47 protein-coding genes, 1 tRNA gene, 1 rRNA gene, 1 other RNA gene and 1 pseudogene (1 of these 51 running past the window's edge) are annotated in these 57,671 nt (G+C 26.9%); 34 read left to right on the forward strand and 17 right to left on the reverse strand.

Annotated features, from left to right (window positions below; all coding sequences use genetic code 11):
- Position 1: 1 nt before the first annotated feature.
- Positions 2 to 117 (forward strand): 5S ribosomal RNA (gene rrf, locus FD727_RS00830).
- 1,011 nt (positions 118 to 1,128) lie between these two features.
- A complete protein-coding gene (locus FD727_RS00835) occupies positions 1,129 to 1,776 on the forward strand; it encodes a methyltransferase domain-containing protein (RefSeq protein WP_159938393.1) in 648 nt (215 codons plus the stop codon).
- A gap of 32 nt (positions 1,777 to 1,808) precedes the next feature.
- On the opposite strand, the gene rnhA is transcribed toward FD727_RS00835, so the two are convergent.
- On the reverse strand, positions 1,809 to 2,276 hold the full coding sequence (gene rnhA, locus FD727_RS00840) for a ribonuclease HI (protein ID WP_159938282.1): 468 nt from the start codon (positions 2,274 to 2,276) through the stop codon (positions 1,809 to 1,811).
- 62 nt (positions 2,277 to 2,338) lie between these two features.
- On the opposite strand from rnhA, the gene dnaQ reads away from it, so the two are divergent.
- Both dnaQ and FD727_RS00850 read left to right on the forward strand, forming a co-directional pair.
- The gene (gene dnaQ, locus FD727_RS00845; protein WP_370515952.1) at positions 2,339 to 3,070 is read left to right on the forward strand and encodes a DNA polymerase III subunit epsilon; all 732 of its coding nucleotides are present in this window, start codon (positions 2,339 to 2,341) and stop codon (positions 3,068 to 3,070) included.
- A 113-nt stretch (positions 3,071 to 3,183) separates the two neighbouring features.
- A tRNA-Asp gene (locus tag FD727_RS00850) sits at positions 3,184 to 3,257 on the forward strand.
- Between the two features lie 4 nt (positions 3,258 to 3,261).
- Here the strand turns inward: FD727_RS00850 and FD727_RS00855 are convergent.
- Positions 3,262 to 4,704 carry an NCS1 family nucleobase:cation symporter-1 gene (locus FD727_RS00855; RefSeq protein ID WP_159938283.1) on the reverse strand — a complete coding sequence of 481 codons (1,443 nt, stop codon included), beginning with the start codon at positions 4,702 to 4,704 and terminating at the stop codon, positions 3,262 to 3,264.
- A 1,157-nt stretch (positions 4,705 to 5,861) separates the two neighbouring features.
- On the opposite strand from FD727_RS00855, the gene FD727_RS00860 reads away from it, so the two are divergent.
- From FD727_RS00860 to pgpA, 20 genes are all read left to right on the forward strand, one after another.
- A complete protein-coding gene (locus FD727_RS00860) occupies positions 5,862 to 6,050 on the forward strand; it encodes a hypothetical protein (protein WP_159938284.1) in 189 nt (62 codons plus the stop codon).
- 2,174 nt (positions 6,051 to 8,224) lie between these two features.
- The gene (locus tag FD727_RS00865; RefSeq protein ID WP_159938285.1) at positions 8,225 to 8,395 is read left to right on the forward strand and encodes a hypothetical protein; all 171 of its coding nucleotides are present in this window, start codon (positions 8,225 to 8,227) and stop codon (positions 8,393 to 8,395) included.
- A gap of 542 nt (positions 8,396 to 8,937) precedes the next feature.
- Positions 8,938 to 9,108 carry a hypothetical protein gene (locus FD727_RS00870; RefSeq protein ID WP_159938286.1) on the forward strand — a complete coding sequence of 57 codons (171 nt, stop codon included), beginning with the start codon at positions 8,938 to 8,940 and terminating at the stop codon, positions 9,106 to 9,108.
- Positions 9,109 to 9,971: 863 nt separating this feature from the next.
- Complete coding sequence (locus FD727_RS00875) at positions 9,972 to 10,145, forward strand: hypothetical protein (RefSeq protein ID WP_159938287.1); 174 nt, start codon at positions 9,972 to 9,974, stop codon at positions 10,143 to 10,145.
- A 616-nt stretch (positions 10,146 to 10,761) separates the two neighbouring features.
- Positions 10,762 to 11,340: a D-sedoheptulose 7-phosphate isomerase gene (gene lpcA / locus FD727_RS00880; RefSeq protein ID WP_159938288.1), complete on the forward strand. Its 579-nt coding sequence runs from the start codon at positions 10,762 to 10,764 to the stop codon at positions 11,338 to 11,340.
- Between the two features lie 399 nt (positions 11,341 to 11,739).
- On the forward strand, positions 11,740 to 12,198 hold the full coding sequence (gpt, locus tag FD727_RS00885) for a xanthine phosphoribosyltransferase (RefSeq protein ID WP_159938289.1): 459 nt from the start codon (positions 11,740 to 11,742) through the stop codon (positions 12,196 to 12,198).
- A 392-nt stretch (positions 12,199 to 12,590) separates the two neighbouring features.
- Positions 12,591 to 12,980, forward strand: coding sequence for a sigma factor-binding protein Crl (gene crl, locus FD727_RS00890; RefSeq protein WP_159938290.1), 390 nt, complete (start codon positions 12,591 to 12,593; stop codon positions 12,978 to 12,980).
- A gap of 583 nt (positions 12,981 to 13,563) precedes the next feature.
- Positions 13,564 to 14,808, forward strand: coding sequence for an aromatic amino acid transport family protein (locus FD727_RS00895; protein WP_370515956.1), 1,245 nt, complete (start codon positions 13,564 to 13,566; stop codon positions 14,806 to 14,808).
- A gap of 875 nt (positions 14,809 to 15,683) precedes the next feature.
- Positions 15,684 to 15,872, forward strand: a complete 189-nt coding sequence (locus FD727_RS00900) for a YaiA family protein (RefSeq protein WP_159938292.1) — start codon at positions 15,684 to 15,686, stop codon at positions 15,870 to 15,872.
- 720 nt (positions 15,873 to 16,592) lie between these two features.
- Entirely contained in the window at positions 16,593 to 17,888 is a 1,296-nt protein-coding gene (gene brnQ, locus FD727_RS00905; protein ID WP_159938293.1) for a branched-chain amino acid transport system II carrier protein, read from the forward strand.
- Positions 17,889 to 18,132: 244 nt separating this feature from the next.
- Positions 18,133 to 19,206 carry a tRNA preQ1(34) S-adenosylmethionine ribosyltransferase-isomerase QueA gene (gene queA / locus FD727_RS00910; protein WP_159938294.1) on the forward strand — a complete coding sequence of 358 codons (1,074 nt, stop codon included), beginning with the start codon at positions 18,133 to 18,135 and terminating at the stop codon, positions 19,204 to 19,206.
- A 38-nt stretch (positions 19,207 to 19,244) separates the two neighbouring features.
- On the forward strand, positions 19,245 to 20,360 hold the full coding sequence (gene tgt, locus FD727_RS00915) for a tRNA guanosine(34) transglycosylase Tgt (protein WP_159938295.1): 1,116 nt from the start codon (positions 19,245 to 19,247) through the stop codon (positions 20,358 to 20,360).
- 33 nt (positions 20,361 to 20,393) lie between these two features.
- Complete coding sequence (yajC, locus tag FD727_RS00920) at positions 20,394 to 20,729, forward strand: preprotein translocase subunit YajC (protein ID WP_159938296.1); 336 nt, start codon at positions 20,394 to 20,396, stop codon at positions 20,727 to 20,729.
- Positions 20,730 to 20,750: 21 nt separating this feature from the next.
- Positions 20,751 to 22,601 (forward strand): protein translocase subunit SecD, encoded by a 1,851-nt coding sequence (secD, locus tag FD727_RS00925; RefSeq protein WP_159938395.1) that lies wholly within the window; start codon positions 20,751 to 20,753, stop codon positions 22,599 to 22,601.
- A 10-nt stretch (positions 22,602 to 22,611) separates the two neighbouring features.
- On the forward strand, positions 22,612 to 23,568 hold the full coding sequence (secF, locus tag FD727_RS00930; protein ID WP_159938297.1) for a protein translocase subunit SecF: 957 nt from the start codon (positions 22,612 to 22,614) through the stop codon (positions 23,566 to 23,568).
- Positions 23,569 to 23,792: 224 nt separating this feature from the next.
- Positions 23,793 to 24,896, forward strand: a complete 1,104-nt coding sequence (gene ribD, locus FD727_RS00935; protein WP_159938298.1) for a bifunctional diaminohydroxyphosphoribosylaminopyrimidine deaminase/5-amino-6-(5-phosphoribosylamino)uracil reductase RibD — start codon at positions 23,793 to 23,795, stop codon at positions 24,894 to 24,896.
- A 62-nt stretch (positions 24,897 to 24,958) separates the two neighbouring features.
- The gene (gene ribE / locus FD727_RS00940) at positions 24,959 to 25,429 is read left to right on the forward strand and encodes a 6,7-dimethyl-8-ribityllumazine synthase (RefSeq protein ID WP_159938299.1); all 471 of its coding nucleotides are present in this window, start codon (positions 24,959 to 24,961) and stop codon (positions 25,427 to 25,429) included.
- 18 nt (positions 25,430 to 25,447) lie between these two features.
- The gene (gene nusB / locus FD727_RS00945; RefSeq protein ID WP_159938300.1) at positions 25,448 to 25,873 is read left to right on the forward strand and encodes a transcription antitermination factor NusB; all 426 of its coding nucleotides are present in this window, start codon (positions 25,448 to 25,450) and stop codon (positions 25,871 to 25,873) included.
- Between the two features lie 22 nt (positions 25,874 to 25,895).
- Positions 25,896 to 26,876 carry a thiamine-phosphate kinase gene (thiL, locus tag FD727_RS00950; protein WP_159938301.1) on the forward strand — a complete coding sequence of 327 codons (981 nt, stop codon included), beginning with the start codon at positions 25,896 to 25,898 and terminating at the stop codon, positions 26,874 to 26,876.
- Positions 26,863 to 27,351: a phosphatidylglycerophosphatase A gene (gene pgpA, locus FD727_RS00955; protein WP_370515953.1), complete on the forward strand. Its 489-nt coding sequence runs from the start codon at positions 26,863 to 26,865 to the stop codon at positions 27,349 to 27,351. The genes thiL and pgpA overlap by 14 nt, the downstream gene beginning before the upstream one ends.
- Before the next feature lie 66 nt (positions 27,352 to 27,417).
- On the opposite strand, the gene dxs is transcribed toward pgpA, so the two are convergent.
- The 8 genes and pseudogenes from dxs to cyoA form a co-directional block, all read right to left on the reverse strand.
- Complete coding sequence (dxs, locus tag FD727_RS00960; protein WP_159938397.1) at positions 27,418 to 29,283, reverse strand: 1-deoxy-D-xylulose-5-phosphate synthase; 1,866 nt, start codon at positions 29,281 to 29,283, stop codon at positions 27,418 to 27,420.
- A 10-nt stretch (positions 29,284 to 29,293) separates the two neighbouring features.
- Positions 29,294 to 30,184, reverse strand: coding sequence for a (2E,6E)-farnesyl diphosphate synthase (ispA, locus tag FD727_RS00965; RefSeq protein ID WP_159938302.1), 891 nt, complete (start codon positions 30,182 to 30,184; stop codon positions 29,294 to 29,296).
- Positions 30,185 to 30,568: 384 nt separating this feature from the next.
- Entirely contained in the window at positions 30,569 to 31,945 is a 1,377-nt protein-coding gene (locus tag FD727_RS00970) for an MFS transporter (RefSeq protein WP_159938303.1), read from the reverse strand.
- 126 nt (positions 31,946 to 32,071) lie between these two features.
- Complete coding sequence (cyoE, locus tag FD727_RS00975) at positions 32,072 to 32,959, reverse strand: heme o synthase (RefSeq protein WP_159938304.1); 888 nt, start codon at positions 32,957 to 32,959, stop codon at positions 32,072 to 32,074.
- A gap of 14 nt (positions 32,960 to 32,973) precedes the next feature.
- Positions 32,974 to 33,315 (reverse strand): cytochrome o ubiquinol oxidase subunit IV, encoded by a 342-nt coding sequence (gene cyoD / locus FD727_RS00980; RefSeq protein ID WP_159938305.1) that lies wholly within the window; start codon positions 33,313 to 33,315, stop codon positions 32,974 to 32,976.
- Positions 33,312 to 33,917, reverse strand: coding sequence for a cytochrome o ubiquinol oxidase subunit III (cyoC, locus tag FD727_RS00985; protein WP_236393556.1), 606 nt, complete (start codon positions 33,915 to 33,917; stop codon positions 33,312 to 33,314). Before cyoC ends, cyoD begins: the two co-directional genes overlap by 4 nt.
- 17 nt (positions 33,918 to 33,934) lie before the next feature.
- Entirely contained in the window at positions 33,935 to 35,920 is a 1,986-nt protein-coding gene (gene cyoB / locus FD727_RS00990) for a cytochrome o ubiquinol oxidase subunit I (protein ID WP_159938398.1), read from the reverse strand.
- Positions 35,921 to 35,985: 65 nt separating this feature from the next.
- Positions 35,986 to 36,840: pseudogene (gene cyoA / locus FD727_RS00995) on the reverse strand (ubiquinol oxidase subunit II); the annotation flags it as partial.
- 1,240 nt (positions 36,841 to 38,080) lie between these two features.
- Between cyoA and tig the strand changes: the two are divergent.
- From tig to lon, 4 genes are all read left to right on the forward strand, one after another.
- Positions 38,081 to 39,376: a trigger factor gene (gene tig, locus FD727_RS01000; protein ID WP_159938308.1), complete on the forward strand. Its 1,296-nt coding sequence runs from the start codon at positions 38,081 to 38,083 to the stop codon at positions 39,374 to 39,376.
- A gap of 165 nt (positions 39,377 to 39,541) precedes the next feature.
- Positions 39,542 to 40,162 (forward strand): ATP-dependent Clp endopeptidase proteolytic subunit ClpP, encoded by a 621-nt coding sequence (clpP, locus tag FD727_RS01005; RefSeq protein ID WP_159938309.1) that lies wholly within the window; start codon positions 39,542 to 39,544, stop codon positions 40,160 to 40,162.
- A gap of 154 nt (positions 40,163 to 40,316) precedes the next feature.
- A complete protein-coding gene (gene clpX, locus FD727_RS01010; RefSeq protein WP_159938310.1) occupies positions 40,317 to 41,591 on the forward strand; it encodes an ATP-dependent Clp protease ATP-binding subunit ClpX in 1,275 nt (424 codons plus the stop codon).
- 192 nt (positions 41,592 to 41,783) lie between these two features.
- Complete coding sequence (lon, locus tag FD727_RS01015; RefSeq protein WP_159938311.1) at positions 41,784 to 44,111, forward strand: endopeptidase La; 2,328 nt, start codon at positions 41,784 to 41,786, stop codon at positions 44,109 to 44,111.
- Positions 44,112 to 44,214: 103 nt separating this feature from the next.
- Here lon and queC read toward each other — a convergent pair whose 3' ends face one another.
- The gene (queC, locus tag FD727_RS01020) at positions 44,215 to 44,910 is read right to left on the reverse strand and encodes a 7-cyano-7-deazaguanine synthase QueC (RefSeq protein ID WP_159938312.1); all 696 of its coding nucleotides are present in this window, start codon (positions 44,908 to 44,910) and stop codon (positions 44,215 to 44,217) included.
- Positions 44,911 to 45,688: 778 nt separating this feature from the next.
- Here queC and hha point away from each other — a divergent pair.
- Positions 45,689 to 45,907, forward strand: a complete 219-nt coding sequence (hha, locus tag FD727_RS01025; protein WP_159938313.1) for a hemolysin expression modulator Hha — start codon at positions 45,689 to 45,691, stop codon at positions 45,905 to 45,907.
- Between the two features lie 121 nt (positions 45,908 to 46,028).
- Here hha and ffs read toward each other — a convergent pair.
- An RNA gene (gene ffs, locus FD727_RS01030) (signal recognition particle sRNA small type) lies at positions 46,029 to 46,122 on the reverse strand.
- A 1,402-nt stretch (positions 46,123 to 47,524) separates the two neighbouring features.
- Between ffs and dnaX the strand changes: the two genes are divergently transcribed.
- The 4 genes from dnaX to adk all read left to right on the forward strand — a co-directional run bounded on the left by dnaX (position 47,525) and on the right by adk (position 53,014).
- The gene (dnaX, locus tag FD727_RS01035) at positions 47,525 to 49,441 is read left to right on the forward strand and encodes a DNA polymerase III subunit gamma/tau (RefSeq protein ID WP_159938314.1); all 1,917 of its coding nucleotides are present in this window, start codon (positions 47,525 to 47,527) and stop codon (positions 49,439 to 49,441) included.
- A 58-nt stretch (positions 49,442 to 49,499) separates the two neighbouring features.
- A complete protein-coding gene (locus FD727_RS01040) occupies positions 49,500 to 49,829 on the forward strand; it encodes a YbaB/EbfC family nucleoid-associated protein (RefSeq protein WP_159938315.1) in 330 nt (109 codons plus the stop codon).
- 496 nt (positions 49,830 to 50,325) lie between these two features.
- Positions 50,326 to 52,194, forward strand: coding sequence for a molecular chaperone HtpG (htpG, locus tag FD727_RS01045; RefSeq protein ID WP_159938316.1), 1,869 nt, complete (start codon positions 50,326 to 50,328; stop codon positions 52,192 to 52,194).
- A gap of 175 nt (positions 52,195 to 52,369) precedes the next feature.
- Complete coding sequence (gene adk, locus FD727_RS01050) at positions 52,370 to 53,014, forward strand: adenylate kinase (RefSeq protein ID WP_159938317.1); 645 nt, start codon at positions 52,370 to 52,372, stop codon at positions 53,012 to 53,014.
- Between the two features lie 126 nt (positions 53,015 to 53,140).
- Here the strand turns inward: adk and FD727_RS01055 are convergent, their stop codons facing one another.
- The 5 genes from FD727_RS01055 to FD727_RS01075 all read right to left on the reverse strand — a co-directional run bounded on the left by FD727_RS01055 (position 53,141) and on the right by FD727_RS01075 (position 56,948).
- Positions 53,141 to 53,608 carry an NfeD family protein gene (locus FD727_RS01055; protein WP_236393554.1) on the reverse strand — a complete coding sequence of 156 codons (468 nt, stop codon included), beginning with the start codon at positions 53,606 to 53,608 and terminating at the stop codon, positions 53,141 to 53,143.
- Positions 53,605 to 54,516 (reverse strand): SPFH domain-containing protein, encoded by a 912-nt coding sequence (locus tag FD727_RS01060; protein WP_159938318.1) that lies wholly within the window; start codon positions 54,514 to 54,516, stop codon positions 53,605 to 53,607. The genes FD727_RS01055 and FD727_RS01060 overlap by 4 nt, the downstream gene beginning before the upstream one ends.
- Before the next feature lie 62 nt (positions 54,517 to 54,578).
- Positions 54,579 to 55,646, reverse strand: a complete 1,068-nt coding sequence (gene purK, locus FD727_RS01065) for a 5-(carboxyamino)imidazole ribonucleotide synthase (protein WP_159938319.1) — start codon at positions 55,644 to 55,646, stop codon at positions 54,579 to 54,581.
- A gap of 3 nt (positions 55,647 to 55,649) precedes the next feature.
- Positions 55,650 to 56,153, reverse strand: coding sequence for a 5-(carboxyamino)imidazole ribonucleotide mutase (gene purE / locus FD727_RS01070; RefSeq protein ID WP_159938320.1), 504 nt, complete (start codon positions 56,151 to 56,153; stop codon positions 55,650 to 55,652).
- 93 nt (positions 56,154 to 56,246) lie between these two features.
- Positions 56,247 to 56,948 (reverse strand): UDP-2,3-diacylglucosamine diphosphatase, encoded by a 702-nt coding sequence (locus FD727_RS01075; RefSeq protein ID WP_159938321.1) that lies wholly within the window; start codon positions 56,946 to 56,948, stop codon positions 56,247 to 56,249.
- Positions 56,949 to 57,366: 418 nt separating this feature from the next.
- Between FD727_RS01075 and cysS the strand changes: the two genes are divergently transcribed.
- A protein-coding gene (gene cysS / locus FD727_RS01080; protein ID WP_159938322.1) for a cysteine--tRNA ligase crosses the window boundary here: on the forward strand, positions 57,367 to 57,671 show its 5' end (the start). It continues 1,093 nt past the right edge of the window; the window shows 305 of its 1,398 coding nt (coding positions 1-305); its start codon is at positions 57,367 to 57,369; its stop codon lies off the right edge, out of view.

Genomic DNA, 57,671 nt, shown 5'->3' on the forward strand with positions numbered 1-57,671 from the left:
GCCTGGTAGCATTAGCGCAGTAGAACCACCTGAAACCATTCCGAACTCAGAAGTGAAATGCTGTAGCGCCGATGGTAGTGTGGGGTTTCCCCATGTGAGAGTAGGGAACTGCCAGGCATTAATTAATCATTCTATGTTTTATATATTTATATACATATACTGTATATTTATAATGTGTTATGTACATTACTTTGCTTAGAGCAAATATTTAATTTTTAGAAGATTATAAAATTAAATAATAGCAATTCAAACCAAATAATCGAATACTAAATTTTTTAGAACGATTAATATCTACGTTAATTGAGTGATTATGATTTATAATCATTGTTTTTATTTATATTTTGTTTTTATCAACTAATCTAATTATATATAGGTTAAGATTAAGAATAAATATTGTTCTTAATATTTTCTAAGATACTAGATTATATCTAATATATATAACAGTTTTCATATTAGTTTTAAATTAATTCAAGATAGATAAGAATAATCTCAATTCTATTAAATTTTTATTTTTTATATTTGATAATTTAGCATATATATTATGTAATATACTACATAATTAATTTTATCTGTAAGTAAATTAATCATCTATAAGTAAAATCTTAATTTATCAAAAATAAAATTCAAAATACTAATATATATTAAAAATATTTTTATAGTATCATTATAATATCAGTAACATTTAAATACTTTTAAAGTAAGCAAAAGATTTTTATGCATATTGTAATAATGTGTTAAATGTTTTCATTTATTAAAGTTTTGTTATTAATATAACAATTTACTAGATTGTGTAAAAAAGTAATAATTATAGTCAATGTATAAAAACAATATAATATCCTAAAAATTAAATATTATTAGTAAATAGCTACTAAATTACTATAAAAGACGATATTGAAAATAAATTTTTAGTATAGAATTGTTGTTCTATATAATTTAACTTTTATAATATTAATATGTTATAAAAGTTATATCTTTAAAAGATGAAGATTTCATAGAAGTGTGCTATACATAATAGCATATCAAAAATATAAAAAATACCCATATTATATGGATTATACTTAATTTCAATAATAATGAAAAGTGAAATGGCCGATTAAGAAATTAAACAAAATACATCACGCCTCTGTTATGCCGCAATCTTGGCAAGATATGTTATGGGGCAACTATTTTTGTGATGAACTTACAAAGCAGTTACAACCTTATTTGGGAAAGTTGTACGGTTTTCATATGCTTAAGATTGGTAATCTTAGTGCAGAAATTAATACTCGTCATTGTTCTATATCACATCAGGTAAGTGTGGGTAATAAAGGAGATAAACTACAAGTCATTGCTAATGAAGATCAGCTACCTTTCGAGTCTAAATCAATTGATGTATGTTTATTAGCACATACATTAGTATGGAGTGAAGATCCGCATAGTGTCTTACGTGAAGTAGATCGCGTGTTAATTGATGATGGTTGGATTATTATAAGTGGTTTTAATCCATTTAGCTTGCTAGGAATCAGCAAAGTTATTATAGGATTACATCGTCGTGCTCCCTGGAGTGGACATATGTTTAGTCAAATTCGGTTATTAGATTGGCTTAATTTGCTAAATTATGAAGTAATATATCGTACATGTTGTCGAATTATACCTTGGTATCGTCAAGAAATAAAAATTATAAATTTTTCAATGCTTGGATGTATCAATGTTGTTATAGCAAGAAAACGTACTTTACCATTACATTCAAGTAAGATGAAAAGTTTTGTAGTTAACAAAATATATGTTCGATCGTAAAATTATATAATTTACTTACCATGTTAAAAGATCTAAGATATAAGTGTATACCCAATATCATCTAGCAACGGATAGCTTGCAGCATTATATGCTAAATGATCACAACGTTCATTTTCTAAATGGCCATTATGGCCTTTGACCCATTCCCAAGTAATTTGATGAATAAAAACTAATGAATCAAGCCGCTGCCAAAGATCTATATTTTTTACTGATTTATTATTAGTTGTTTTCCATCCATAGTTTTTCCAATTATGAATCCAATTTGTAATACCCTGACGTACATATCGGCTATCACTATATACGACTACTTTAGATGGACTTATTAAGTATTCTAGTGCTACAATGATTGCCATTAATTCCATACGATTATTTGTAGTGAAGAAGTAACCAGCAGTAAGTATTTCTTCATGTTTTTGAGAATGTAAAATGGCACTATATCCTCCGGGTCCGGGATTGCCTATGCATGATCCATCAGTAAATATTTTTACTTGTTTATACATTTTTAACACTCACTTTATAATTATCAATATAACTTTTATATTAAATAAATTGTATTAGTACTATGCACAATAATGATCGTCAAATTATTCTTGATACTGAAACGACTGGTATGAATATGAGCGGTGTCTCTTATGAAGGACATCGCATTATTGAAATTGGTGCAGTTGAAATAATTAATCGGTATTTTACTGGTAAAAATTTTCATGTTTATCTTAATCCTGACCGTTTAGTAGATACAAATGCTTTTAAAGTACATGGTATTTCCGATAAATTTCTTGCTGATAAACCACACTTTGCTGATATTGCAGATGATTTTTTTCAATATATTCAAGGCGCAGAATTAGTGATTCACAATGCATCATTTGATATAAGTTTTATTAATCAAGAATTTAAAATGATTAACCATCCTATTATTAAAGTTGAAAATTGTTGTCAAATCACTGATAGTTTAGCATTAGCACGTAAAATGTTTATTGGTAAACGTAATAGTCTTGATGCCTTATGCAAACGTTTTAAAATTGATAATAAACGTATACTACATGGAGCATTGTTAGATGCAGAGCTTCTTGCTAAAGTATATTTAGCTATGACCGGCGGTCAAACTATGCTAGCATTGACAACAGAAAATGATAAAATTAAAAGTGATACTGATAAACACATACATTATTCTATTACAAAGTCTATATCTAGATTACGTGTTATCAGTGCTAATTATGAAGAAATAATAGCACATGAAAATTATCTTAATTTAATAGAGAAAAAAGAAGGTAAATGTTTATGGCGCATACCCTAAAAAATAAAAAGTAAATTACTTATATTATAATACATACCTTTTTTATAAAAGATCTTGACGTTTAATAAAATTATCGTTAGCATGTTGGCCATTGTTAGCATTAAATTGATAATGGAGCGGTAGTTCAGTTGGTTAGAATACCTGCCTGTCACGCAGGGGGTCGCGGGTTCAAGTCCCGTCCGTTCCGTTGCTTAATTTTTCTTTACTAAATAATAGTAAGTTCCTATACTAAAAATTACACCAATAAACCAATTGAAATTCATTATTAGATTTAATCTTGGAATGCAGACTATGATTAGACAAATTCCTGATGACACTATTAATGCAATAATTGCTTTTGGATTAAAACCGTTTTTATACCAATAAATCCCTTTTGGTTTTGCATTAAATAAATCTTTAATGAATACCTTATTATGTTTAATTAAATAAAAATCAGCAATTAATATACCAAAAAGTGGACCAATAAAAGAAGTTAGCAAATTAAGCGTAAAATGAATTAATGTAGGTGATTGAAATAAATTCCATGGTGTTAACAACACTGAACCTATGGCTGTAATCATAGCACCAGTTCGAAAACTAATTTTTCGAGGTGCACAAGTAGAAAAATCAAATGCTGAGGTAATCAAATTACCTGCTATATTGACAGTTATCGTTGCTGTAATGACAATAAACATTCCAATTGCTACCACAAAATCATTACCTACCATACTAAATATCTCAATTGGATTAATAATCATTCTTCCAAATAATAATTTTGTACTATAAATCATAGTACTTATCACTATAGAAAATAATAATAAATTAATAGGTAACCCCAAAAAATTACCGTAACGAACTTCCTTCATATTTTTTACATAACATGAAAAATTACCAAAATTAAGAATTTGACCAGAAAAATATGATACAACTAATGCTATTACGGTGATCATTTGCCATATTTGTGCTCTAGGACTTAGATTTGTACTAATAGAATTATATTGAATTTTATTAAAACCAATTTTATAGATCATCCAAGTTGCTGTTAGGATCATAATAATATAGACTGCTGGTCCTGATATATCCAAAAAACGCTTAACAATATCCACACCTTGCCAAAATATTATTATTTGTAAAAACCACATAATACTAAAACAACACCAACCAAGACAAGATAAACCTAACCAATTAATTTGTGATATGGAATCTAAGTGAGGGAATAATCTTAATAAAATAATCATTAATGCATTTGCTGCTAGATAAGTTTGAATACCATACCAAATAAAAGCAATTATTCCATGAATTATTACTGGAATATTTGCACCGAAGACACCAAAAGCTTGACGTGAAATTACGGCATACGATAAGCCAGATATTTGACTAGGTTTAGCAATTAAGTTAACAGATAACTGAACGATAATAATACCAATTATCAAACATAATAATATTTGCCAATTTTTAAGGCCAAGGTTAAAAAAACTAGATGTTACTATATACCAGCTTATACTATGTACGTTAGATATCCAAAAAGAAACAATGTTGTACCATGACCAATTTTGGTTATATATTGGCGCAAGATTTTTATTATATAAAAGAGGACTATAAGATTTAAGATTATTACAATTATTTGTAATAGAAATTTTATTATGATTATCCATAAAAACCTGTTCTTATATTAATTAATATAAGAAAATTCATATAGTAAAATACTAATGCAAGATGTAAAAATTTATTTAAATTAATAAACTAATTATAACAAAAATATTTTTTAAAAGAAATATAATAATAATTATCAAAATAACAAGATATAGATCAATTCAAATAAAAGATATTATAATTAAGCTCATTAAATTGTAAATACTGTACTAATATGCATTAAACTATTAAATTAATTATAAATTTTATTTTTAATTTTGTAGTACTATGAAACTATACATGTATTAATAATTAATTCTAATAAATTTAAATTCATGTATATTTTCTTTTCGAATAAATAATCTTTATTATTTATATCAGTAAATAAGTAGTAATTTCATAGAATGAATTAGCTTATAAAATAAAGAGTTATGTATAAAACATAAAAATTATAATTGCTATAATTATGTTTCGATAAAAATTTGTGCTCTAAATAATTAAGATTTAATTATTGATTATAATCATAAATATAACTAATAAATTTAATATATAATAATTTTATCAAAATAATTATTTATAGTTTTTCTAATTTTTATTTTTTTTAAATTAATATTTAGATATTTAGGATTAATTTGTTATATTAATATTTCTCTATAATATATAATTATTATATAATCATATATTATAGCAATCTAAAAAAATTTTTTTAAAAATTTTATAATATTTAACTCAAATTATGCTAAGTTAAAATTAACTAAGATTGATGTGATTTAATAATTTTAATATAAATTACTACTAATACATATAATAAAACTTATCTATCCAATCATTTTAATCACTACTCTTTTAAACTGAATTATTTATAATTATTATGTATATGTTAAAAATCTAAATAATTACAGTATTTTATCTTAAAATAGTCAGAATATCATTAAAGAGATAATTTTAAGTTCTGTATTCAATACATATACAAATACATTTTAATCTATATAAATATTATCCTTTTAATCTAATTACTTATACAAAAGAACCTTCGTATCCCCATTGGCCAAATAATGCTCCAAATAGCAGTACAATTTAATTCTTAATGATGAGAAAGGTGCTGAAAAGCATATACTATTACATTGCAATACCGGATCTGAATTATTTTTATCTGATAGTATTGGTGCAATTAACTATTATGAACGTCATATGCCAATGGATTCTCTGTATAAATATGCTTCATGTGCAGGTTTTTGGTATATTTATAGAAAGGTTAAAATGCAGTATACCCTTAACTATATTTGGAGTAGTTATGAATTTAGTACGTAATCTAATAGTTGTTGAAACTATAAAATTAGCTAATTATGATTTAGCAAACCATAAATGACTTTGAATAACAACTGAATTTTAGGTTATTAATCAAGCTGTAGATATTTTAATTGGTTTATTTATTAAAGCACCCACTAATGGTACTGGATGTAATAGTTCAAATATGCGCCATTTAATTGTAGGACAAGGTATGAATTGATTTATTACGCTAATTACTATGGTGATAATTTAACATTTTGGATGCAAGCACATTATCAAGATAATTGCTTAAAATCTTTTAATTATTTCATGCTCTCTTAAATGTAATAATAAGCGATTTCTAATACTATAAGAATTTAATACTACAGAGCAATTTTTTACTTATTTATGTAATAAATTGAATATTCTATATAAATGAAATAGGGAACAAAACTAAAAATGATCTGATTTGGTATGCATTGTAAACTATTAGTTACTTGAAAGATTTCATATTCTACAATATTTTCTAGATTATCTTCAGAGTCATGATAGGGTGTAGAAATACACATATCAGTAAATAGCTAATCATTAGGAAATACATTTCCCAATTTTTAGCAAAAAATAATCAAACGTGATAATTGTTTAAATAAGATTAAATTTTTATATATAATTATATTAATATTATTAAATAATCGCTCATAAAAACTATTTCAATCACATATAATTAATTTATTGAGATATTTATTTAATAACTGTTAAATTAGCATGTAGCCATATTATAATGGCTCCTTCTAAAGTCTAAGAAGGTTGTAATATTATATAATCTTTAAATATTGCAGAAATCCATTGCATTATAATTAGTAAAGCACTTGATGTAGTTAATAATATTACGTATACTAGCGATACGGAAAAAAATAGATTGAATTAATGTGCCCATATTGGAATCAATATGTAAATTTTCTACATTAATCTGAATCATTTATTGATATATATCATTAGAATAACAATGTATAGCTGCCTAAGGCTATAGGCCTGTCACACATGTTAAATATTGGTAAATTTTGCTAAAAAACGACGAAATCGTTGAGCTTTTATATACTAACCTACACAGGTAACAACATTACACTTGCTATCAAACATTCTCTTGTATGAGGATCATATCGCTCTAGTATCATATTTAGTACTGTTGAGTAATGATTGGATTCCTACTTTCTATTGTAGCTATAATAAAAGATGATGAACGTGCTAATTGAACAATTAAGTGACGTTATTTCTTCATTAGCATTTAGAGCTTCTGTAACTATTTTTGCTGACAGACGTACATCATCTGTTCACTGATTAGAAAAAAATATCTAACAAAGTATTACGTATCTTTTGATTTGTACAAATAATTTATTTTTAGTTAGCACAACGATCCTTAGTCTGAAAAGCATTTTCTATATCCATTTCTTAAATAGTATCTTATATTTGTATAAGCTCCTCTATTGAGCTAACAAATATACCAAATATGATCAATACTTATTACAAATGAATGAGCATTATTATGTGATATGAGACCACATGTTGGTTTTAAGGCAAAAATTCCACAAAATGAAGCGAGTGCTTTAACGATAGAGCAGCGATGATTATCTGTACCTACAGAAGATATATTATTTTAGTAACTATCGTTACTACTAATTCCTTATACGAACTTCCAGCAATTTATATAAGAAAGATCACGTGAATTGTGGATTATCCAATAACGTGTATTTTAGTATTAAACCTATAAGCATATATATCCATATTTAACATGCTCGTCAGCAATCAGCCCGATTTACAAAAATCTATTTATTAATTAAGCATTTCGATATTGTTTTCAATAATCAATAAATAAGTGTGCACCAGATAAAGCAACTCATCAACAAAATTAAAAAACTTTTTGCTGCATAAGAAATACCTGCTAATGATAGTAATATAATACCTTATTGTATCTTTGGATCTATTTTGTTTACGCCAGACAAAATTCGATGAATAGTTATTTCAGTCAAAGCATTAATTATTGAATTATAGTGTTTGATAAATAATAAATTATCCTAGGCAAGTTGATTTACACATATTTAATGTATTAAAAATAAATGATTTATTTTTTGTATAGATAAACTAGCAAAATTCATTGTATGAAATACTCCTAATAATTTAATTATTTCATTTATTAAAGAACTAGTTACATTAACGATATAATTTAAATGTATTAATAAATTATCAGGATGAATATCTTGTAATTATAAAAATCAATTGAAACAATTAATTAATGGTACATCGCACGTAAGAATTGAAGCTATTTTACATTATCTATTATTTGTAGATTATAATATATTAGTGTTAGTATTTGCTTATCTTGATTATTTATTATGCCAAATGGCTCGACTTTGTCGTACAAATATGCATTCAATTGAAGTACAATAGGAAGATATTTTATTCCAGAGTAAATTGAAAATGTTATTAAACAAATTGAATCTCATATTTTACTTACAGTATATGGTAATACCTTAATTACTATGTTACAGCCTTTAATGGAATTAGATGTAATTTATAAAAAATATGAAATATTATTTCATGCTGATACTATAGCAATCATTAGTGGTAATACGTTTAAAACCGATGATTAGGGATTAGATGCATTTTCAACCGTGATATACACAACAACTTCTTGGAGGTCCTTCAGTAACATCACCTTTATTTCACAAATAGAATTATTCATCTGTGAAAGGAAATGTGTGAAAAAAAGAACGCGCAGTGTCATACGTCAAAATGATGTAAAAGAAAAAATTTATTCTAATTATTTCAATCTTTATATGTTCATGAACTAATAGGGTATAGAGCTTTTTGATGATCATCTGAAACTACTGCTGCTTTATTCTGAATACATGAATTTGCACGTATTCTAATAAAGGAAGAAGCTTTAGAAAAATATAGCATATGCTAAATTACATGGTGGTGAAGCACTTATGAAAGGTATTAAACAGATAGATTTTAATATTCTTGGTAATTTACAATATAAAACGAATAATATTCTTGGTGTAATAATCCCTAAAAAGATTTATAGAGAAAAATTATCTAAACTAATGTTAGTAGAAGATTTTAGTATTGAAATTAGTACTTATTTTGGGCTACTATAGAGCAAAATATGTCGTATTGAACTATGGTTGGTATAATGCTTGTAAATATTTTATTTTACAAACACTTTAACAATATTAGAAGTAATACTTAATGATGAAGATTATAACATGGAGCTACTCTACAAGCATCTTGGAATGATTATTATAATAATAATAAATATATAATAATTGCTTGATAAGTAATAGTGAAGAATATATAACAGCTAATTGTGTTATGTTATAGATCATTGTAATATATTATCTAAAATTAGCGAAAATGTAGATAATTTTATATTTTTTATTTATGACAAAAACAATTATACACTAACGCATATATTATTAAATGGATGAAAATATTAAATATAATTGTTTAGCAGCATGCTATTGGAAATATTTGTGGATATTACTAATCTACAGTTCCTAACTTACCACCATTACTACTTGTTCACATTTAAATAGTGTACGTAACGTTAGATGCTGTGATGGTATACTAGGTGTTTCACGTGCTATTAAAATTGTTCAATGATTATATGACATTAATCATCATTTATACTATAGCAATTGAAATTATTGATATTGCTGATTAAAAGAAAACACGTTTTGGTATTACGTTACTTGATAATTATAATATTATAGGAACTTGTTTAGAAAATTAAATTATATATGTTGATATCAACGTTATCAGTATAGTCCAAGCAATTAAGTTAGTCGATTTAGACGTTACGATAATTAATCAAGAAATACGAAATGTTAATAAAATTATTACATATTTAGACTTACCCAGTAAGCAAGAACCATGTTCAGAGCAAAAATATTTAACTCTTAAGGTTATATCGACAATTAATTTTGCACTAGGTATCTTTCAATGTAGTTTTATTATTGGTATGTTAGATCATGGTGATATAGTAGCAATGACTTATCTCTATGATGCATTCGTAGTAGCATTAGAATGCGTAGTATTAATCGAACAAATTATAAATGAAGCAAATTCCCAAATAGTAGCAACAGTAGTTAAAATTAATCGGTCACCTAGATCATCAAATATAATGCCGAAATAGGTATATTTAACAGTTGATGTAGGTGGATCTCCGGATAAAGGATTAGATCAATTAATTTCAAAACTTTTAATTTAAACATAAAATATTATTTGGCATCGTGAATTAAAATTTCATGCTAATGAATATAATCTCATTGCTACTACTAAATGTGATGTACATTTGCAAAATGCTTTACATCAAATAATTAAAATTATATAGGAAATACTATATATTTATCAAGAAATGGTGGAGAAGATTATGATGCTATAGCTATTAATCATTGTTGACCGGTTAGAATGTTATTTGTACTTAACTATAAATGAAGTAGTCATAGTTTTGCTCCAGAGTTAGTACAAATTAAGAATGTAGTCATTGCTATCCAAGCTTATTTACAAACTATATATAAGATAAAATCTTCTATTTTATAGATTTAAAATAAAATAATTTATTATTTTATCAAGATGTACATAATATATATTATTTAATAAATATTAAAAATAAATTTTATATTTAAATAAACTTTTTGAATTAGAATTTCTTAATAGTTAAACTAACAATACATTTATTAGTTGATATATTACTCTATAATAATCTTAATTTTGTTAGTTATTAATTCTTTTAATAAAGAACATCTCTAATGTATAGAAATATTATTCGTTATGAATTTAAAGAGGCAGTAAATTTACTTAATACGTTTTTAGGTAATAAAAAAAATATTAATATAATAGAGTCTGCAGCAATAATGCTAGCAAATGCTTTTAAAGCAGGTGGAAAAGTATTTTCTTGCGGAAATGGTGGATCACATTGTGATGCTATGCACTTTGCTGAAGAATTAACGGGTAGATATCGAGAGAATAGACCTGCTTATCCTGCTATTGCCATATCCGATGTTAGTCATATTTCCTGTGTTGGTAATGACTTTGGTTATGATTATATTTTTTCTCGTTATATTGAAGCAATGGGAAATAAAAATGATATTTTATTTAATCTATCAACTTCAGGAAGTTCTATTAATATCATTCAAGCTATTAAAGCAGCACGTATAAAAGGTATGAAAATAATTAGTTTAACTGGAAGAGATGGAGGTAGAATATCTAAAGATACAGATATAGAAATTCGTGTATCGCATTTTGGTTATTCTGATCGTATTCAAGAAATTCATATTAAAATTATTCATATTTTAATTTTATTAATAGAAAAAGAAATGTCTACATAAATTTTATTTATTATCAAAATTTATATATTGATACACATAACAGATTAAAAATCTTAAGAAATTTATTTTTAAATCTAATACTTGATAAGTTCTATATATATAAATTATATTTAATTACTAATTAAACTTTTATGAAAAGATTTAATATTTAACTAAAATTATTTTTATAGTTTAATATTAATTAATGTATGATTTATCATAATGTTTATATACTTTAGTTGAAAACATCCAATTATTATATCCATATTTATCTTATGTTGATTTACCTAAATATTCAATATTACCTTTAATTTTATTAAATTACTAATGATGAAGGTACTACATTTAATTTCTTATTTGCTCAACATTCCATGTATTTTCTATTCTTAAAGTATTAGATATCAACTGAGATTTTTAGTTATGAGCGAAAATTATATTGTTACATGGGGTATGTTGCAAATTTATACCCGTAAACTTGCTCAACGCTTACTTCCTATAGAACAATGGCAAGGAATAATAGCAGTAAGTAGAGGTGGATTAATTCCAGCATCATTATTGGCACGTGAACTGAATATTCGATATGTTGATACTGTATGTATTTCTAGTTATGAACATGATCGTCAGTATGAATTAAAAATATTAAAACATCCAAATGGCGATGGCTCTGGGTTTTTGATCATTGATGATTTGGTTGATACTGGTAATACTGCACGTGTAATTCGAAGATTATATCCTAAAGCTTATTTTTGCACTATTTTTGCTAAACCTGCAGGTCGTGAATTAGTAGATGAGTATATTGTTGATGTTTTACAACATACATGGATAGAACATCCTTGGGATATGGGATTAGTATATATCCCTCCAATTGCTAAAAATTAATCTATATTGTTTAAAACAAATATATGTATTAGTTAGAATCATAAATATAATATGAATAAATTATATCTTATTATAATTAGACTTATGAAAACTATTTTAATATATACTAATTTTCAATGTATTACTATTAATTGTGTAAATATAAAAAATCCAAATGATTTGTTGATACAGTAAGCATATATTATTGGAGTCCATTTAGTACAAAAATTATTAATATATAATAACCTAATGTATTCTAAATTAATACTCATTAAATTTAATTATCAAATATACCTAACTAGCTAAAAATATTTTTTTTTGCTAAAGTTAGCTTTTAATTCATTTAAAGTCTAAACAAAATTTTAATAAAAACAAAATAAGTATTTAATACGTAATTAAGGAGAAAGATTAGCATGTCATTGCCTAGTAACTATTCACGTAGTCGTTTACTTAAACATTTTACAGAACTAGGACCGTATATTCGTGAAGGTAAATGTAATGGTAATATTTTTTTTTTCGATTGCTTAGCAATATGTGTTAATGTAAAACCTGCTCCAGAAAATCGTGAATTTTGGGGATGGTGGATGCAATTGGAGGCACAACAAGATCATTTTAGTTATGAATATTACTTTGGTTTATTTGATAAAAATGGTGACTGGAGTATTGCTTTGATTAATGACAAAGATAATAATGAAAAGATAGGATACACATTACGTAAATTTTACGAAAAATTAAAAAATACATTGCAAGAATTAAAAATAGATCTTAAACCAGCTTCTGGCTTTATAGATAAATATATATAACTTCACTTAATAGTAATTAAAAGTCTTATAATTTAATTATACCAATTATATAATATTCATTATTGATATAATTATATTTGTTAAATCATATTGATATTTAACTAAATCTTCTTTATAAGATACATAAAATGATATTTTTAGCATAAACGGAAAATATTTACGAAATTTAAGTAGAATCATATTCTAGAAACACCATTACATGGTTTTGTTGAGCTTTTCTCAATAAAATTAAAAATATTTTATTAAATGATATAATTTAATAAAACTAATCATTTTGCTTTATTTTATTATATATATATTTATATATTAGTAGTATTTTATCACTTATATAGATCTAAAGTATAATATATTCTATTGATTATATTAATAATTTTATATTTAAAGATTTAAATATGTAATATACATTTCTATATTAATAGAATTTCATTCTATTTTAAAATAATTCAAGCTAGAAATACAAAATATGCTGTCCATTTAATCCATAGCATTATATGTATGATAATACCATTAAAATTAGTGTTAAAAATTGGGAAGACAGATGAATAATTCACAAATTAACTCTATCGAAACCATTAAAAATAACATGAAAAATTTATATATAAGCGATATTCTTTGGATGTTAAGTCTATATGGAACAGCAATTGGAGCTGGGGTATTATTTTTACCGATTAATGCTGGAATGGGTGGGATCATACCATTAATTATTATGGCTATTCTTGCATTTCCAATGACATTTTATGCACATCAAGCTCTGACACGTTTTGTTCTCTCCAGTAAAAATAGCGTAGGAAATATTACCGAGGTAATAGAAGAACATTTTGGCATATTAGCTGGAAAAATATTCACATTTCTATATTTTTTTGCTATATATCCAATTTTACTGATGTATGGCGTTGCTATTACTAATACCGTTGATAGCTTCATTGTACATCAATTAGGATTAGTATCACCACCACGTATATTATTATCATTGGTATTAGTTATTCTTATGACCATACTAGTACGTTTAGGTGAAAAAATAATCATTACAATCATGAGTATATTAGTATTACCTTTTGTTATAATATTATTGCTTATTGCTTCTTATATTATGCCATACTGGCATAATATAAGTTTTAAAATGCTTTCATTACATCCTAATAATATAGAAGATAATAATAGTATTTTAATGACACTATGGTTAATAATTCCAGTAACCATATTTTCATTTAATCATTCACCCATTATATCTTCTTTTGCAGTTGCTAAACGAAAAGAATATGGTTTTTATGCAGATAAAAAATGTTCTCATATTTTAATTATGGCTCATTTAATGATGGTTATTACCGTAATGTTTTTTGTTTTCAGTTGCGTATTTAGTCTTTCTACAGTTGATTTAAAATTAGCTAAAGTGCAAAATATTACAATACTTTCTTATTTAGCAAATCATTTCAATATACCTATAATTACATGGTTTGGACCCATTATTGCGATCATAGCAATTACTAAATCATTCCTTGGACATTATCTTGGTGCACATGAAGGTTTCAACAGTTTATTAATTAAATTTTTAAGTAGCCAAGGAAAAATCATTCCATCAAACAAACTTAACCGTATAACTACGTTATTTATATTAATAACAACTTGGATAGTATCTACCATTAATCCTAGTATTTTAGGTATGATTGAAACCCTTGGTGGACCTATTATTGCAATAATATTATTTTTATTGCCAATGTATGCAATACAAAAAGTTCCAGAAATGTACAAATATCAAGGTAAGTTAAGTAACTTATTTATAATCATAATAGGATTATTAGCAATTCTTCAATTTTTTATTCATTTATGAAATAAATAAATATAAAATTGAAGAATTAAGTAATTAATTAGATATATATATAAATATATTGTTTATGTAGTTTATTATATTATAAATAATATTTAATATTAATGATAAATTGTGCTATAAATAAATATTATATTTGATTTTTATAGATATATATTTATATGTGTTGTCAAATAATTTTGTAGTATAAATATTTTCAGTAAACTTAATAACATTATAAATGTTATAATTAAAAGTGCATAATAATAATAATATAAAATCAATTAACATACATAACTAAATCCTTTGGTTTACGTCATTCTATAATATGAAATTACATATTAGTTCATTATTGATTTGCTTAATCAAGCATAGACAAGTAAACAATATTATATTAAAAATATTGTATAGTTAATTTAACTATATAATATATTATTTTATTTCTAAAATATATAAATATTAATCAGTTTTAAACATGATAAGGTAAAATTTACGTATTAACTTTATTAAAATCAATAATTTACATATTAATTTTAAATAAGTTATTGCATTTAAATTTTTCACCATGTCAATATTAAATATAAATACTATATATTTTATTAAAATATTTAGAATTATAATATAATTATATATGTGATTACTCAATATGATATGAATTTTTATAGACAATGGAAAATACTTATACATGTAAGTATTAATTATATAAAATAATTATAAAATTCAATTTTTATAGTTAAAGATTTTAAGAATTTTATATGCATATAAGTAGGTGAAATATTATCTATTTAGTTAAATATTTGATGTAATTTATAATTTAAAATCCTAAGTATTTTCATAGATATTTATAAACATTCTTATATATATTAACTTTGTAAGTTAAAATAATTGAGGATAATGTTATGCCAGATAGACCATATTATCCAAGAAAAGCTCGTATTATTGTGGTTAAAAAAGGAAATTCTAAAGATGGAGGAGGTATTATATCGTATGAATTACGTACTGATTATCCACATGTTGATAGCTTGATAAGTGAACATAAAACCCAAGATGAAGCACAAGATGCAAAACAACGTTATGAACGAATGTAAAAAATACAGAAAATTAATTTTGATAACATCAATTTAGAATAAATTAAAACTATATATTTATGTAATATTTGATGTCTAAAATAGATATATTCATAATAGTAAAAAAGATTTTAAAAAAAAATAATCTCATTGATAATTTTATGACATAATTATAATAAATATTTTTAATGAATTTATTTATTAAAAAATATAAAAAACATTTGATTGATATTACAAAATATATTAGGTATTTTATATGTTATTTATTTACTAAGTAGTTCTGATATAATATTTATTATGTCTATAATAATTAAAATTAATAGTAAATATTAATAGTTTGTCATTTGCAAATAATATTAATTATAAAATCTTGATTGTTAATTAATATTATAAATTAAAACTAATTTATTATTTAAATACTACGTTAAGATTATAATCTTAACGTATAGTCTAGTAATTTCATTCATAATTTGTATGCCTTTTAAAAAGGATATGATTAAAATCATAGATCAAGTTAATATAAGAATTTGCATGAAAATAATAAATTTAAATCATTAATAACTTATTATCGTTTTCAATATTTTGAATGTATTATAAGAAATAATTGTTTTAAAATTATACAAAAAATCAATTTTTAAAAACTTAATAATCATAATAATATTAAATATTATTAAGAAAATGTTGTGTTTTCTTGAGTTTGTGTTTTATTAATATAATTTAGCCATAGGCATTAAAAAATTTATGAAACATAGTTTAAATACAAAAGATATACTTGCCTTAGGATTTATGACGTTTGCCCTATTTGTAGGAGCTGGAAATATTATTTTTCCACCAATGGTAGGTATTCAATCTGGTGAACATGTTTGGATAGCTGCCTGTGGTTTTATGATTAGTGCAGTTGGTTTACCAATTATGACCATTATAGCTTTAGCACGTGTAGGGGGTAAAATTGGCACATTAAGTTCACCTATTGGTGAATTTGGTGGACTTCTATTAGCAGCTATTTGTTATCTAGCTGTAGGACCATTGTTTGCTACACCACGTACTGCTACTGTATCATTTGAAGCTGGTATATCACCATTAACAGGCAATTCTTCATTACCACTCTTTATCTATAGCTTAATTTATTTTTTTCTAGTTATGTTAGTGTCTATTTATCCAAAAAAATTATTAAGCAGCATAGGATATTTTTTAGCTCCAATCAAAGTTATTGCACTTAGCATCCTTGGTATTTCTACATTATTGCGCCCTACTACTAATTTTTTTTTGGCAATAGGTGAATACAAGCATGCAGCTTTTTCTAGTGGCTTTGTTAATGGTTATCTTACCATGGATACATTAGGTGCCTTAGTATTCGGAATTATTATTGTAAATGCAGCACGTTCTCGAGGAGTACAAGATATCGTACTTTTAACTCGTTACACTAAAATAGCTGGTATAATTGCAGGAATAGGTTTAACTTTAGTATATTTAAGTTTATTTAAACTTGGTTTTAGTAGTAGTACTTTTATTAATCAAAAAGCAAATGGTGCATTGATTCTACATGCTTATGTACAACATATATTCGGCAATATTGGAAGTTTTTTTTTAGCAGCTTTGTTATTTGTTGCTTGCATGGTTACTGCAGTAGGATTAACTTGTGCTTGTGCTGAATTTTTTGCTCAGTATTTAGGAATATCTTATAGAGCTTTAGTATTAATTCTTAGTTTCTTTTCTATGATAGTTTCAAATCTTGGTCTAAATCACTTAATTCAAATATCGGTTCCAGTACTAACAGCTATTTATCCTCCTTGTATTGTACTAGTAATGTTGAGTTTTACATTAAATTGGTGGAGAAGAAGTGCATGTATTATAATACCAACTATGATAGTTAGTTTAGTATTCGGTATGATAGATGTTATGAAAGTCATGGGATTTAAAAAAACATTATATTTACTAAGCAAATATATTCCATTGGTAAATCAAGGGCTTTCTTGGTTGATTCCATCATTCATAGTATTTATAATTGCTGCAATTGTAGATAATATAAGACGTTGATTTTTATCATGTTTTTAAAAGCATAATATTAATATTTGAAAAGTATTGAGTTATAGTAAATATATTGTTAAAAATAATTATTATATTTTTCTTAAATTAATTAATATTAATTAACGGTATGTTAAATGGTTTTGATAATAAATAAGTAAATTAAGCTCCTTTTAACTTAAATTACTTAAAATTAAGTATTGATTATTTATATATTATGGATACTATTTATTTTAAATTTCAAAGAACATGAAATATGCGTTTAACTGATTTTATCTATGATATACCAAAAAATCTAATTGCTAATTATCCAAAGAATGAACGAAGTAGTTGTCGTTTGTTATCAATGGATGGCAATACTGGAATAATAAAACATGGTGTATTTACTGATATATTAAACAAATTAGAGTCTGGTGATTTAATGGTATTTAATAATACCCGTGTAATTCCTGCTCGTATCTATGGTCGTAAACTAACTGGAGGAAAAATTGAGATATTAGTTGAACGTATTCTTAGTGATAAAAGTGTACTTGCACATATTCGTGTTTCTAAAGGTTTAAAACCAGGAATTTCCTTATTAATAGGAGATGATGAAAGTGTAAAAGCTACAATGGTAATGCAGTGGCATAATACACTTTTTGAAATTGTTTTTGAAGATACTCGTAAAGTAATAGATATTCTAAATGACATCGGACATATTCCATTGCCACCTTATATTAAACGATTAGATGAAGTAATGGATCGTGAACTTTATCAAACAGTTTATAGTACTCGAATTGGAGCTATAGCTGCACCTACTGCTGGTCTACACTTTGATAATATATTGCTAAATGCATTAAAAGCAAAAGGTATAGAAATGGCATTTATCACATTGCATGTTGGTGCTGCTACTTTTCAACCAGTACATGTTGAAATGATTGAAGATCATGTTATGCACAATGAATATACTGAAGTGCCCCAATCAGTGGTTGATGCAGTATTAGCCTGTAAATCACGCAATAATAAAGTAGTAGCTGTAGGCACTACATCAGTACGTTCACTAGAAACTGCAGCAATAGCTTGTAAAGATAGAGATAAACTACTTTCATCATACTTTGATAATACTCAACTTTTCATTTATCCTGGATATCAATATCAAGTAACTGATGCATTAATTACTAATTTTCATTTACCAAAATCAACGTTAATTATGTTAGTAGCAGCTTTTGCTGGTTATCATAATACAATGTATGCTTATCACAAAGCAGTAGCAAAACAGTATCGTTTCTTTAGTTATGGAGATGCAATGTATATTACTCGTAATCCAAAAGCAGCTAATGAAATATTTTAAATATAGTAATAATGTTTTAGAATTTGAAAGAGGTGAATGTGAAATTCAAACTACATAGTGTTGATGGATTAGCGCGTCGTGGTTCTTTATATTTTGAAAATGGCACTGTTGAAACTCCTGCATTTATTCCAGTAGGTACTTATGGTACGGTCAAAAGTATGACGACAGAAGAAATCAAAGATACCGGTACACAAATTATTCTTAGTAATGCTTTTCATTTATGGTTACGGCCTGGTGAAGAAATTATAAGAAAACATGGCAGTTTGCATAATTTTATACAATGGAAAGGCCCAATTCTTACAGATTCAGGAGGATTTCAAGTATTTAGTCTTAGTAAAATTTGTAAAATTACTAAAGATGGCGTGTATTTTCGAAATCCTAATAATGGTAATTTAATTTTTTTTGATGCCAAAAGATCTATGGATATACAATATTATCTAGGTTCTGAAATCGTTATGATTTTTGATCATTGTACATCATATCCAATTAATTGGGATGATTCAAAAAAATCAATGCAACTATCATTAGAATGGGCAAAATATAGCTATGATCATTTTCATTATCTAAATAATAAAAACGCTTTATTTGCTATTATTCAAGGTAGTATTTATGAAGACTTACGTGACACTTCAATTAACAGATTAATGGAAATAGAGTTTGATGGGTACGCTGTGGGTGGTTTAGCAGTGGGTGAAACAAAACAAGATATGCATCGTATTTTGGAACATGTGTGTCCACAACTTCCACATAATAAGCCGCGTTATCTAATGGGAGTAGGTAAACCAGAAGATTTGATTGAAAGTGTGCTACGTGGCATTGATATGTTTGATTGTGTCATGCCTACACGTAATGCACGTAATGGTTATCTTTTTGTCACAAATGGTATAATAAAAATTCGAAACAATAGATATAAAGATGATATGTCATCATTAGATATTGATTGTGATTGCTACACTTGCCTTCGTTATAGTCGCGCTTATTTACATCATCTAGATCGTTGCAATGAGATATTGGGGGCACGTTTAAATACTATTCATAATTTACGTTATTATCAACGTTTGATGCAAAATATTCGTAAAAATATTGAAGAAGGAAATTTAGAACATTTTGTAAATCAATTTTATCGTCAAATAAACAGATCCGTGCCATTGTAAAACAATTAACACTAAATAATAGGGAAGATATTAATGAATTTTTTCGTTTCTAATTCTTTAGCAGCTACATCAGGTACATCATCACAAGGAAATTCATATTCTTTAGCAATAATGTTAGTAATTTTTAGTTTACTTTTTTATTTTATAATTTTGCGGCCACAGCAAATTCGAACTAAAGAAAGAAAAAAATTAATGGATTCTATTTCTAAAGGAGATGAGATTTTAACTAATGGTGGTTTAATTGGACGTGTGATCAAAGTAATTGAAACAGGTTATCTTATTATTTCCTTAAATGAAACTACTGAGGTCATGATTAAAAGTGATTTTGTGAACACAATTTTACCGAAAGGTACAATAAAGGCTCTATAATTTTTGAACAATGGAACTTCTGTGCTAAATCGTTATCCATTATGGAAAAATATTATGTTGATGATTGTAATCATTGGGAGCATAATTTATGCACTACCCAATCTTTATGGTGACGATCCAGCTCTTCAAATAACAAAAGTACATGGTACTGCTATTATCAATAATAAAATTATATCCAAAATTCAGAATATTTTAAAAAATAATAATATTCAAAATAAAGTAAATTTTTTAAAAAATGGAACAATTTTAGTACGTTTATCTAATACAGATACACAGTTGAATGTTCGTGAAATACTTAGTCATATGTTGGGTTCAGATTATATAGTAGCTCTTGCTCTAGAACCAGCCACTCCCTATTGGTTAAGATATTTAGGTGCAGAACCCATGAAACTTGGACTGGATTTACGTGGTGGAGTTCATTTTTTATTGGAGGTAGATGTAAATTCTATTTTAAATAAGTTACAGACGGAAAAAATTGATTCTATTTGTAATGAATTAAATAAAAAAACTATCCATTATGTGAAGATCAATAAAATTAATCATTATGGTTTGGAAATTAAATTTTCTAATGATTCTACTAGGAATAAAGCTCTCGAATATTTACAATCATTAAATCATGATTTATATTTTTCTATTGCTAGTGATTCTAGATTACGTGCTGTAATATTTGATACAGTTATAAATAAAACTAAAGAAAATGTAATACAGCAAAATATAAATATTATACGAAATCGAGTTAATCAGCTTGGTGTATCTGAATCAATTGTACAGCGCCAAGGATTAAACTATATTATTGTAGAATTACCTGGGATTCAGGATACTGCACGTGCTAAAGCAATTCTTGGCGCAACTGCTACATTAGAGTTTCATTTAGTTAATACTAATTTAAATTCAATTGATGTATTTAATGGTCATATACCAAGTGATTCAGAAGTCAAAATTACTAGTGAAGGTCATATGACCATCTTATATAAAAATGTTATTTTGACCGGTAATCATATTATAAATGCCAGCTCTAGCATAGACGAATATAATCAACCACAAGTAAATATTGAGTTAGATGATATCGGCGGCAATATAATGTCGAATTTTACTAGAGAAAATATTGGTAAACCAATGGCTACCCTATTCGTTGAATATGAAAGTAATGGTAAAAAAGATGTAAATGGGCGTTTAATTTTGGTAAAACAAGAAAAAGTAATTAATATAGCAAATATTCAATCTTATCTGAATAAGAATTTTCGTATCGTTGGTATTAAAGACAAAAATGAAGCCCATCAGTTATCTTTTCTTTTGCGTACAGGTGCATTAATAGCTCCAATACAAATTATTGAAGAACGCATTATTGGGCCAACTCTGGGACAGCAAAACATTAAACAAGGAATGGAAGCTTGCTTATATGGTTTCATTGCATCTGTTATATTTATGATATGTTTTTATAAATATTTCGGTCTTATAGCTACCAGTGCTCTATTGTGTAATTTAGTTCTAATTATAAGTATTATGTCTATAGTTCCAGGAACTACACTAACTATGCCTGGAATTGCTGGAATTTTGCTAACTATAGCAGTAGCAGTAGATGCTAATGTATTAATTAATGAACGTATTAAAGAAGAATTACAAAATGGTCGTTCAGTACAGCAGGCCATTTATGCAGGTTATAAAGGTGCTTATTCAAGCATCTTAGATGCTAATATTACTACTTTAATTAAAGTTATTATTCTTTATACAGTTGGTACTAGTTCAATTAAAGGATTTGCGATTACTACAGCTATCGGTATTGCTACTTCAATGTTCACATCTATAATTGGTACACGAGCTGTGGTTAATTTTATCTACGGAGGTAAATATATCAATAAAATATCTATTTAAGGAGCATGGTATGAAGCAATATAATGATATAAAACAATTAAAATATGGATGTAAAATTATTGACTTTATGCGATGTGATAAATTGGCTTTTATTATATCTATATTTTTGATATTGTTTTCTATTATCATTATAGCGATACGTGGATTTAACTGGGGACTTGATTTCACTGGAGGTGTATTAATTGAAATTACTTTAGAAAAACCGATAGGAGTAGATATATTGCGTCAAAATTTGCTAAAAGCAAATTTTCATGATCCTGTTGTTCAAAATCTTGATGATAAACATGATATAATTGTGCGTATTGCATCATTTCATAGAGAAATAGATCAAGAAACAGGAAATAAAGTAGTATCTACTATTAACAAAATATTGCACCAAAATGTTATAGTAAAACGTATAGAATCAATTGGATCCAGTGTAAGCAGTGATCTAGCTCAATCTAGTATAATAGCATTATTATCAGCTCTAATTGCTATTCTTATTTATATTACTCTTCGCTTTGAATGGTGTGTTGCGTTAGGTATTGTATTAGCACTTATACATGATGTAATTATCAATTGTGGTATATTATCATTTTTACATGTAGAAATTGATTTAACAATCATTGCATCATTAATGTCAGTTATGAGTTACTCTTTAAATGATAAAATAGTTGTTTTTGATCGTATTCGTGAGAATTTTCGCAAAACTAATAACATTAGTTCCTACAATATTACAAATATTTCGTTAACCCAGACATTAAATCGTACTTTAATCACTTCTATTATTACTTTTTTGATAATTTTAATATTATTTGTTTTTGGTGGTATTTTATTAAAAAACTTTTCATTGACTATGTTGATCGGTGTAACTATAGGTACAATTTCATCTATTTATATTTCCTGTGCTATCGCATTAAGATTAGGCATGAAACGTGAACATTTATTGTTGCAAACAATAGAAAAAGATGAAACCAATGAATTTTAATATTTAATTATAGTATAAATAAATCCATATGTAATATTTAAAGATATGAATTTGTTCATAACACAACTTTGTTAAGTTTAGATTTATAACAAGTAATGGATAATTGTGTAATATAATAAAATATATATAAATATGATGACATATTGTCATTTAATTTTTCTATTTGTAAAAATGATACAAAATTAAATCATATTTATGGTGTGCTGATGATAAAAAGATAAAAAATGAATAATGACTATTATTATATGTTACGTGCATTAAAATTAGCTCAACGTGGTCGGTTTACTACTACACCTAATCCTAATGTAGGCTGTGTAATTGTAAGTGATAATAAAATTATTGGTGAAGGTTGGCATCATCGAACAGGAGAACCTCATGCAGAAATATATGCATTACAAATGGCGGGTCAAAAAGCGAAAGGTTCAACTGTATATATCACACTTGAGCCTTGTAGTCATTATGGATATATGCCTCCATGTTGTCATGCGTTAGTAGCTTCAGATGTAAGTCGTGTAGTAGTAGCTATGCAGGACCCTAATCCACAAGTATCTGGCAAAGGTTTAACCTTTTTACAAGAAGCTGGTATTGAAGTTAATTGTGGTATAATGAGGAAATCTGCGGAAGCATTAAACTATGGATTTTTAAAACGGATGCGTACGGGATTACCCTGGATACAATTAAAACTTGCTTGTTCTCTTGATGGAAAAACTGCAATGAACAATGGAGATAGCTATTGGATTACATCTATTGCTTCCCGTCGAGATGTGCAATATTTAAGAGCTCAAAGTTCTGCTATTCTTACTAGTAGTGTTACAGTAATAAATGATAATCCTTCATTAACAGTACGTTGGAATGAGTTAGATGAAAAAATACGTGATCAATTAGATGAACGCAATATTCGACAGCCAGTGCGTATAGTAATTGATAGTCAACAACAAATAACGACAAAACATCGCTTAATTAATCAACCTGGTGAAACTTGGTTAATGCGTCAAAAAATTGATAAAAAAAAATGGCCTCATAATGTTAAACAAATAGTAGTTCCATTGTGTGGTGAGAAATTAGATCTTATAGCAATGATGATGTTAATAGGAAAACGGCAAATTAATAATATTTTGGTAGAAGCAGGCGCCCATTTAGCTGGTTCTTTAATTCAAGCACGTTTAATAGATGAATTAATTATCTATTTATCACCTAAATTATTCGGTGACAAAGCACGTAGTTTATGCATTTTACCAGAATTAAAGTACCTAAAAGATGCAGTTCAATTATCTTTTAAAGATATACGTATGATAGGATCAGATATACGCTTAATTTTAACACCATAATAAAATTTTACAATTTTAAAGTTATAATATAATTTGTTTAAATATTAAATTTAAGGATTTATATGAAAGTTATAGAAGCTAATATTGTTGCACCTGATAGTAATATTGCTATTGTTACTTCACGCTTTAATAATTTTATTGGTAAAAATTTATTAAATGGTGCTATTGATACTTTAAAGCGATTAGGACAAGTTAAAGAACAAAATATTACTACTATTTGGGTACCTGGAGCTTATGAATTACCGTTAATAACGCGTGTTTTAGCCCGCTCTAGTAAATATCATGCTATAATTGCGTTAGGAGTTATTATTCGTGGAGATACTGCACATTTTAAATATATTGCTAATAGTGTAAGTATGAGCATCTCAAATACATCAATGTATAACGAAATACCAATATCTTTTGGTGTGCTTACTACTAAAAATATCGAGCAAGCAATGGAGCGTGCTGGAAGTAAAGCGGGTAATAAAGGTATTGAAGCTGCTCTAACGGCACTAGAGATGATCAATATATTGCAGGCTATTAAAGAGTAATTTTTTAGAGGAGATTTTGTGAAACCCGCTGCGCGTCGTCGTGCTCGTGAATGTGCTGTCCAAGCACTATACTCTTGGCAATTATCTAATAACGATATTCTAAATGTAGAAAATCAATTAATAATAGAATTGAATGTTAAAGAAATTGATATTAGTTATTTTCATGATTTAATTATTGGTGTTACTAACAGTAGTAAATATTTAGATAGTTTGATGAATCCTTATATATCTCGTCATATAGAAAAAATTGGACAAGTAGAGAAAGCTATATTGCGTATTGGATTATATGAATTAAGTAAACGGAATGATGTCCCTTATAAAGTAGTTATTAATGAGAGTATAGAATTAGCTAAAATTTTTGGTGCAACTGATAGTCATAAATTTATTAATGGTGTACTAGATAAAGTCGCTCCACAAATTAGAGTTAATAAAAAAGTTAATTAATATTAAGTTGGAAACTAACTTCATGTTACTTGATGAATTTGCGTTAATTAAAAATTATTTTAATCGCATAGAAAATTTATCTTACTATGATGTAGAGGAAGGAATTGGTGATGACTGTGCATTGCTTAATATTCCAGAAAAACAGACGATTACTATTACAACTGATACGCTAGTGGAACACGTACATTTTTTATTTGACATTGATCCTGCTGATTTAGGTTATAAATCACTAGCAGTAAATCTAAGTGATTTAGCTGCTATGGGTGCTCAGCCAGCATGGTTAACATTAGCACTTACTATCCCACAAATTAATGAAAAATGGTTAACAAAATTTAGTAATAGCTTATTTGAACAAATGAATTGTCATAGTATGCAGCTAATTGGAGGAGATACTACACGTGGGCCATTAAGCATTACTCTTAGTGTTTATGGTTTAGTACCAATTGGTTGCGCAATTAAACGTTCAGGTGCTAAACTAGGTGATTGCATTTTTGTTACGGGTACATTAGGAAACAGTGCAGCTGGTTTGTATTTATTACAAAATCGTTATGAATTACAAGATCAATTAGTGCAAGAAATGTTGATTAACTGTCATTTAAGACCGATACCTCGTATTAAACAAGGTAAAGCTCTGCGCAATTTAGCAACTTCCGCTATTGATATTTCTGATGGTTTACTTTCCGATATTATTCATATAATGAATGCTAGCCAAGTTGGTGTTGAACTTAATTTAGAATTAATACCTATTTCAGAAGCATTACACCGTTATTTTGAACCTCAACAAGCACTAATTTGGGCATTGACTGGTGGTGAAGATTATGAGCTATGTTTTACAGCATCAAAAGTTAATTTAACTGCAGTACATTCAGCTTTAGAATACCTTAATATACCTTATACATGCATTGGACAAATTGTTAAAAAAGAACAAGGGTTAAAATTATTTAAAAAAAGTAAATTAGTAGATTTTCATCATAAAGGATTTAATCATTTTGGTTTATTATAATAAGAATATCTACAAAGAACGTTTATCGTTGAGAAATCCTTTGCATTTTTTAGCAACCGGTTTTGGTACAGGTCTTATCTCATTTATACCTGGGACAATAGGTTCATTATCTGCTATTCCATTATGGTGGTTAATGACTTTTTTATCCTTGAAGATTTATTTGTTAATATTATTAATCAGTGTAATTATAGGCATTTATTTATGTCACCGTACTTCATGTGATATTGGTATCCATGATCATTCCAGTATTGTTTGGGACGAATTTATTGGAATATGGATTACATTAATGATGATTCCATGTATAACCTGGCAATGGATATTACTTGGTTTTATTATTTTTCGTATCATTGATTGCTTAAAACCTTGGCCAATTTGCTGGCTTGACAAAAATGTAAGTGGTGGAATAGGAATTATGATTGATGACATTATTGCTGGAATGATTGCAGCAATAATTATTTATAATTTAGGGAAATAATTTTTTATTTTTTAAGCGATATTATTAAAAAATTAACTTGAATTTATAATTCAAATAACAAAATGTTTATAACATTAGCCAGGCTTGAATTTGTTGTTTGATTCCAATAGTATCTAATTGATAATCATGCCTTATTTCTTCTTGAGTACCTTGTGGTATAAATTCATCTGGTAAACCGAGGTTAAGTACCGGTAAACATAAACGTTTTGACATAATTAACTCATTGACGCTGCTACCAGCACCTCCTTTTATAGATCCTTCTTCTAAAGTCACTAATGCTTTATGATTGATACATAACTCAGTAATTAAAATTTCATCTAATGGCTTAACAAATCGCATATCTACTAATGTAGCATCAAGTTGATCAGCTACGCTTAATGCTTCTAATAATAATGTACCAAAGTTAAGTATAGCTAATTCCTTACCATATCTCTTTATAATACCTTTACCTATTTTTAATTTTGTTAATGGTTGAAGTATAGCACCAGTACCGTTACCTCGAGGATAACGTACGGCAGTTGGTCCTTTCTGATAGTGATAACCGGTATAAAGCATCTGACGGCATTCATTTTCATCGCTAGGTGTCATAATCACCATACCTGGTATACAACGTAAATATACCAAATCAAATGCTCCTTGATGAGTCTGTCCATCTGCACCAACAATACCTCCTCGATCAATAGCAAACAGTATTGGGAGTTTTTGAATTGCTACATCATGAATTACTTGATCGTATGCTCGTTGTAAAAACGTAGAATAAATTGCTACAATTGGATTATAACCACTAATAGCTATACCAGCAGCAAAAGTAACAGCATGTTGCTCAGCAATTGCTACATCAAAATATTGTGATGGATAATTACGTGCAAAATTGCTCATACCTGAACCTTCACACATGGCAGGTGTAATTGCTATAAGTCGAGAATCAATAGCAGCTGTTTCATTAAGCCAATTACCAAAAATTTCTGAATAGCTAGGTAATACAGGCATATTTAATGGAAGTGATCCACTTGATGGATCAAATTTAGGAACTGAATGCCAACTAATGGGATCCTTTTCTGCAGGTGCATATCCTTTGCCTTTTTTAGTGATAATATGCAGAAATTGTGTTTTTTTTAAGTTACGCACGTTTTCTAAAATTCTTATTAACGTAAGTACGTCATGCCCATCTGCTGGACCAATATAATTAAAACCTAACTCTTCAAATAAAGTACATGGTACTACCATACTTTTTAAATGAGATTCAGTTCGCTTGATTATTTTTTTAAGCGTAGGAATGTTATTGAGTACATATTTACCTCTTTCACGTATACGTAAATAAGTATTTCCAGAAAGAATTTGAGTTAGTCGATTATTAAGAGCACCAACATTCTCAGAAATAGACATTTCATTGTCATTAAGAATAACTAAAATATCCGGTTTGATATCACCAGCATGATTCATAGCTTCAAAAGCCATACCAGCAGTAATTGCACCATCACCAATAATACAAACAGTGCGGCGTCCTTTTCCTTCTCGAGCAGCAACTACCGCCATCCCTAAGCCAGCACTAATAGAAGTAGATGAATGACCCACACTTAATACATCGTATTCACTTTCTTCACGCCATGGAAATGGATGTAATCCATTTTTTTGACGGATTGTATTAATACGATCACGACGTCCAGTTAAAATTTTATGTGGATATGCTTGATGTCCTACATCCCATATCAAATGGTCAAATGGTGTGTTATATACATAATGTAGTGCTACTGTTACTTCAACAACACCAAGACCTGAAGCTAAATGTCCAGAAGAACGACTTACACTATCTAGTAAATACTGACGTAACTCTTTACAAAGTAAAGGAAGTTTTTCTTTAGGTAGCAAACGTAATTCCTGAACTGTACCTGCTAATGCTAAAATCGGATATTTGATAGTATCAAAATTCATATCATGAAAATTATTTATTATCATTAATTATAAAGCTTGCTAATAATTTTAATACATTAGTATTACAAGATTTATCAGATAAAAATCTGAGTGAACTTAGCGCTTCCTGATAGAGTTCATAAACTCTATCGTGAGCATTATTTAATCCTATTAAAGTTAGATAATTATTGCTTGATAATTCATGCATGTCTTTTTTATCCGAATATTTAATATTTTCAACAACATCAATAATATCGTCTTGTACTTGAAATGCTAATCCAATAGCATTAGCATAATTATCTAATGCAAGTAATACATCGTTACTTTGATTACCTGCTGCTAATGCGCCAAGTCTGACAGCTGTACGAATTAATGCACCTGTTTTATAATGGTAGATATATTCCAATTGTGATACAGTAGTACATTGATATTTTGTTTTTAGATCTAATGCTTGTCCGATACACATACCTGTTACGCCACTAGCTTGTGCTAACTCAGAAATCATTGCTAAACGTGTTTTAACATTTACATTATCCATAGGATAATCAGTAAGGATTGAAAATGCTAACGTTTGTAAAGCATCTCCGGCAAGTATCGCTATATCTTCACCATACTTCATATGACAAGTTAAATGTCCTCTTCTCAATATATCGTTATCCATAGCTGGTAAATCATCATGAATTAAAGAATAAGCATGTATGCATTCTAAGGCAGCTGCTGGTGCATCTAAACTAGACATATTAACTTTAAACATTTCACCAGTTGCGTAGACAAGTAAAGGCCGAAGACGTTTACCACCTAATAATGTTCCATATTGCATAGCTTTCACCAAAGGTGAGTCTTGAGGAAGAGGATCCATTAAAGCTGTTAATGTTGAATTCACTCGTTCATAATATTGATTTATCAATTTCTTAAAATCCATTAATAATTACTCTAGATAAAATTACTTTATAAACTCTATCATTACTAAGTAATATTTAGTGAATATGTTTCGTTATACACATGAATATAAACACAATATTATATATTGTATAAAAATATTTAAGTAAAAAAGCTCTTTATAAATTAATTATTATTAATAATAATTAATTTTATTTTAATAAATAGTAATTGCATAATTTTGATGCTTTTTGTACTTTAAATATAAAGTATATTATTTTAGGATATCAGTTATCAAAAATTAATAATATATATTTTTTAAACGTGGTATTATTAAATAATAATTTAGTTAGAATAGTCAATATATTAACAAGTATAAGTTAATATATTGATTAATATTAAAATTAATTAATTAAATATTAATTTATTAAGAATTTTGGATTTGATTATTTAAAAATTTTTCTAATTCATTGCGACTTATAATCTTACTATTAACTTTAATATATAGACTTTTTTCCTCTTGTACTATCAGTACTGAAGATACACCTGGTATTTCTTTTAACAGAACTTCTAAATTAGTAATGGATAGTAATTTATTGCTTAAAATAAAACGTAAACTATTAGTATAAATAGGTTCTTTAATGGATAAACTAATAAAAAACCAACTTATTGAAATAAGAGCACTAACTAAAAATAAAATTTGTGCATTAAAATGTTCATACACCCATCCTCCCATACTACCACCAATTGCAGAACCAAGAAATTGACTAGTTGAATAAACACCCATGGCGGTACCTTTGTAACCTACAGGCGATTCTTTACTAATTAAAGATGGTAAAATAGCTTCCAATAAATTAAAAGCGAAAAAAAATAATTGTACACATAATATGAGTATATGAAAACGATTTGACATTCTCCATAATATTATTTCTGTAAGAGATATTAATAAAATACAACTTATGAAAACTATTTTCATTCTATGCATTATTTCTGCATAAATAATACAGGGTATTACAAAAATAAACGATACTAACATCGTAAATAAATATATTTTCCATTGTTCAGACATTGCTAATCCCAATGTTTCAAATTGACCTGGTAGTACTATAAAAATTGAAATTAACAAAATATGAAGATAAAAAATACTTATATTAAGTTTTAATAATTTTGAATTAGTTAATACAGCTCGAATACTACTTTTTACTATATGTGTTTCACGATTTAATATAGATTCATGAGAATCTGGAATAAATAAAAGAGTAATGATAATTCCAATGATAGCTAAAATACTGGTAATCCAAAATAATGAATGTAAACCAAATTTATATGTGATCATTGGTCCAAGTACGAGTGAAAGAGCAAATGCCACTCCCAAACTCAAACCAATAAGAGCCATGGCTTTAGTACGGTTCTGTTCACGAGTTAAGTCTGATAACAAAGCCATTATTACAGCAGCAATTGCACCTGAACCTTGTAATGCTCTGCCCCAAACTATACCCCAAATACTAGTTGTAATTGCAGCAATTATACTTCCAAGAAAAAATAAAATTAAACCAATAATGATTATTGGTTTACGTCCAATACGATCAGAAAGTAGACCAAACGGTATTTGAAATATTGATTGAGCAAAACCATACATTCCAATTGCTAGACCAATTAAAGTATGATTAGCCTGTCGCAGGAATATACCATATGTAGTTAACACAGGTAAAACCATAAACATTCCTAACATACGTAAAGAAAAAATAGCACCTAATCCCCAGGTTGCACGAAGTTCTAAAGAAGTCATTTTATTATCATTCATTTTAACCTCTGCAGAATACATTAAATATAACTTTATACTTTTAATTATATTAAATATGATATGAAATATGTAACATACTTTTAACTCTTATATGATAAGAGATCAAAAATTGATATTACTATATTCTTAATTGAAAGTAATGGTTGAACCATTAGCAGTGGGAATTATAAAATCTATTGACATCATTATGCTTAATGAAGCAATAGCAAAAATAGAAAATATAAAAACTTTGTATGCCCAAACTTTATTATTTGATGATTTGTACCCTGACAATGCTAAGCTAAGCCAACATATATTTACTATAGAAGTGACAATCAAATATTTATAACCAGTATAACCGTTCAAAGTAAGCATTGAACTAGATATAATAAATATTAATATATAGAGTATAATATAAAATTTAGTTAATTTAATACCTTTTACGGCAGGTAAAACTGGAATCTTTGCATCTTGATAATCATCAAGATGTAATATAGCAATTGCATACGAATGAGGTATCTGCCATAAACTAAAGATAAATAACAAAATTAATGCACATATATCTAATCTGTCAGATACTGCACAATATCCAATTATAGGTGGTATAGCGCCAGAAATACTACCAATTGAGATTCCATACATTGAATTACGTTTCATATAAAGGCTGTAAATAACCACATAAATTACAAATCCTATACTTGCTAAAATCATAGTTAGCGTATTTACTTTGTAATAAAGTAATATACAACCAGCAATTATTAATATAATTCCATAAATCAAGCTTAATTTAACCGAAATTAAACCTGTAGCTAAAACACGGTTGCACGTTCTTTTCATTTTAAAATCAATGTCACGATCTATGATATTATTAAAAATACAACTAGATGCAATTACGAACAACATTGCAATCAAAACAGTAAAAAATAATAGATAATTAATCTTACCTTTTGAAGCTAAAAAAAAACCACCTGTTATGGAAATTAAATTACTAAAAATAATTTTAGGTTTTATTATTTGTAAATATTGTTTTTTCATATATAAAATAATTGTCAATGTTTTAACATATTATTGTTAAGATTCCACATAATCCATAATGAACCAACTACTATTATAAAAATAATAATTGATGCAAAAATAATAGCTATCATATTCCAACCATCTTCTGATTTACTGTCTAAATGTAAAAAATATACCAAATGAACTAATATTTGAGTTATCGCACAAATTAAAGTTATATCCAAAGTAAAACGATAAGAAATAGTACCGTGTATCACTAACCAAAACGGAATTATTGTAAGAATAATAGATAAAATAAAACCTATAAGATACGATCTTTTAGTATCATTTATACTATTGTGTAATTTATATCCTTTATTTTTAATATATTTCATTGCATAGCTCCTATTAAATAGACAATAGTAAATACGCAAATCCACACTATATCTAAAAAATGCCAAAATAAGCTTAAACATATAATACGTATATAATTAGTAACGGTAAAACCACGTATAGCAATTTGAAATATTAATACCGCCATCCAAATAACTCCAGATAATACATGTAGACCATGAGTACCAACTAAAGTAAAAAAGCTGGATAGGAAAGCGCTGCGATTGGGACCTAATCCTTTTAATATCAAATGATGAAATTCATAAATTTCCATTATGACAAACGTAATACCTAATAAAAAAGTTATTAACAACCATTTAATAGTAGATCTTTTAGAATATTTATTTATGGAAACTACTGCCATTCCATAGGTAATTGAACTACATAGTAATACAGTAGTTTCAATCAAGATAAATGGCAATACAAAGATATCTTTACCAGAAGGACCTCCAGCTGTGTTATTAACCATAACAATATAAGTAGCAAATAAGGTTGCAAATATAATGCAATCACTCATCAAATATAACCAAAAACCAAAAATTTTATTACTGTTTAATTTATGATTAGTTACATGTTTTGTATAAGAATTATGGGAATCTTTCATTCCTGTTTTAATCAACATTATTTTAAACCTGCTTTATTAAGTACATTAAAGCGTTCTTTTTCAATTTTTTCTATTTCATCAATAGACACATAATACTCTTCATCTTCATTAAAACTTTTTGCAATCCAAACAAATATTATACTAAGGAACGAAAAACCTGCAAGCCACCATATATGCCAAACCATGGAAAAACCTAAAAAAGTTCCAAATAAAGCCATTATTATGGCTGCACTACTATTCTTTGGCATATGAATTTTTTCATATTTCTTAGGTATCTTATACGCTTCTCCTTTTTCTTTCATCATCCAAAATGCGTCTCTATCATAAATATATGGAATAATAGCAAAATTATAAAAAGGTGGTGGCGAAGATGTAGACCATTCTAAAGTACGTCCGCCCCATGGATCACCAGTAAGATCACGATTTTGTTTGCGATTACGTATAGAAGTATAAAACATAATTATTTGACAAATAATACCAAAAGAAATTAATACAACACCAATTGATGCAATAACTAATAAAGAATGAAATTGAGGATCTATTTTTTGGCTTAAACGACGAGTCATACCCATAAAACCTAATGCATATAAAGGCATAAAAGCTACTAAAAAGCCACTAATCCAAAACCAGAAAGCACGTTTACCCCAAACTTCATTCAAAGTAAAGCCAAAAACTTTAGGAAACCAATAAGTTATACCAGCCATACAACCAAATACAACTCCACCAATAATAACATTATGAAAATGTGCTACTAAAAATAAGCTATTATGCAAAACAAAATCAGCACCTGGAATAGATAATAGAACACCAGCCATACCACCAATAGCAAATGTTATTAAAAAGCCAATAGTCCATAACATTACTGAATGTAATTCAATACGTCCTTGGTACATCGTAAATAACCAATTGAAAATTTTAACACCCGTTGGTATTGCTATAATCATTGTCATGATACCAAAAAATGCATTAACGTTTGCACCTGCACCCATGGTGAAAAAATGATGCAACCAAACTATAAATGATAATATAGTAATAGCAATAGTTGCCCATATAAGTGAAGTATAACCAAATAAACGTTTTTTTGAAAAAGTTGCAGTCACTTCAGAAAAAATACCAAATACTGGTAAAACCAGTATATATACTTCTGGATGACCCCAAATCCAGATTAAATTAACATACATCATCATATTACCGCCCATATTATTGCTAAAGAAATGAAATCCTAAATAACGATCAAGTGTTAATAACACTAAAGTGACAGTTAATACTGGAAATGCAGCAATAATTAGAACGTTAGTGCAAAATGCAGTCCAAGTGAATACTGGCATTTTGAATAGATTCATACCTGGAGCACGCATTTTTAAAATAGTTACTAGAAAATTAATACCAGTAAGCATAGTACCTATACCCGATAACTGCAGACTCCAAATCCAATAATCAACACCAACACCGGGGCTATATTCTGTATTTGAAAGAGGAGGATAAGCTAACCAACCAGTTTGTGCAAATTCACCTATACCAAGAGATAAATTTATTAGGATTACACCAATCGCAGTAAACCAAAAACTAAGATTATTTAGAAATGGAAATGCTACGTCACGTGCACCAATTTGTAAAGGAACTACAATGTTCATTAATCCTACTACAAAAGGCATTGCCACAAAAAATATCATGATTACACCATGCGCAGTAAAAATTTGATCATAATGATGAGGAGGCAAAATACTAGTTCCATCTGCGCTAGAAGCAATCATTTGTTGAGTGCGCATCATGATTGCATCGGCGAAACCACGTAATAACATAACAAAAGCCATTATTATATACATAATACCTATCTTTTTATGATCAACAGAAGTAAACCATTCACGCCATAAATACTGCCATTTACCATAATAACTAATTAAAATAGCAAGAGCTAAACCAATCATAATTATAGTAATAACGGTAATCATTATGATTGGTTCATGATATGGTATTGCATCTAATGTTAATCTTCCAAACATCATTTTTTCCTCTTTTTCACATAAAAAGATTGGTTTTCAGTAATATTATGTGTATTGGATCATTTATGGCTTATTGAAAATTTATTGATAATACTGTCGAATAATTTAGGATTTACTATGGAAAAATGTTCCACTGGATTATTTTCGCTTGGTAAAGCCAATTTCTCAAAATCGTTCATATTAGTTAATTTATTTTGAGAAGTTTTAACTTGCAATATCCATAAATCAAATATTTTATTGTTTTTTGTAACAATTGTTTTAAATTTCATTCCAGAAAAACCACGACCACTAAAATTTGAAGAAATACCATTAAAAACTCCAGGCTCAGTAGCAATAAGATGTAATTTTGTTTGCATTCCTGCCATTGCATAAATTTGACTACCTAAGGTAGGAATAAAAAAAGAATTCATGACTGAATTAGATGTTACTTTAAAAGTAACAGGAGTAGCTATTGGAAAAACTACTTGATTAATAGTTGCAATACCTTGTTTAGGATAAATAAATAACCATTTCCAATCTAATGCGACCACATCAATCTCAAGAGGTTCTATATTAGAAACTAAAGGTTTACTTGGTTCTAAAATATGAGTAGATTTCCAGGTTAAAATACCTAAAAAAAGTATAATAAGTATGGGTATAATCCAAATTACAATTTCTACTTTATTTGAATGTGACCAATTAGGACTATATTTTGCTTTTTTATTTGTTTCACGGTATTTCCAAGAAAATATAATAGTCATTAAAATTGCAGGAATAACCACTATTAACATTAATCCAAAGGCTGTTAAAATTAATGAACGTTGTTGTAATGCAATTTGTCCTTTAGGATTTAGCAAAGCACTATCACATCCATTTAATAAAAAAATAACTATCATTAGTAATGAATTTTTTAAAAATTTTTTATTGTTTCTAAGTCTCATATAACGATCTCAATGATAGTAGTTCTATCGTCGTTTTAAGCATAAATATATTTTAAGAAAAGGTTATTGTAGTGTAAATTGCAATACAATCATATTAATAATAAATCAGATAAATGCTAATAAAATAGACATTTGAAAGTAAAAATTAGTATATTTAACAAGAATAATATAATATGTTTTTTATAGCATATATTATGCTATTGTTTATATTTTAGTTTTTATATATGCAATTATTATAAATAAACACCTTGTTTGAAGGATAATTCAATTATACAACTTAAATAAATTTTTAAAAAGCATACAAAGTAATATTTGATAAATAATTATTTTATATAGACTATTATCTATAATTAAATATTATGCATTTAATTATATTTTATTTAGATTAATGAACTGAATCACTAATGTATAGATAGTTACTATTTATCATATAATATCAATTATATTGCTTTAATTTTAAAATTAAATTAGATTACTTCTAATTATTAAATTTATTTACATTTAATAAATAATAGATTTTTACTTATTTATGTTCATTATTGAACATTGTACTAATGTAATTAATAGGTTTGAAATAAACAGAATTATATGAATAATATTTATTTTACTAATAATTATATATTATTATCAAATTGTTCGAAGAGACACATTAGCTAAATATAATTAATAATACAATTAAATTCTTTATCATCATTAAACTAATGAATACAATTTGTATTTAATAACTATAGTAACAATTATCTTGTGAAATAGATCATATCTAATTTATATTTCATATAGAATAATTTCTATTATATATAATTATAGTTTTAGATAACTAAAAAATAATAATCTATTAACATGCTATATTTTATAATATGAATTTATTATTTCATAAAATGAAAACACAAAAAATATTTTGTTATGCTAAAATACTCTAATTTCTACAATAAATAAAGATAAATATTTATATCATTTTGTTTTATATGATTTATTATTTATAATAAATCATATAACAGCCATTATTATTCACAATAAACTAATTATAGTTTAAGAGTTAATTAAAATATACATTATATTATATAATATAACTAAGAACTAAAATGTTCTTTAAGTTTTTATAGTCATAAGCAAATCATAAAATAATTTTCATTACAAGATAACATTTTTCTTTTTATAGAATATATTTTAGATAATTTTAATAATATTACAGATATATAATATTTTAATTTGATTAAGTACATGATTTTGAGGTAACAAGATGACAGTTTCAGTAGAAACTACTCATGGTTTAGGACGTCGTATTCTAATTACTATTCCAGCAGCGAATATTGAACAAGCAGTAAAAAATAAATTAATAGAAATGACAAAAAAACTTTCTATTGATGGTTTTCGTAAGGGTAAAGTTCCTATTAAAATTATTATTCAACGATATGCTAAATCTGTTCGTCAGGATATACTAGATAATTTAATGACTAGTTATTTCTTTGAAACTATTTTTAAAGAAAAAATTAATATAGCTGGTACACCAAACTACATTCCAAATGAGTATCAAGAAGGTCAAGATTTTACTTACATAGTTAATTTTGAAGTATATCCAAAAATTCAGCTTAATGGTTTAGATTCTCTTAAAGTTGAAAAACCTATCGTTAAAATTACAGATACAGATATCGATACAATGCTAAAAACATTACAGAAACAACAATCTGTTTGGAAAGAAAGTAAAACATTAGTAACAGCACAGGATAGAGTGACTATTAATTTTACAGGATTAATAAATGGTAAAAAATTTGAAGGAAGTACAGGATCTAATATTATTTTAGATATGAATCAAGATTATATAATTCCTGGTTTTAAAGAGAGTATAATTAATCATAAAATAGGTGATAATATTGTTATTGATGTAAAATTTCCAGACAATTATCACTGTAAATCCTTACAAGGCAAAAATGCAATATTTTATGTCTTATTAAAAAAAGTTGAAGTATGTAAATTACCAGAATTAACAGAAGAATTCATCAAAAGCTTTGGTATAAAAGATGGTTCCATTGATAATTTGCGTTTTGAAATCCGTAAGAATATGGAACGACGAATAAATATTATTATTCGAAACAAAATAAAATTACAAGTAATAGAATGTCTAATAAAAACAAATAAAATTGAAGTACCAGAGTTGCTAGTTAAGGATGCAATGGACATACTGCAACGTCAAGCTATCGAAAATTTTAAAAATGAAAAAGAGGAAATATTGGTATCAAAATTACCATCTGAACTATTCAAAGAACAAGCAAAAAAACGTGTTATTGGTGATATAATATTAGGTGAATTAATTCATTTAAATCAATTAAAAGTTGATGAAAATCGTGTTAAATTAATGATTAAAGAAATAGCTTTAAGCTATGAAAAACCAAATACAGTGATCAAACATTATTCAAATAATAAAGAACTGATGAACAATATACGTAATATGGTTTTAGAAGATCAAGCAATAGAGCTAATTTTATCAAAAGCTAATGTGGTTGAAAAATTTATTAATTTTCATGAACTAATAAACTAAATATTAAAAAATTATTTTTAATATCATTAAGGAAAATTATTTCTCAAACATTATTAATACATTTATGGTATATTAAGAATATAAATAAAACTTGATGTAACTGTATATTATGTTTTATTAATCATAATATGATATAACTATTCACCATATTTATTAGGAACTCTAATGTCATACAAAAACAATGGTGAACTTATAAAATCGAATATGACACTTGTCCCAATGGTAGTAGAGCAAACTGCTCGTGGTGAACGTTCTTATGACATCTATTCACGTCTTTTAAAAGAAAACGTAATATTTTTAACTGGTCAAATTGAAGATAATATAGCAAATTTAATTGTGGCACAGATGTTATTTTTAGAAGCGGAAAATCCTGAAAAAGATATTTATCTTTATATAAACTCACCAGGTGGAATTATTAGTGCTGGTATGTCTATATATGACACCATGCAATTTATTAAACCTGATGTAAGTACTATTTGTTTAGGACAAGCATGTTCCATGGGCGCTTTTTTACTTACTTCAGGAGCAAAAGGTAAACGTTGTTGTTTACCTAATTCTAGAGTTATGGTTCATCAACCACTGGGTGGTTATCAAGGTCAGGTAACAGATATTGAAATTCATACAAAAGAAATTTTAAAAGTAAAACACCGCATTAATGAATTAATGGCTAAAAATACCGGTAAAACTATAAAACAAATTGAACATGATACTGAACGTGATTATTTTCTTTCCGCTAATGAAGCGTTAGAATATGGTTTAGTAGATTCAATATTAACATCTCGTTAATATTGTAGATTTACTTAATTTTAAATTCTAGATGTCCATAATTAATGAATTAAGTAAATTGCAATATATTAAATAAGGATTACTAATTAATATATATAAATAGATATAATACCTTATAGTTATCAATTTAATCTAAGTAATAAGAGGTTACCTAATGACAGATAAGTGCGAAGATACTGCAGATAAGTTAATGCATTGTTCTTTCTGTGGTAAAAACCAGCATGAAGCTCATAAATTAATTGCTGGACCAGCAGTATATATCTGTGAGGGATGTATTAAGTTATGTAGCGATATTATTCGAGAAGAAAGTCAAAAAATTATTTTGAAAAATATTATTACTCATAAAGTCCCAACTCCGTATGAAATTGGTGATCATTTAAATAAATATATTATTGGTCAAGAAAAAGCAAAAAAAGTATTGTCAGTAGCTGTTTATAATCATTATAAACGATTACGTAATAATAAAAATATGGATGATGTTGAATTAAGTAAAAGTAATATACTACTTATTGGGCCTACTGGTAGTGGTAAAACTCTATTAGCAAAAACATTAGCTAATTTGTTAGATGTACCATTCGCTATTGCAGATGCTACAACATTAACTGAAGCTGGTTATGTAGGAGAAGATGTTGAAAACATTATTCAAAAATTATTGCAAAAATGTGATTATAATGTACAAAAAGTACAGCAAGGTATTATATATATTGATGAAATAGATAAAATATCTCGTAAATCGGAAAATCCATCGATTACACGTGATGTTTCAGGAGAAGGTGTACAACAAGCGTTATTAAAATTAATTGAAGGAACCATAGCAGCTATTCCACCTCAAGGTGGACGTAAGCATCCGCAGCAAGAATTTTTACAAGTTGATACTTCACAAATTTTATTTATTTGTGGAGGTGCTTTTTCTGGCTTAGAAAAAATAATTTCTCAACGAATAGAAATGGGAACTGGAATTGGTTTCGGAGCTGTTATTAAAGATAAATCACATAAAATTAAAGAGGATTTACTTCTATCACAAGTTGAGCCAGAAGACTTAATTAAATTTGGTCTTATTCCAGAATTTATAGGTCGTTTACCGATAGTAACTACTTTAAATGATCTAAATGAAGAATCTCTGATTCAAGTTTTAACTGAACCAAAAAATGCATTGATTAAACAATATCAAGCCTTATTTAATTTAGAAGGTGTTAAATTAGAATTTCATTCTGACGCATTAGTGGCTATTGCTAAACAAACTTCATTGCGTAAAACTGGTGCACGTGGATTGCGATCTATTGTTGAAAATGCTTTACTTGAAGTTATGTATAATTTACCTTCTATAAAAGGTATTGAAAAAGTAGTAATTGATAAAAAAGTTATTGAAGATCAAAGTGATCCTATATTAATTTATGGTACTCAAAAAAACCAAGTAAATAATGAATAAATAAATTGTTTATTATTCTTACGTGATAGTACCTTAATATGATGATATTTCGTTATTATTTTCTAGCAATAATGATATTGAATGTTGTATAAGCATCCTCATATAATAAACAGTATGTGGTTAAAATACCTGTTTTCTGCATAATATGTTCTCACTATTCTAGTGGGGACATTAGAACTAAGAGAGAGCTCTATGAATCCTGAGCATTCTGAACGCATTGAAATCCCAGTATTGCCGTTACGCGATGTGGTAGTTTATCCGCACATGGTAATTCCGTTATTTGTTGGCCGTGAAAAGTCAATTCGCTGCCTTGAAGCTGCTATGGAAAATGATAAAAAAATAATGTTAGTTGCACAGAAAGAAGCAGCAACTGATGAACCTGGTATAAACGACCTTTTTTCGGTAGGAACAATTGCTTCAATATTACAAATGTTAAAATTACCTGATGGAACTGTAAAAGTGTTAGTGGAGGGATTGGAACGAGCACGTATTACAACATTATCAGATAATGGTGAGTATTTTATTGCATTAGCTGAATACCTAATTCAAGCAAAAGGAGAAGAAAAGGAACAGGAAGTTTTAGTACGTACCGCTATCAATCAATTTGAAGGATATATTAAACTAAACAAAAAAATACCGCCTGAGGTATTAACTTCACTAAATAATATCAATGATGTTGCTCGTTTAGCTGACACAGTAGCAGCACATATGCCATTAAAGTTAGCAGATAAACAATCTGTAATGGAAATGTCTAATGTTAATGAAAGATTAGAATATCTAATGGCTATGATGGAATCAGAAATAGATTTACTACAGGTTGAAAAGCGCATTAGAAATCGTGTAAAAAAACAAATGGAAAAAAGCCAGCGTGAATATTATTTAAATGAGCAAATGAAAGCAATTCAAAGAGAATTAGGAGAAATGGATGATGCACCAGATGAATGTGAAATGCTGAAACGTAAAATTGAAGCATCAAAAATGCCTAAAGAAGCACGAGAAAAAACTGAAACTGAGCTACAAAAACTTAAAATGATGTCCCCAATGTCAGCAGAAGCTACCGTCGTTCGTGGATATATTGATTGGATGATTCAAGTACCATGGAGTATACGTACTAAATTAAAAAAAGATTTGCATAAAGCACAGGAAACTTTAGATATAGATCATTATGGTTTAGACCTTGTGAAAGATCGTATTCTTGAATATCTTGCTGTACAAAACCGTGTTAATAAAATAAGAGGTCCAATTCTTTGCCTTGTTGGCCCACCAGGTGTAGGCAAAACTTCGCTTGGAAGATCAATAGCTAAAGCTACAGGTCGAAAATATGTACGTATGGCATTAGGCGGTATGCGTGATGAAGCGGAAATTCGTGGACATCGTCGTACTTATATTGGTTCAATGCCAGGAAAATTAGTACAAAAAATGGCAAAAATTGGAGTAAAAAATCCACTTTTCTTATTGGATGAAATTGATAAAATGTCTTCTGACATGCGAGGAGATCCTGCTTCTGCACTTTTAGAAGTACTTGATCCAGAACAGAATATTGCATTTAATGATCATTATTTGGAAGTAGATTACGATCTTTCTGATGTTATGTTTGTTGCTACTTCTAATTCTATGAATATTCCAATACCTTTATTAGATCGTATGGAAGTGATCCGTCTTTCTGGATATACTGAAGATGAGAAAATTAATATTGCTAAAAAACATTTATTACCAAAACAAATTGATCGTAATGCACTAAAGGAACATGAGTTCAGTATTGAAGATAGTGCTATAATTAGCATAGTGCGATATTATACTCGTGAAGCTGGAGTACGTAATTTAGAACGAGAGCTTTCTAAACTTTGTCGTAAAACTGTAAAAATGTTGCTAATGGATAAATTAAAGAAATCTATCGTTATTAATCAAAATAATTTAAAAGATTTTCTTGGTGTTCAACGTTTTGATTATGGTTTTGTAGATAATCAAAATCGTGTAGGTCAAGTTAATGGTTTAGCTTGGACTGAGGTTGGTGGTGATTTATTAACTATTGAAACAGCTTGTATCCCAGGTAAAGGAAAATTAACTTATACCGGTTCTTTAGGTGAAGTTATGCAGGAATCCATCCAAGCAGCATTAACAGTAGTAAGAGCACGAGCAGAAAAATTAGGTATTAATAGTGGTTTTTATGAAAATCGTGATATACATGTACATGTGCCAGAAGGAGCAACACCGAAAGATGGTCCAAGTGCTGGAGTTGCTATGTGCACTGCATTAGTATCTTGCTTAACTAATAATCCAGTACGTGCTGACGTAGCAATGACAGGTGAAATTACACTACGTGGAAAAATCCTACCTATTGGAGGATTAAAAGAAAAATTACTAGCTGCTCATCGTGGAGGTATTAAGATAGTATTAATTCCGGACAAAAATAAACGAGACTTAGAAGAAATCCCGCAAAATATAATTGCAGATTTAGAAATACATCCAGTAAAACGTATTGAGGAAGTTTTAACTATAGCACTTGAAAATACACTATAAATATTATGAAGTTAAATATAAATTTAGTAAGGAGGAAATTATCAAGGTATGTTCACCATCATGAACTTATTAAGTTATATATATAACTTATATAATAATTAATTTATTTTAAACCGATTTTTTGTTTCATCTGCATCATTATTTCATATGAGTTAGCTTGATATTGAGCTAATCCTTTTGCACGTAGATAACAAGCAGCACATTTTTTACAACCATCGCCTTTTACACCATTGTAACAAGTTAAGGTCTCTGTTCGTATTAATGATAATTGATCAAAATAATCAGCTAATGCCCAAATTTCTGCTTTATTTAGTAACATCAAAGGAGTTTTTAACTGAATATTAGTTGACATACCTAGACATATAGTTTTATGCAGTGTTTTGATAAAATTATTAGAGCAATCTGGATAACCAGATGAATCAGTTTCGCATATACCACTAATTATAATTTCTGATTCTACCTGATAAGCATAAATTGCTGCTAGCGTTAAAAATAAAATATTACGTCCTGGTACAAATGTGTTTGGTAAAGAATTAATATTCTTATCATAAATTGGTACAGGGATATTGTAGCGCGTAAGACTACTAATAGTTAGTTCATTAAGTAAATGTATGTTTATAATCTTATGTACTTGTATCTTAAGTTTTTTAATTATCTCAATAGATATTTCAATTTCTTTTTTATGTCGTTGACCGTAATCAAATGTAATGCAATGTATTTCATCATAAAGCTGGCAAGCTTTAATTAAACAAGTAGTAGAATCTTGTCCACCACTAAATAATACAATAGCTTTGGTCATTTAAAATCCTCTAAATTTTGTAACATTTTAATAGTTACAGAGAAATTATAAATTTTTAAATTACTAATAATATCTTATTAGGTTGATATTCATCATTGAATTTTTAGTAAAACTTATATATTAAAAGCAATTAATTAAATTAATAAATTATTAACTTTCATTGTAAATAATAGTTTACTAATATTTACGAAAATTAATTTAATTTATAAAAGTATTTATTAAATTTTCAACATGATATTAAGCATAAATAAATTTATATTGATAATTTGATATATGTCATCTAATAATAAATAATTTAAATATTTTTAATAATTTTAAAAAATTATACATTTTAGAAAACTTACCAAAATTTTATTTTTCTCAATTTAAATTATTTTACAAATAATGTAATCTTAGAAATTTGATTAATATATTAATTATTATAATTAATATATTAAAATATATTATTTTATAATATTATAGCTTATATCATACATATATAATATATATAATTTTTAAAAAAAATAATTATTAATATAACATATATATTTATATTTATTGAATATAAGTATATTTTAAATGTAAAAAATATATCTTTTATATTGTTTTTTACATAAAACATTTTTGGATAAGAGATAATTATGTATGATCTGTGAATATAAATAAAATATTTCTAATCTTTAAATTTTAAAAATTTAAAATTATGTATACACTTTAAATTATATCTTTATTTTTAAAAATAAATATTTTTTAATAGAATAAATATAAAAACTAAAATGAGAATGAGATTGTTTTATGTATGAACAAACAAATTTTAACTAAAAAAGATTACTTGATGAAATTACGTCGTTGCCGTTCGATTGATACTCTTGAAAGAGTAATTGAAAAAAATAAATATGAATTATCAGATAATGAATTAGTTAGATTTTATTCTGCTGCAGATCATCGGCTAGCAGAACTAACAATGAATAAGCTTTATGATAAAGTACCTATTTCTGTTTGGAAATATGTCCGCTAATTTTTTAAGATTATTTATTATTTTATCGAAAAAACGATACATTTTAGAATGTTAAAATTAAGTTATTATTTAATTAATTTTTTAAAACTAAAATTTTTGAATTTAATATATTAGGAAACCCTATTAACTATTTTCTAACACATATATCGTCTGCTACGGATGCTTCTTTCCAGACCTGACCGATTTCACAAATTCATATTGTAGATAGATAGCAAGGGTTTCCATATATCAATGCTTTTAAAGAAAATAAGATTTAACACAAATGATAAAACAATCATAATGTTATATATTATCAAATAATAATAGCATATATATTATATTTTTCAAAAAATATTTTATATATTTCATCATATATTATTATATTAAATGATTTTTATGTTAAATAAAATATATTTTGATAAAATTATCATATAGATATATGAAAGTTTATAACTTAAAATTTAATAAAATTATTTTATATTTTAATTATTTACATTAAGTTTAAATTCATTATATAATTAAAATAAATTTAATGAAGATTAACAATCTTTTATTTAAAGTTACAGTAATATAATTAGTTTTAATATTGAATAAAAATGTAAAATATGATTATGACTTTTAAAAAATTTAAATACAAAAATATAAAAATTATTGAATAATAACTTAAATTCATATTTAAAGAATATGAGAAGTAGTTATGATATATAAAATCATTAAATTAATATCATTACACGTGGTAATAATTAATTTATAATTGCTTTTTCAAGTAACAGATTAAATAACTATTTAAGTTAATTATAAAATTAATTGAATTATTTATGTAATTTAATTAATTTTACTTAAGAAACATTTTATATAAAAATGTTTCAAGAATTGTAAATTCTATAGGTAATATTAACTAATAGTTAATTTAAACTACATTTATTATATGTATATATTAAAAGTTATACAAATTTATCTATATTACACACAGCATAAAACATACCATATTGATGATTAATATATAAAAATTAATTTTATTCTTTAATTTTTATATATTTATTATTTAACAGTTAATTAAATTTAAGAAATAAATTATTAAAAATAAGATGAATTTAATAGTTAATTATTTTAATTTAACTAATTTAATTAATTTTATTTTTAATATTAATGAACATACTGAATTTTACTTAATAAGTGATTATTGAAAATAATGAATCTACACTCTAAAATAATTAGAGTGATATATTAATAATATAAATTATATTATTAATGATAATAATAATAATAATAATCAGTTATCATCAAAATGATAAAATATAGAAATTAATACTAATTTTTTATGATATTATATATAACATATTACATACTAAATATAATTTATTTAATCTAAATTGTAGTTTACTACATAATTAATATATTATTTTAAATAATTGAAATTATTTACATACTAAGTGTTTAATGTTCTTAATATGTAAGAAATAAAATATTATATATTAGATATATATAATATATAACTTAATGTAAGTAAATATTAAACTTTTAAAATTTTTAAATATTTACTGTAGTGAAAACATTTTTTAACATATAGACTATATATATCTAATATTGTAACTATATTGTAATTATCTTAGGTAATTTTTCCTTTACATTAAACATATGAACTATCAAGCACTTGCAAGGAAATGGCGTCCTCATAATTTTACTAGCGTAGTTGGTCAACAACATGTATTAACTGCATTAATTAATGCATTAAAAATGGGTAATATTCATCATGCTTATCTTTTTTCAGGAACTCGTGGTGTAGGAAAAACTTCAATTGCTCGTTTATTAGCAAAAAGTCTTAATTGTAAGAATAATATTACAGCTAATCCGTGTAATCAGTGTAATAACTGTCATGAAATTGATAAAGGATCTTTTATTGATTTAATTGAAATTGATGCTGCATCCCGTACTAAAGTTGAAGACACACGAGATATGCTCGAAAGCATATATTATGCTCCTGCACACGGAAGATTTAAAATTTATTTAATTGATGAAGTGCATATGTTATCACGTCATAGTTTTAATGCATTGTTAAAAACGCTAGAAGAACCTCCATCTCATGTGAAATTTTTATTAGTTACTACTGAACCACAAAAACTGCCAATTACGATTTTATCTCGTTGTTTAAAATTTCAACTTAAATTACTTGAAGTTGAAGAAATTCAAAAACAATTAAATTATATATTACAGCAAGAAAAAATTACATTTGAATGTCAAGCATTATGCTTATTAGCAAATGCTGCTGATGGTAGTATGCGTGATGCATTAAGTTTAACTGATCAAGCAATCTTATTGGGACGAACCCATGTAATGTATGAAACAGTAAAACAAATGCTAGGTTGTTTAGATAATGACCAAGCACTAATATTAATTGAAACATTGGTTCATGGTCAAAGCGAGCAGGCAATGGCATTAGTACATGAGGTATCTTTAAAAGGGATAGATTGGGAAATGGTGTTAATAGAAATGCTACGTTTATTACATACTATTGCTATGTTACAGTTATTACCTAGTTTTTTAAATAAAATAAATCATAATCATAGAAATCGTTTAAACAAATTAGCAAATATATTATCAAGAGATGATGTTCAATTTTATTATCAAATAATATTAATGGGTCGTAAAGATCTGTCGCTAGCTCCTAATAGAAAATTAGGTGTAGAAATGACATTATTACGATTACTATCTTTTAAGCCTAACCCACAAGCAATATCAGCAGCCAACACTGAATATTCAAAAATATTATCTAAATTAACACCAACTAATACATCTGAGGAAATTACTCAACTAAAAACATTACAGACAAATATTACTCTGGATAAGATATCTTATCCAAATTCTTTTTCTGATGTTACAAATCAGCTTATACAAGCTAGAAAACAGTTATTAACTAAGAAAGAAATTAGAATAAAATGTAGTAAAACGGCATTTTTGGAATCATCTACAGCACAAGTAAATTCTACATCTAAGAATATTAGTAATATTGATAAATACTTACAAAAATATATAAGTAAAACTGGAGTACAGAAGTTAAGTTCTGAGTATCAAAATAACATAGATACTGTTCCAAAAATCACAGCAAAGACTTTATATTTAAGTTCAAATTATGATAAATATTCTAAAATAATAAAATGGTTGATGAAAGAAGTTCATCAACGTGATGCATGGGCTGCAGAAATAACTATGTTATCTTTATCTAAAGAAGTGCAAAAATTTGCACTTAACACGTGGAAAGAGTCAAATAACGAAAAAATTATATTACATCTAAGAAGTAAAAAACAATATCTAAATATACCATCTACATATCAATCGTTAAAGAATGCTTTAAGCAAAAAAATTGGTAGAGATATTAAATTGGATATTGTTGAAGATGATAATCGTGAGGTATTAACACCTATAGAATGGTATCAAATTATTTATGAGGAAAAATTAGCGAAAGCTAATCAATCAATAAAAAGTGATCCTCTTGTTCAAAAAATAAGAGAACTTTTCGATGCTGATTTAGATGAAGAGAATATTATACCTATATAAATTAGGCTATATGTATATAGGTTATATATAGCTATTAGTAAATAGGAGAGAGAAAGACATGTTTAATAAAAGCGGATTAGGAAATTTAATGAAACAAGCACAGCAAATTCAAGATAAAATGGCTAAAGTACAAGAAGAAATTGCTGCACTTGAGGTAACTGGAGAATCTGGTGCAGGATTAGTTAAAGTAACTATCAATGGCGCTTATAATTGCCGACGTGTTAAAGTGGATAATAGCTTGTTTGAAGATGATAAAGAAATGTTAGAAGATTTAATTGCTGCAGCATTTAATGATGCAGCACGCCGTATTGATTTAACACAAAAAGAAAAAATGAACGTTGTTTCTTCTGGAATGCAACTACCACCTGGATTTAAGATGCCATTCTAAAATATTAGAAATAAATGTTTAATCATATCAAGATATTGATGAAATAATTATGTTTATCCACTATGACAGAACGATGAATTATATTATTTAAATAATAATCAATATTTATTTAATAAATTACTTGCATTGATAATATTGATATTGATTTATACGATTAATATTAAAATATTTAATTAAATAAAGATGACAATCTTATATTTATTTCAAATAAAGATAAAATATTTACTTGTAGATTTCTTTAAATAATCTAGTTAATTAACTGAATTTATATTTATTTTAATATGTAAGCTATTGTCAGTATTAACTAGTGTTAATTTTTAATAATTAATTTTAAATTTGTAGCTACATACAATGTATAGCTTTATAAATGTTAAATAAAATATTTTTACTTAAAAAAATATTTTAAATTGTTAAAACTAACTTGATTTTTTTTTGTTATACCCCACTTCAGAACCATTGTTTAAATAACCTTATATCTGTTGAGGTAGCAGTTATTATGAAAGGACAAGAGACGCGTAATTTTCAGTCAGAAGTAAAAGAACTTTTACATTTAATGATTCATTCTCTTTATTCAAATAAAGAGATCTTTTTACGTGAACTTATCTCTAATGCCTCAGATGCTGCCGATAAACTTCGTTTTCGTGCATTGTCAATGCCTGATTTGTATGAAGGTAATGGTAACTTATGCGTAACCATATTAATTAACAAAGAAAAACGTACGTTAACAATTAGTGATAACGGTATTGGAATGAACCGTGAGGAAATAATTGAAAACCTTGGCACTATAGCAAAATCAGGAACTAAGGCATTTATAAAGTCTATGGATTCTAAAGCAATAAAAGATAATAATTTAATTGGTCAATTTGGTGTCGGATTTTATTCAGCGTTTATTGTAGCTAATAAAGTTACTGTATTATCTCGTGCAGCTGGTACTCTTCCTGAAGAAGGTGTATTCTGGGAATCAACAGGTACAGGAGAATATACTCTAGCAGATATTGAAAAAAAAGAACGTGGAACAGCCATTACATTACATCTTCGTGAAAACGAAGATAGTTTTTTGGATATATGGAATGTACGTAATATAGTTAGCAAATATTCTGATCATATTGCTCTTCCAGTTAAAATTGCAGTTAATGACGAAAAAAAGAAAACTATTAACTGGGAAAAAATTAATAAAGCTCAAGCACTATGGACACGTAATAAAGCTGAAATTAAAGATGAAGAATATAAGGAATTTTATAAAAATATTTATCATGATTCCAATGATCCCTTAATTTGGAGTCATAATCGTGTTGAAGGCAAGCAAGAATATACTAGTTTATTATATATTCCTGCACAAGCACCACTTAATATGTGGAATCGTGATAATAGTCATGGACTAAAGCTGTATGTGAACCGTGTTTTTATCATGGATGATGTTGAATTATTTATGCCAAATTATTTACGTTTTATCCGTGGATTAATAGATTCTAACGATTTACCACTCAATATTTCTCGAGAAACTATACAGGATAACCGTATTACTCAAAACTTGCGTACCTCACTAACAAAACGCAGTTTACAAATGTTGGAAAAATTAGCTAAATATGATATAGAAAAATATAGTAAATTTTGGACCGAATTTGGCATAGTTTTAAAAGAAGGACCTGCAGAAGACCATATTAATCAACAGGAAATAGCTAAATTATTACGTTTTGCTTCTACTCATAATAAAGAATCAACACAAGACGTTTCATTAAATGATTATTTAAGTCGGATGGTACAAGGTCAAGACAAGATCTACTATATATCTGCTGATAGTTATGCTGCAGCAAAGAGCAGCCCACATTTAGAGCTTTTCTATAAAAAAGGCATCGAAGTTTTATTACTATCAGACCGTATTGATGAATGGATGATGAGTTATTTAACAAATTTCGATGGGAAAACATTTCAATTAGTTAGCAAATTTGATGAATCAATAAACAAATTATCGGATAAAGAAACACAAGATCATAAAGATACAGAAAAACTATTTGAACCATTTATTAAACGTATAAAAACTTTATTAGATAATCGTGTAAAAGAAGTCCGTTTGACTTATCGATTGATTGATACACCATGTATTGTTAGTACTGATACCAATGAAATAACAACTCAAATGGCAAAATTATTTACTGCAGTTGGTCAAGAAGTACCAAATGTAAAATATATATTTGAAATTAATCCAGATCATCTTTTAGTGAAACGTATCATGAATATTCAAGATGAAGAACATTTTGCTGAATGGATTAATTTATTACTGGAAGAAGCATTGTTGGTTGAGCGCGGTACTTTAGATGATCCAAATCTGTTTATTCGCCGAATAAATCAGCTATTAATGATATAATTAAAATAAAATATTATAGATGACGTTAATTTAATACTTAGATATAATTAAAAACAAAGTTATAATAAATTAGTTTAAAGCATATTCCTTTTATTTTACATATAGGAATATGCTAGTATGTTTTTATTCAACTAACTTTATCGATAATTATATAACTTGCAAAGGAAATAATGCAATGCATATTATTTTATTTGGACCACCTGGTTCAGGTAAAGGTACACAATCTAAATTTATTACTAAGAGATATGGAATACCACAAATTGCTACTGGCGATATGTTGCGTGAAGAAGTAAATATAGGCAATAAATTAGGAAAAACAATAAAAAATATAATGAATAATGGAAATTTAGTAACTGATGAAATAGTAATTAGTTTATTTAAAAAGCGAATTAACCATGATGATTGTCAAAAAGGATTTTTGCTTGATGGTTTTCCAAGAAATATTTATCAAGCGAATGCTATAAAAAAACTAGATATTTATATAGATTTTATAATAGAATTGGTAATACCAGATGAGATAGCTTTACTACGTATTATTGGGCGTCAAGTTCACATAACTTCAGGTCGTATATATCATATTAAATATAATCCACCAAAAGTAAAAGATAGAGATGATATTACAGGAGAAAAATTAACAATTCGCAAAGATGATCAAGAAAGCATTGTACGTAAACGACTACTAGAGTATCATAAGCTAACTTTACCTCTTATTAAATATTACATTCATGAAACGAAAAAAAATAATCATCAATATTATAAAATTAATGCTAATAATTCCATTGATAATGTAAGTGTACAAATAGCTAATATACTTGATTAAATTTAAAAAATTAATTTTTTCATGAAAGTTATCGTTATTTTAAGTTTTATTTACTTAATAATTAAATTTAATGAGCTATCATATATATTTTAATATACAACAAAATATTCTTTATTATGTATCGTATTAATTATTACGATACTTTGGTTGAACTATTAAAATAATCCCTTCTACGTTAGTAATAATTACAGGAGTACCTACAGGTAGATTATGATTTGCTTTAATAGGCCAGATACTATCTGCAATACGTATATGTCCTTGACCATTTTCGAGAGATGAATGTAATATAAAATGCAAACCGACCAGTTGTTTATGTCGTTGATTTAATAATTTATTAGATTTTTGTGAAATTGTATAATATCGCAACCATCGATACCAAAAAAACATAAACAATAAAGTCAATACAGAAAATAATAAACACTGGATTGGCCAATAAATATAAAAATAGCTAGTAATAATACCTACTAATATCGCTGATAATCCGCTCCACAATAAATATCCATTAATAGCAATCATTTCAATAATCAGAAGGATGCATCCTAAGATAATCCAGCTATATTGATAATATGCAATGATTAGCCTTAATATGCTCACGTTTTATTCTCTAAATTATTTTTTAATATTTCAGTAATTCCAGTAATCGAACCTAGTAGGCTACTAGCATCTAGTGGAATCATAATTATTTTACTATTTTTAGCTTCGCCAATTTTTTGTAAAGCTTCAGTATATTTTTGTGCAATAAAATAATTTATAGCTTGGACATTACCTATATCAATTGCTTTTGATACCATTTGAGTAGCATTTGCTTCAGCTTCAGCTTGACGTTCACGTGCTTCAGCTTGAAGAAAAGCAGATGTACGTTCTCCTTCAGCTTTAAGTATTTGTGACTGTTTATCTCCTTCAGCACGTAGAATTGCTGCTTGACGTGTCCCTTCAGCTACAAGAATGTCCGCGCGTTTCGTTCTTTCAGCCTTCATTTGAGCATTCATTGCCGCTATTAGTTCCTGAGGAGGTCTTACATCACGTATTTCAATACGAGTAATTTTTATACCCCATGCATTGGTAGCTTCATCAACGATATGTAGTAAACATGTATTAATATTATCACGTTGTGAAAGCATTTCATCTAATTCCATACTTCCAAGAACAGTCCTAATATTTGTCATAGTAAGATTAATAATCGATGATTCAAGGTTATTAACTTCATAAGCAGCACGTGCTGAGTCAATTACTTGAATGAAACATACAGCATCAATAGTAACATTAGCATTATCTTTAGAGATAATTTCTTGCGAAGGAATCTCTATTAATTGCTCCATCATATTGATTTTTTTTCCAATTTTATCCATAAATGGGATAATTAAATTTAATCCAGGTTGTAGAGTGTTAATATAACGACCAAAACGTTCTACTGTCCACTGAAATCCTTGTGGCACAATTTTTACACAGGACCATACACTTAATAAAGTAAGTATAATAATAAGTGGAATTATGGCAAACATATAATCTCCTAAATCATTATGACAGTAATAAATATTATTCTATTTAATAATAATTAAAATTTTTATAATTTTGCTAAAATCCAAGTAATAGTGCTGGTATATTCTTGTGGTAAAAGTGGTGTAAGCGAATGTATTGCATTAAGTAAGCGTTTTTGATTAATATCAGTTAAATTAAGATGGCCAACTTTACGACCTGCACGTAATTCTTTTCCATACCAGTATAAATGAACTAAGGGTTGTTCTAACCATGAAAAATTAATGTTAGTACCGATTAAATTTATCATGACAGATGATGAAAATACTATAGGTTTTGGCATTGGTAATCCCAATATTGCACGCAAATGTAATTCAAATTGGCTAATAGAAGCTCCATTTTGCGTCCAGTGTCCGCTATTGTGTACACGAGGTGATAATTCATTAATTAATAGTCCTTGAGACGTCAGAAAACATTCCATAACCATTACACCTATATATTTAATATAATGCATAATATTACTTAACATATTTTCAGCTTGCTGTTGTAATTCTCTGTTTACTTTAGGTAAAACGATGCTTGTACGTAAAATACCTGATTGATGAAAATTACATGTAAGTGGATAAAATACCATGTTACCTTTTTGATTACGAGCACCAATCAATGAAATTTCCTCAATAAAATCAATTTTTTTTTCAACAATACACTGTCCATAATATTTGTCTTCCAATAATGCCGTATCATTATAATTATGCAAGCACCATTGTCGATGACCGTCATAACCTCCAGTACGACATTTCACAATTACCGGATGTCCTAGCAAACTCAAAATTTGAGGCCATTCGGATTTGTCTTGTAATAATCGCCAAGGAGAAGTGGCTAACTTTAGTTGATTAAGTATTTTTTTTTGTTTCAAACGATCAGAAAGTATTGGAAATATATCACGATTTATAAATGCTGGATTGTTTATTAATTTATTAATAAATATACTTGAAGGCCAACTTTCAATCTCAGTAGTAATTACATCTGCATGCATTGGAAGTTTAATATATTTATCACTTAAGCTAATCGGATATACTTTAATATCTAATGGTTTACCAGCCAAATAAAGCATATAACTTAACTGGCCGTCTCCAAGTACAAATACAGATTTCATTTATTATATCCTTGGATCAGGATTATCTAATATTTCATTAGTTTGTATAGAACGCCAATTAACAAGACGCAATGCTAAGGATTTATCATGAAGTGATATAATTTGTGTAGCGAGTAAAGCAGCATTTGCTGCCCCTACTTTGCCAATCGCTAAAGTTCCTACCGGAATACCACGAGGCATTTGTACAATAGAATAGAGACTATCAATACCACTTAATGTTGTACTTTGTATTGGAACACCCAATACTGGCAAAATTGTTTTTGATGCTAACATACCAGGTAAATGAGCAGCACCTCCAGCACCTGCAATGATCACCTTAAAACCATTTAATATTGCGTTTTCTGCAAAATAAAACAATTTATCTGGTGTACGATGAGCAGAAATAATTTCCGTAGCAAATGGAACACATAAGCTAATAAGAATTTTTTCAGCTTCTTGCATTGTAGACCAATCATTTTTTGATCCCATTATAATAGCTACACGAGCTAGATTAGCATTATCTAACATTATTTTCTCGATGTTTTATAAGATGATGAACGTCAAAATGTATCATATAATAATATTCAATAAATTTTCATAATTTCCTAAATATATTTTTATTTAAAAAGAATATTTAATAAGATTAACACCATTTATATCAAATTGAATTATTGAAGCACCTTTATACCAATTACCTAGTACTATGCGTTTAGCTGCTTTACCTTCTAAGTAAAAATCATGAATACCAGGAACATGAGTATGTCCATGAATTAACATATTTACTCGTTGTCTAATCATCACTTCTTCTACAGATTGCTGATTAACATCTATTATATTAAATAATTTATTACTATGGCAGCGGATATGGCTAGCAATATGCATGCGAATACAAATTGGTAAGGAAAGAAATAGATATTGTAACCATTTTTGATGTGTTTTTTTACGGAAATTCTGATAACTTATGTCATGAGTGCACAAAGTATCACCGTGCATAATTAAGACACGTTGACCATATAGATTTAATACTTTCTCCTCTGGTAAAATTACCATATCACTTTCTCGCGCAAATTGTGTACCAAGTAAAAAATCACGATTTCCATGAGTAAAAAATTTTGGTATAGGTAGGTGTTTAAGAGAATAAGCAATTTGCTTATATAGAGGAATGTCATTATCGTCTCCAATCCATGATTCAAATAAATCACCTAATAAATAAAGTGCATCGCACTGATGAGTATTTTTCTGTAAAAAATGCAAAAAAATATCAGCAGTATCAGGATTATACTGAGATAAATGAACATCTGCTATAAAAAGAGTATACGACATTAATATTTAATAGGTACTTTATTATTAATAAAATAAATCATTAAAATCGCTTATTACATTAGTAGATTTACAAATGTTTTAACTCTATATATATTATATACATAGTATATATGTAATCAAAATATATTTATAATTAGCATTTAAATACATTTTATTTCATACTATTTATGTTTTTTAAATTAAAAATATATTTATTAAAGTAAGTTAAAAACCATTTAATTTTAATATATTTTAAAATTAAAACTTAATTATTAAGTTATATATTAACTAATATGCTTTTAAACTTAAAATATGAAAAAATTAATTTTTTAAATATAAGATATTGAAATATTATTCAAATCATTTATTAAATTTTAGTATGTTAAATATATAAAATGTAATAACATATCTTTACATATTAAGTTTAAATTTATTTAAAATGATTAGAATATATAATACGTTAAGTCGAAAAAAAGAAAAATTTAAACCAATTCAAGCTGGTAAAATTAATATTTATGTATGTGGTATTACTGTTTATGATTATTGTCATATCGGTCACGGTCGTACTTTTGTTGTATTTGATACTATCATACGATATCTACGTTACATGGGTTATAAAATAAAATATGTGAGAAATATCACAGATATTGATGACAAAATTATTAAACGTGCAAATAAGAATAAGGAAACCATTGAAAATTTAACAAATCATATGATTCAAGAAATGAGGAAAGATTTCAATAA

The sequence above is a fragment of the Pantoea sp. Mhis genome, assembly GCF_009830015.1.

Bases quoted from the DNA above. Each gene is read 5' to 3' on its own strand.
- FD727_RS00835 (WP_159938393.1), top strand. From the start codon at position 1,129: ATGCCGCAATCTTGGCAAGATATGTTATGGGGCAACTATTTTTGTGAT.
- rnhA (WP_159938282.1), bottom strand. From the start codon at position 2,276: ATGTATAAACAAGTAAAAATATTTACTGATGGATCATGCATAGGCAAT.
- dnaQ (WP_370515952.1), top strand. From the start codon at position 2,339: ATGCACAATAATGATCGTCAAATTATTCTTGATACTGAAACGACTGGT.
- FD727_RS00855 (WP_159938283.1), bottom strand. From the start codon at position 4,704: ATGGATAATCATAATAAAATTTCTATTACAAATAATTGTAATAATCTT.
- FD727_RS00860 (WP_159938284.1), top strand. From the start codon at position 5,862: ATGAACGTCATATGCCAATGGATTCTCTGTATAAATATGCTTCATGTG.
- FD727_RS00870 (WP_159938286.1), top strand. From the start codon at position 8,938: ATGAAAGGTATTAAACAGATAGATTTTAATATTCTTGGTAATTTACAA.
- FD727_RS00875 (WP_159938287.1), top strand. From the start codon at position 9,972: ATGTTAGATCATGGTGATATAGTAGCAATGACTTATCTCTATGATGCA.
- lpcA (WP_159938288.1), top strand. From the start codon at position 10,762: ATGTATAGAAATATTATTCGTTATGAATTTAAAGAGGCAGTAAATTTA.
- gpt (WP_159938289.1), top strand. From the start codon at position 11,740: ATGAGCGAAAATTATATTGTTACATGGGGTATGTTGCAAATTTATACC.
- crl (WP_159938290.1), top strand. From the start codon at position 12,591: ATGTCATTGCCTAGTAACTATTCACGTAGTCGTTTACTTAAACATTTT.
- FD727_RS00895 (WP_370515956.1), top strand. From the start codon at position 13,564: ATGAAAAATTTATATATAAGCGATATTCTTTGGATGTTAAGTCTATAT.
- FD727_RS00900 (WP_159938292.1), top strand. From the start codon at position 15,684: ATGCCAGATAGACCATATTATCCAAGAAAAGCTCGTATTATTGTGGTT.
- brnQ (WP_159938293.1), top strand. From the start codon at position 16,593: ATGAAACATAGTTTAAATACAAAAGATATACTTGCCTTAGGATTTATG.
- queA (WP_159938294.1), top strand. From the start codon at position 18,133: ATGCGTTTAACTGATTTTATCTATGATATACCAAAAAATCTAATTGCT.
- yajC (WP_159938296.1), top strand. From the start codon at position 20,394: ATGAATTTTTTCGTTTCTAATTCTTTAGCAGCTACATCAGGTACATCA.
- secF (WP_159938297.1), top strand. From the start codon at position 22,612: ATGAAGCAATATAATGATATAAAACAATTAAAATATGGATGTAAAATT.
- ribD (WP_159938298.1), top strand. From the start codon at position 23,793: ATGAATAATGACTATTATTATATGTTACGTGCATTAAAATTAGCTCAA.
- ribE (WP_159938299.1), top strand. From the start codon at position 24,959: ATGAAAGTTATAGAAGCTAATATTGTTGCACCTGATAGTAATATTGCT.
- thiL (WP_159938301.1), top strand. From the start codon at position 25,896: ATGTTACTTGATGAATTTGCGTTAATTAAAAATTATTTTAATCGCATA.
- dxs (WP_159938397.1), bottom strand. From the start codon at position 29,283: ATGAATTTTGATACTATCAAATATCCGATTTTAGCATTAGCAGGTACA.
- ispA (WP_159938302.1), bottom strand. From the start codon at position 30,184: ATGGATTTTAAGAAATTGATAAATCAATATTATGAACGAGTGAATTCA.
- FD727_RS00970 (WP_159938303.1), bottom strand. From the start codon at position 31,945: ATGAATGATAATAAAATGACTTCTTTAGAACTTCGTGCAACCTGGGGA.
- cyoE (WP_159938304.1), bottom strand. From the start codon at position 32,959: ATGAAAAAACAATATTTACAAATAATAAAACCTAAAATTATTTTTAGT.
- cyoD (WP_159938305.1), bottom strand. From the start codon at position 33,315: ATGAAATATATTAAAAATAAAGGATATAAATTACACAATAGTATAAAT.
- cyoC (WP_236393556.1), bottom strand. From the start codon at position 33,917: ATGAAAGATTCCCATAATTCTTATACAAAACATGTAACTAATCATAAA.
- cyoB (WP_159938398.1), bottom strand. From the start codon at position 35,920: ATGTTTGGAAGATTAACATTAGATGCAATACCATATCATGAACCAATC.
- tig (WP_159938308.1), top strand. From the start codon at position 38,081: ATGACAGTTTCAGTAGAAACTACTCATGGTTTAGGACGTCGTATTCTA.
- clpP (WP_159938309.1), top strand. From the start codon at position 39,542: ATGTCATACAAAAACAATGGTGAACTTATAAAATCGAATATGACACTT.
- clpX (WP_159938310.1), top strand. From the start codon at position 40,317: ATGACAGATAAGTGCGAAGATACTGCAGATAAGTTAATGCATTGTTCT.
- lon (WP_159938311.1), top strand. From the start codon at position 41,784: ATGAATCCTGAGCATTCTGAACGCATTGAAATCCCAGTATTGCCGTTA.
- queC (WP_159938312.1), bottom strand. From the start codon at position 44,910: ATGACCAAAGCTATTGTATTATTTAGTGGTGGACAAGATTCTACTACT.
- hha (WP_159938313.1), top strand. From the start codon at position 45,689: ATGAACAAACAAATTTTAACTAAAAAAGATTACTTGATGAAATTACGT.
- dnaX (WP_159938314.1), top strand. From the start codon at position 47,525: ATGAACTATCAAGCACTTGCAAGGAAATGGCGTCCTCATAATTTTACT.
- FD727_RS01040 (WP_159938315.1), top strand. From the start codon at position 49,500: ATGTTTAATAAAAGCGGATTAGGAAATTTAATGAAACAAGCACAGCAA.
- htpG (WP_159938316.1), top strand. From the start codon at position 50,326: ATGAAAGGACAAGAGACGCGTAATTTTCAGTCAGAAGTAAAAGAACTT.
- adk (WP_159938317.1), top strand. From the start codon at position 52,370: ATGCATATTATTTTATTTGGACCACCTGGTTCAGGTAAAGGTACACAA.
- FD727_RS01060 (WP_159938318.1), bottom strand. From the start codon at position 54,516: ATGTTTGCCATAATTCCACTTATTATTATACTTACTTTATTAAGTGTA.
- purK (WP_159938319.1), bottom strand. From the start codon at position 55,646: ATGAAATCTGTATTTGTACTTGGAGACGGCCAGTTAAGTTATATGCTT.
- purE (WP_159938320.1), bottom strand. From the start codon at position 56,153: ATGTTAGATAATGCTAATCTAGCTCGTGTAGCTATTATAATGGGATCA.
- FD727_RS01075 (WP_159938321.1), bottom strand. From the start codon at position 56,948: ATGTCGTATACTCTTTTTATAGCAGATGTTCATTTATCTCAGTATAAT.